Source organism: Kitasatospora sp. NPDC056138 (assembly GCF_042264695.1).
Lineage (GTDB): Bacteria > Actinomycetota > Actinomycetes > Streptomycetales > Streptomycetaceae > Kitasatospora.
The window spans coordinates 47568-91112 of sequence record NZ_JBHJVK010000033.1 but is presented as its reverse complement, the minus strand read 5'-3'; the positions used below and the strand labels follow the sequence as shown (position 1 = coordinate 91112).

General features: G+C 71.2%; 42 protein-coding genes and 1 pseudogene. 20 read left to right on the top strand and 23 right to left on the bottom strand.

All coding sequences use genetic code 11. The features are described 5' to 3' along the window. Positions 1–130: 130 nt before the first annotated feature. Positions 131–1414: a vanadium-dependent haloperoxidase gene (locus ACFC1R_RS20885; protein ID WP_375940638.1), complete on the bottom strand. Its 1284-nt coding sequence runs from the start codon at positions 1412–1414 to the stop codon at positions 131–133. 713 nt (positions 1415–2127) lie between these two features. Next, entirely contained in the window at positions 2128–2469 is a 342-nt protein-coding gene (locus ACFC1R_RS20880) for a DUF3050 domain-containing protein (protein ID WP_375940648.1), read from the bottom strand. A gap of 526 nt (positions 2470–2995) precedes the next feature. On the opposite strand from ACFC1R_RS20880, the gene ACFC1R_RS20875 reads away from it, so the two are divergent. Further along, positions 2996–3352: an ATP-binding protein gene (locus tag ACFC1R_RS20875; protein WP_375940636.1), complete on the top strand. Its 357-nt coding sequence runs from the start codon at positions 2996–2998 to the stop codon at positions 3350–3352. Between the two features lie 291 nt (positions 3353–3643). Here the strand turns inward: ACFC1R_RS20875 and ACFC1R_RS20870 are convergent, their stop codons facing one another. Next, on the bottom strand, positions 3644–4438 hold the full coding sequence (locus tag ACFC1R_RS20870; RefSeq protein WP_375940634.1) for a zf-HC2 domain-containing protein: 795 nt from the start codon (positions 4436–4438) through the stop codon (positions 3644–3646). 25 nt (positions 4439–4463) lie between these two features. Continuing rightward, positions 4464–5066, bottom strand: coding sequence for a sigma-70 family RNA polymerase sigma factor (locus ACFC1R_RS20865; protein ID WP_375940632.1), 603 nt, complete (start codon positions 5064–5066; stop codon positions 4464–4466). 152 nt (positions 5067–5218) lie between these two features. Here ACFC1R_RS20865 and ACFC1R_RS20860 point away from each other — a divergent pair, with 152 nt between their 5' ends. The 3 genes from ACFC1R_RS20860 (at position 5219) to ACFC1R_RS20850 (ending at position 6625) form a co-directional block, all read left to right on the top strand. Then, positions 5219–5599, top strand: a complete 381-nt coding sequence (locus tag ACFC1R_RS20860) for a hypothetical protein (protein WP_375940630.1) — start codon at positions 5219–5221, stop codon at positions 5597–5599. Between the two features lie 194 nt (positions 5600–5793). Then, positions 5794–6093: a cupredoxin family copper-binding protein gene (locus ACFC1R_RS20855; RefSeq protein WP_375940628.1), complete on the top strand. Its 300-nt coding sequence runs from the start codon at positions 5794–5796 to the stop codon at positions 6091–6093. Between the two features lie 106 nt (positions 6094–6199). Continuing rightward, entirely contained in the window at positions 6200–6625 is a 426-nt protein-coding gene (locus ACFC1R_RS20850) for a hypothetical protein (RefSeq protein WP_375940626.1), read from the top strand. A gap of 310 nt (positions 6626–6935) precedes the next feature. Here the strand turns inward: ACFC1R_RS20850 and ACFC1R_RS20845 are convergent, their stop codons facing one another. The 5 genes and pseudogenes from ACFC1R_RS20845 to ACFC1R_RS20825 form a co-directional block, all read right to left on the bottom strand. Beyond that, complete coding sequence (locus ACFC1R_RS20845; RefSeq protein ID WP_375940624.1) at positions 6936–7583, bottom strand: TetR/AcrR family transcriptional regulator; 648 nt, start codon at positions 7581–7583, stop codon at positions 6936–6938. Positions 7584–7887: 304 nt separating this feature from the next. Continuing rightward, positions 7888–8727, bottom strand: a complete 840-nt coding sequence (locus ACFC1R_RS20840; RefSeq protein WP_375940622.1) for an SDR family oxidoreductase — start codon at positions 8725–8727, stop codon at positions 7888–7890. After that, complete coding sequence (locus ACFC1R_RS20835) at positions 8724–9149, bottom strand: nuclear transport factor 2 family protein (RefSeq protein ID WP_375940620.1); 426 nt, start codon at positions 9147–9149, stop codon at positions 8724–8726. Before ACFC1R_RS20835 ends, ACFC1R_RS20840 begins: the two co-directional genes overlap by 4 nt. Positions 9150–9765: 616 nt before the next feature. Further along, complete coding sequence (locus ACFC1R_RS20830; RefSeq protein ID WP_375940618.1) at positions 9766–10374, bottom strand: hypothetical protein; 609 nt, start codon at positions 10372–10374, stop codon at positions 9766–9768. A gap of 183 nt (positions 10375–10557) precedes the next feature. After that, a pseudogene (locus tag ACFC1R_RS20825) lies at positions 10558–10731 on the bottom strand (IS701 family transposase); the annotation flags it as partial. Between the two features lie 57 nt (positions 10732–10788). On the opposite strand from ACFC1R_RS20825, the gene ACFC1R_RS20820 reads away from it, so the two are divergent. After that, positions 10789–11745, top strand: coding sequence for an NAD-dependent epimerase/dehydratase family protein (locus tag ACFC1R_RS20820; RefSeq protein ID WP_375940646.1), 957 nt, complete (start codon positions 10789–10791; stop codon positions 11743–11745). A 264-nt stretch (positions 11746–12009) separates the two neighbouring features. On the opposite strand, the gene ACFC1R_RS20815 is transcribed toward ACFC1R_RS20820, so the two are convergent. Further along, entirely contained in the window at positions 12010–12438 is a 429-nt protein-coding gene (locus tag ACFC1R_RS20815; protein ID WP_375940616.1) for a VOC family protein, read from the bottom strand. A gap of 526 nt (positions 12439–12964) precedes the next feature. On the opposite strand from ACFC1R_RS20815, the gene ACFC1R_RS20810 reads away from it, so the two are divergent. Then, positions 12965–13129, top strand: a complete 165-nt coding sequence (locus tag ACFC1R_RS20810) for a hypothetical protein (RefSeq protein WP_375940614.1) — start codon at positions 12965–12967, stop codon at positions 13127–13129. Positions 13130–13231: 102 nt separating this feature from the next. On the opposite strand, the gene ACFC1R_RS20805 is transcribed toward ACFC1R_RS20810, so the two are convergent. The 3 genes from ACFC1R_RS20805 to ACFC1R_RS20795 all read right to left on the bottom strand — a co-directional run bounded on the left by ACFC1R_RS20805 (position 13232) and on the right by ACFC1R_RS20795 (position 16130). Beyond that, the gene (locus tag ACFC1R_RS20805) at positions 13232–14167 is read right to left on the bottom strand and encodes an MBL fold metallo-hydrolase (protein ID WP_375940612.1); all 936 of its coding nucleotides are present in this window, start codon (positions 14165–14167) and stop codon (positions 13232–13234) included. Positions 14168–14239: 72 nt separating this feature from the next. Then, entirely contained in the window at positions 14240–15469 is a 1230-nt protein-coding gene (locus ACFC1R_RS20800; RefSeq protein WP_375940610.1) for an MFS transporter, read from the bottom strand. Between the two features lie 76 nt (positions 15470–15545). Next, the gene (locus ACFC1R_RS20795) at positions 15546–16130 is read right to left on the bottom strand and encodes a TetR/AcrR family transcriptional regulator C-terminal ligand-binding domain-containing protein (RefSeq protein WP_375940608.1); all 585 of its coding nucleotides are present in this window, start codon (positions 16128–16130) and stop codon (positions 15546–15548) included. 437 nt (positions 16131–16567) lie between these two features. On the opposite strand from ACFC1R_RS20795, the gene ACFC1R_RS20790 reads away from it, so the two are divergent. The 7 genes from ACFC1R_RS20790 (at position 16568) to ACFC1R_RS20760 (ending at position 23549) form a co-directional block, all read left to right on the top strand. Further along, complete coding sequence (locus ACFC1R_RS20790; RefSeq protein WP_375940606.1) at positions 16568–17173, top strand: TetR family transcriptional regulator; 606 nt, start codon at positions 16568–16570, stop codon at positions 17171–17173. 109 nt (positions 17174–17282) lie between these two features. Continuing rightward, positions 17283–17918: a cysteine hydrolase gene (locus tag ACFC1R_RS20785; RefSeq protein ID WP_375940604.1), complete on the top strand. Its 636-nt coding sequence runs from the start codon at positions 17283–17285 to the stop codon at positions 17916–17918. A gap of 114 nt (positions 17919–18032) precedes the next feature. Then, the gene (locus tag ACFC1R_RS20780) at positions 18033–18983 is read left to right on the top strand and encodes a GDSL-type esterase/lipase family protein (protein ID WP_375940602.1); all 951 of its coding nucleotides are present in this window, start codon (positions 18033–18035) and stop codon (positions 18981–18983) included. A gap of 926 nt (positions 18984–19909) precedes the next feature. Beyond that, positions 19910–20998: a hypothetical protein gene (locus ACFC1R_RS20775; RefSeq protein WP_375940601.1), complete on the top strand. Its 1089-nt coding sequence runs from the start codon at positions 19910–19912 to the stop codon at positions 20996–20998. A gap of 366 nt (positions 20999–21364) precedes the next feature. Then, complete coding sequence (locus tag ACFC1R_RS20770) at positions 21365–21925, top strand: TetR/AcrR family transcriptional regulator (RefSeq protein WP_375940600.1); 561 nt, start codon at positions 21365–21367, stop codon at positions 21923–21925. 165 nt (positions 21926–22090) lie between these two features. Continuing rightward, positions 22091–23317 carry a cytochrome P450 gene (locus ACFC1R_RS20765; RefSeq protein ID WP_375940598.1) on the top strand — a complete coding sequence of 409 codons (1227 nt, stop codon included), beginning with the start codon at positions 22091–22093 and terminating at the stop codon, positions 23315–23317. Positions 23318–23342: 25 nt separating this feature from the next. Beyond that, on the top strand, positions 23343–23549 hold the full coding sequence (locus ACFC1R_RS20760) for a ferredoxin (protein ID WP_375940596.1): 207 nt from the start codon (positions 23343–23345) through the stop codon (positions 23547–23549). Positions 23550–23969: 420 nt separating this feature from the next. Here the strand turns inward: ACFC1R_RS20760 and ACFC1R_RS20755 are convergent, their stop codons facing one another. Continuing rightward, positions 23970–24512 carry a MarR family winged helix-turn-helix transcriptional regulator gene (locus ACFC1R_RS20755; protein WP_375940594.1) on the bottom strand — a complete coding sequence of 181 codons (543 nt, stop codon included), beginning with the start codon at positions 24510–24512 and terminating at the stop codon, positions 23970–23972. A 155-nt stretch (positions 24513–24667) separates the two neighbouring features. Between ACFC1R_RS20755 and ACFC1R_RS20750 the strand changes: the two genes are divergently transcribed. Further along, positions 24668–25084, top strand: a complete 417-nt coding sequence (locus ACFC1R_RS20750) for a hypothetical protein (protein WP_375940592.1) — start codon at positions 24668–24670, stop codon at positions 25082–25084. A gap of 115 nt (positions 25085–25199) precedes the next feature. Then, positions 25200–26414 carry an FAD-dependent monooxygenase gene (locus ACFC1R_RS20745; RefSeq protein WP_375940590.1) on the top strand — a complete coding sequence of 405 codons (1215 nt, stop codon included), beginning with the start codon at positions 25200–25202 and terminating at the stop codon, positions 26412–26414. A gap of 350 nt (positions 26415–26764) precedes the next feature. Here ACFC1R_RS20745 and ACFC1R_RS20740 read toward each other — a convergent pair whose 3' ends face one another. Beyond that, positions 26765–27676: an alpha/beta hydrolase gene (locus ACFC1R_RS20740; protein ID WP_375940588.1), complete on the bottom strand. Its 912-nt coding sequence runs from the start codon at positions 27674–27676 to the stop codon at positions 26765–26767. Between the two features lie 110 nt (positions 27677–27786). Here ACFC1R_RS20740 and ACFC1R_RS20735 point away from each other — a divergent pair, with 110 nt between their 5' ends. Next, entirely contained in the window at positions 27787–28239 is a 453-nt protein-coding gene (locus ACFC1R_RS20735; protein ID WP_375940586.1) for a MarR family winged helix-turn-helix transcriptional regulator, read from the top strand. Between the two features lie 319 nt (positions 28240–28558). Here ACFC1R_RS20735 and ACFC1R_RS20730 read toward each other — a convergent pair whose 3' ends face one another. From ACFC1R_RS20730 to ACFC1R_RS20715, 4 genes are all read right to left on the bottom strand, one after another. Further along, positions 28559–29701, bottom strand: a complete 1143-nt coding sequence (locus ACFC1R_RS20730) for a DUF6183 family protein (RefSeq protein ID WP_375940584.1) — start codon at positions 29699–29701, stop codon at positions 28559–28561. A gap of 242 nt (positions 29702–29943) precedes the next feature. Further along, a complete protein-coding gene (locus ACFC1R_RS20725; protein ID WP_375940582.1) occupies positions 29944–30549 on the bottom strand; it encodes a GPP34 family phosphoprotein in 606 nt (201 codons plus the stop codon). An 800-nt stretch (positions 30550–31349) separates the two neighbouring features. Next, positions 31350–32063 (bottom strand): SDR family NAD(P)-dependent oxidoreductase, encoded by a 714-nt coding sequence (locus ACFC1R_RS20720; RefSeq protein ID WP_375940580.1) that lies wholly within the window; start codon positions 32061–32063, stop codon positions 31350–31352. A 380-nt stretch (positions 32064–32443) separates the two neighbouring features. Continuing rightward, positions 32444–33790, bottom strand: coding sequence for an FAD-binding oxidoreductase (locus ACFC1R_RS20715; protein ID WP_375940578.1), 1347 nt, complete (start codon positions 33788–33790; stop codon positions 32444–32446). A gap of 798 nt (positions 33791–34588) precedes the next feature. Here ACFC1R_RS20715 and ACFC1R_RS20710 point away from each other — a divergent pair. Beyond that, positions 34589–34942 (top strand): beta/gamma crystallin domain-containing protein, encoded by a 354-nt coding sequence (locus ACFC1R_RS20710; RefSeq protein ID WP_375940576.1) that lies wholly within the window; start codon positions 34589–34591, stop codon positions 34940–34942. 833 nt (positions 34943–35775) lie between these two features. Here the strand turns inward: ACFC1R_RS20710 and ACFC1R_RS20705 are convergent. Beyond that, the gene (locus ACFC1R_RS20705) at positions 35776–35997 is read right to left on the bottom strand and encodes a hypothetical protein (protein WP_375940574.1); all 222 of its coding nucleotides are present in this window, start codon (positions 35995–35997) and stop codon (positions 35776–35778) included. A 1373-nt stretch (positions 35998–37370) separates the two neighbouring features. Between ACFC1R_RS20705 and ACFC1R_RS20700 the strand changes: the two genes are divergently transcribed. Beyond that, positions 37371–38555, top strand: a complete 1185-nt coding sequence (locus tag ACFC1R_RS20700) for an NAD(P)/FAD-dependent oxidoreductase (RefSeq protein ID WP_375940572.1) — start codon at positions 37371–37373, stop codon at positions 38553–38555. Positions 38556–38565: 10 nt separating this feature from the next. Further along, positions 38566–39501, top strand: a complete 936-nt coding sequence (locus tag ACFC1R_RS20695) for a sigma-70 family RNA polymerase sigma factor (RefSeq protein WP_375940570.1) — start codon at positions 38566–38568, stop codon at positions 39499–39501. Positions 39502–39898: 397 nt separating this feature from the next. Here ACFC1R_RS20695 and ACFC1R_RS20690 read toward each other — a convergent pair whose 3' ends face one another. The 3 genes from ACFC1R_RS20690 to ACFC1R_RS20680 all read right to left on the bottom strand — a co-directional run bounded on the left by ACFC1R_RS20690 (position 39899) and on the right by ACFC1R_RS20680 (position 42486). Next, positions 39899–40135, bottom strand: a complete 237-nt coding sequence (locus tag ACFC1R_RS20690; protein ID WP_375940568.1) for a hypothetical protein — start codon at positions 40133–40135, stop codon at positions 39899–39901. 198 nt (positions 40136–40333) lie between these two features. Next, positions 40334–40774 carry a VOC family protein gene (locus ACFC1R_RS20685; RefSeq protein WP_375940566.1) on the bottom strand — a complete coding sequence of 147 codons (441 nt, stop codon included), beginning with the start codon at positions 40772–40774 and terminating at the stop codon, positions 40334–40336. A gap of 464 nt (positions 40775–41238) precedes the next feature. Next, on the bottom strand, positions 41239–42486 hold the full coding sequence (locus ACFC1R_RS20680; protein WP_375940564.1) for an agmatine/peptidylarginine deiminase: 1248 nt from the start codon (positions 42484–42486) through the stop codon (positions 41239–41241). Positions 42487–42624: 138 nt separating this feature from the next. On the opposite strand from ACFC1R_RS20680, the gene ACFC1R_RS20675 reads away from it, so the two are divergent. After that, positions 42625–43269: a TetR/AcrR family transcriptional regulator gene (locus ACFC1R_RS20675; protein ID WP_375940562.1), complete on the top strand. Its 645-nt coding sequence runs from the start codon at positions 42625–42627 to the stop codon at positions 43267–43269. Positions 43270–43545 lie beyond the last annotated feature (276 nt).

Genomic DNA, 43545 nt, shown 5'->3' with positions numbered 1-43545 from the left:
TGGCGGGGTGCGGGGGGCTGTTTTTTTTTTTCTCGCCCCCGGCCGGGGGCCGGCCGCCGGCCCCCCCCCGCGGGCCGCCCCCCCGCCGGCTCCCTGCCACCGCGCCCTGACCCCGCGCGGGTGCGGGCGGTCAGATGTGGTGTGCCACGAAATCGGCTACCTGCGTACCGAGTTGCTGGCCGGCCTGGTTGTCGATGGCGGTGTGCTGGCCGCCCCAGACCCGGCTGAGCCAGGCCTCGGTGGCGGCGGCCTGGAAGCCGGCGAAGGTTCGGGTGACACCGTTCGACGTCACCGCGAGCTGGTGCTGCGTGCCGTAGAGCCCGGTGAGCGTCGTCGCCGCGGCCTGGCTGAGAGCACCGTGAGCGCCGGGGTAGGACGGGTCCGGGGCGGTCGGCAGCAGCGGGGTCCAGTTGGGATCGCCGACGATGCCCGGGTTGTAGTGCGTACCTCCGAGCCGGATGGCGGTCACGGGCCGCCACACGTGGTAGACGTACTTGGCGTCGTACATCGCGATCGCGGTGTCGGCGAGCGACAGGTCGAGCCGGGCGAAGACCTTCACCGCCTGTGCCAGGCTCGCGTTCCGGGAGGTGACAAGGCCCTGCGCGACCTGGTTCCACACGTTCCAGACGGGCGCCGCCGCCCAGAACTTCGCGGCTGCGGTCTGATCGGGGGTGCGGGTGGTACTGGTCTTGCTGCCCAGGCCCTTGACCTCGTTCAGGGCGGACGCGTACGCGGCGGTGCTCACGGCCGGCGGCGCCGCCGGCCGGAACTGGCTACCGCTGGTCAGCACGAACGGCTTGACCGAGCCCCAGTTGCTGAACGCCGGTGCGGGGAAGGCGGGCGGTGTGGGCCGGTAGTCACCGGGCATGGTGCCGGGGCTGAACGGTGGCGGCTCGGCCGATGATCCGTCATCGGACCGCAGGCTGATCAGTTGGCGCGCGACCGCGGCTCCCACGCCGATGCCCGCCTGCTTGCCGGGGCCGTCGGCGATCGCGGACAACTGGCTGCTCAGCTGCTGGTCCACGCCTGCCCGCTTGGTGGGGTACAGCGCGACCAGCACATCGTGGGCCGCCTGGTCCGCCGCGACGTCCGCACGCGCGCCCTGAGGTGCCGACACCGAGAACACGTACGGGGGGTCCGCCCGGGTGATCGACACCACCGCGTCGTACTCGGCGGCCTGGAGCAGCGCGAAGCTGCGCGTGGGGTGGACGGTGGACGGTTGGGCCTTGGGATCGCTCAGGATGCCGATGAGCTCGCGGTTCCACTCCACGACCGACCTGCCGGACCCCGCAGCGGCGGTGCTCGTGGTCGGCGACCGGGGGGCGGTGGCGGTGGAACCGAAGGCCGGGCTGGTGAGTCCGGCCGCCAGCACGGTCCCGGTCAGGACGGCGAGTGTCTTCTGCTTCCCACTCATTTCGGTGGCTCCTTCTCGCTGGTGGCGGGCCATGGCGACAGATGGCCGTAACGCTCGGACCACTCGGGTGCAGCACTTGGGCCGCTGCGGACCAGGGAGTTCAGGTGCATGGGTGTGTGCTCTCTACTGATCAGCCCGCGCGGCGGGCCGGGTGGGGGTCGGTCATCCGGCCGGTGTTCCGTGCCGGGACCCGGAGTCGAGGACGTGCACGGCTTCCGGGTCAGCGCGGCCACCGTGCTGCCGTACGCGGACGGGCCGGATGTGGGGGTGTCGGCTCACTCCTTGCCGGTTGGGGGGAAGGAGGGGGATTCCGGGGATCGGTGCTCGTCAGGTTCCACGGATGCCGGGGGTCGTGCGGTTCGGTGTGCGAGCACCTTTCGCGAGATCTCATGGATTTGTGGCATCTGCGATGAGCGACCGGGAACGCGGAGACCCGGGTGCTCCGACAGCAACTCGCCGTGCCGCAGCGACAGCTCGACAGAGCCCACCCGCGCTCCGCACGGGACAGCGGCCAGGACGGATGGCTCCCCGGTCGCGGCCGGCTACGGCCTGCGGCGAGGGCTGGTGTTGCTGCGTGTGACGGTTGTGATCAGGTACAGCAGTCGCAGCCGAGGCGGCGGCCACAGGTGTCGGTGTGACCGGGGTACTCGGGGGCGGGCGCCTGGGGGAGCAGCAGGCGTCGCGGCCTTCCTTCACGGAGACGGCGGCGATGGTCAGGGCGGTGATCGGATCGGCCCAGGACCAGCCGAGGAGGGCGTTGGCGAGCAGACCGGCCAGCAGCACACCGGATAGGTGGGTGCACAGCAGCGTCCACTCGGAGTCGGCGATGGCGGAGGCGGAGGCGGAGGCGGAGGCGGAGGCGGAGGCGGAGGCGGAGGCGGAGGCGGAGGCGGAGGCGGAGGCGGAGGCGGAGGCGGAGGCGGAGCCGAGTTGGCGTCCTCGATCCGGATCACCTGCTCGAACATCTCCGAAATCAGGTCCTCACGGCCGACCGCGAAGGCCGCAGCCTGGCAGTGCACCGGCGCGCTCGCGACGATCTCCCAGGTGACCGCCACGAACTCGGCCGTCGCGGACGGGCTCGCCACTGCGGTCCCAGTGGGTACTCGACCGGGTCCGCAAGCGCAGCACCGAGCTCGACCTGCCCGAGCTCGACCTGCCCAAGCTCGGCCTTCACAACCTGAGGCACACCGCCGCCACCATCATGATCGCCCCGCGCCGTCGCCCGAGCCGCCCGGACGCCTCGTGGGCACTCGTCAACCCTTGAGGTCGCCGCAGGTCATGGCTCCGCCGAGCGCCGTGTGCCCACCAACTGGCGGACTCCGGAGGCATGAACGGGCCGAACCGCATGGCGCCTGCCGCGCGTGAAAGTAGACAAGCGCTGGTATTCACGAGATCTCCTCCCCCGCCCCTCCCATCCGCAAGGAGTGAGCTGAGATGACCCGGCTACTCCCCGCAGACTCCCGCCGCGTCCGCGACGCTCGTGTCCACGCCGCACGCCGAGGCCCGCAGCATCCCCGGTTCACACCCATCACGGGTGCGCTGCCTCCGCGAGGCTGCTGCCGGCACCAGGCGCTGCTCACCTTGCCGGCCCAGGAAGCACATGTCTCCGCCGCCCGTCACTTCACGGCGGACCTGCTGGAAAGCTGGAGCATCCCCCGGGACGAGCGGGACTCCGCCGTCCTCATCGTCGACGAACTCGCCGCCAATGCCGCCCGGTACGGCCACGAGTGCATGACGCTGCAGCTGGCTCTCGACCACCACGTGCTGCACATCGTGGTCGTCGACTCCGGAGCTGACGTGGACCGCCCCAGCCGTCACATCGCCCCGGACGAGCACGGCCGTGGCAGCGGCATCGTCGAGTTCCTCGCACAATCGACGGAGGTCCACCAAGCTCCGGATGGTCGCGAGGTCCACGCCTGCCTTCAGTGGTCGGCGTGACCGAGCCCGGTGAGGCTCCGGTCGCCGTGTGAGCGCGCCGCTCACACGGCGACCGCGATGAGCACGTCATGACCTTCGATCTCCGGCGCGGTCGGCGATGCGGGCGGGGATGACCGTCGCCACCCGAACCCGCTTCCCCCGTCCCGCGGTGAACGTCCCCCGGTGAACGTCCCGCGGTGAACGTCCCCCGGTGAACGTCGCACCGCGCGGCGGGCCCTGCCCCTCTCGTCCGGCCGGCCCGTGCCAGCCCTGGCGGGCTGCCGGCCATGAGGAGCCGACCGGGCCGAGGCCTCACGCCGGGATGGTGAGCAGCTTCTGGCCGTTGTCGGCGTAGATGTCGAAGTGACTGATCATTCCCGGGGACATGGGTACGGTCCCGGAAATCTTGGCGCCACCCGGGTACTCGCCGGCCTGCCAGGTGGCGGCGGTCGCCGTGGCGCCCGTGACCCCGACCGCTTGCAGCCTGCACGTGATCCCGGGGGGCGCTCCCCTCGCCCGGACCTGCAGGGCGCTGCCCCAAGCGGCGGGCGAGACCTCGACCGAGGCGGACACGCCGGTGGTGGCGTCGGTTCCGGAGAGCGTGCGGACCGGCGCCGTCGACGTCGATGCGGGCTGCGCCACCTGGCTGCTCGTGGACGCGACGGCGGCCAGCCACGTACCGCCCGACGCTGCCGCAGCGATGAGCGCCGTGGCGGCTGCGACCCCGACCAGTTGCCTCCGCACGGCGGTACGACGTCGTGACGCTGCCTGCTGGAGCAGCCGGTCGAGCCGGCTTCGCTCGGTTCGCCGCGGTACCCCGGGAACGGCAGCGGCCGCAGGCTCCGGCTGCGCTCGCGCGCTTGCGGCGGCCCGCCGTACCAACCGGTCGGCCAGCTCCCCGCTGGGCGCGGGCGCCGCCTCGCCTGCGGCCTCGGCCTCGCTGACCGTCGCGAGTAGTGCGGGCAGCCCGGCCAGTTCGGCACACTCCGCCCGGCACTCGGCGCATTCCGCGAGGTGGGCGCGCACCTGCTCCGTCTCCGTCGGGGACAGCGTTCCCAGCACGTATCCGCCCAGGGAGAACCGGACGGCGTCACGGTCGCCGTTCATGGTCCGCACCTCCTCCACCCCGCTGTCACGGCTCGATACCCCGTTCCTGCAGCACCAGCCGCAGCGCCCTCAAGGCGTAGTACGTGCGCGACTTCACGGTGCCTACCGGAATGCCGAGCACCTCTGCGGCCTCGACCATCGTCCGCCCTCTGTAGTACGTCTCCAGCAGCACGGCCCGGTGGTCCGGGGAGAGGGTCCGGATGGCCTCGGCCACCGCCCAGCTCTGCAGCGCCTGCTCGATCTCGTCCTCTCCGGGCCTCTGCTCCACGACCCGGTCCAGCGCCTCCCCATCGGCCTCGGCCGGCCTGGCCCGGCGGGCCCGGCGGGCGTCGATGACCAGGTTCCGGGCGACCGTGCACAGCCACGCCCGGGCCGGTCCGCGCTCGGGGTCGAACGCCGCCGGGTGCTGCCAGGCCCGCAGCAGTGTCTCCTGCACGACGTCCTCGGCCCATTGCCAGTCTCCTGAGGTCAGTCGCAGGGCGAAGTGAAGCAGCGGCCCGGCATGCTCCGCGTACAGCGTACGGAGCAGCTCCTCGTCCGCGCGGGAAATGGTCCCCGTATCAGAGACACGGTTCCCGGAGCGATCCGGCTCACTCGATGGACCGCGCTTCCGAAGACTCCACGGCATAAGTCGATCATCGCATGTCTCACAAACCTCTGAAATCTCGCAAAAGGTGCTCACACGCCGAACCGCGTGGCCCCCGGCACCCGTGGAACCTGACGAGCACCGATCCCCGGGATCCCCCTCCCCCTCCCCCATCCTGCAAGGAGTGAGCCGAGATGACCGAGATGGTTCCGGCGCCCCTCAGGGTCTCCCCCACCGCGCGGCCGGTCACGCGACCCGACCACGTGCTGCGGCGCTACGACGCGCTCCACGAGCACAACGGATTCACCGCCCGCGTCCTGCCCGGCGCGCTCGTCATCGCGCACAGCGGCTGCACCGTCGCACCCGGCGCCGCCCGCGGACAGCTACCGGGGCACGTCCCGTTCACCGGACTCCGGTGCGCCATCGACCTGCAGCTCAGCCGACACCCCCGCATCCGGCCCATCCGCGCACGGCGGCCGCGTCGACGCGGAAGCCGTGCACGTCCTCGACGCCGGGTCCCGGCACGGAACACCGGCCGGATCACCGACCCCCGCCCGGCCCGCCCCACGGGCTGATCAGTAGAGAGCACACACCCATGCACCTGAACTCCCTTCCGTCCCCCCGACGGTCCCCGGTGGCAGCCGGCCTGGCCGTTGCCACTGCCTGCACGCTGGCACTGCTCAGCGCCTGCGGCACATCACCGCATTCCTCCTCCGCTGGTCCCGGCGGTGCCTCGAGCTCCGCCCCGAGCGCCCCGGCGATGCCCGGCATGAGCACACCGGCGAGCCCTCCGGCCGCGACGGCACCGGTGGCCGGGAACGCGGTGACGATCCAGAACTTCGCGTTCGCACCGGCCAGCCTGACGGTCAAGTCGGGTACGACGGTGACCTGGACCAACAAGGACACCGACGCCCACACCGTGACCAGCTCCGGATCCGGCGGGCCCCTGAACTCGGCGCCGCTGACGACCGGCGCCACCTACCGGTACACGTTCACCCAAGCCGGCACCTATGCCTACTTCTGCGCCATCCATCCCTTCATGACCGCGACCGTGGTGGTGACCCCATGAACCGGTACCCGTACGCGCGCGGCAAGGCGCCGGACGCCGACCTCGACAAGCCAACCGACGGACACGGCACGGCACGGCACGGCATCATCTCGGAGGAGTACCTCGCATGAATGCCAGGAACGGACTCGGCTCCGTGATGCGTCCGGCCTTCGCGACTCGCCTGGCCGTCGCCGCCACACTCGCCGGGAGCGGCTACATCCACGCCCGGCTCTACCTGACCGGGTACCGCTTCATCCACGTCGTCGGCGCCCTGTTCCTACTCCAGGCGGTCGCTGCCTTCGCGGTCGCCGCCCTGGTGCTGTTCACAGCACCGGCACTGCTCAGGGCCGCAGCTGCCGGCGTCGCGCTCGGTGCTCTCGCCGGATTCGCCGCCTCCCGCACGATCGGCGTGTTCGGCTTCACCGAACACGGCCTGCAGCCCGCGCCCCAAGCCCTGCTCAGCCTCCTGCTGGAGGCCGGCACTCTGCTGCTCCTCGCAGCCTGGCAGGCAGCCGCGTGGGCCCGTCGTCCCGTAGCCCCCGACGTCCTGTAGATCCCGACGAAAGGGCCCCTCGCCATCGGGCCTGAGGGCATGTCAGGAGTGCCGATGGGAGAGCCGTTCACCGCCAGGTCGTCCCGCTCACCACCGGCCGTCGTCGTCCAGAAAACCCGCCGTCCTGTCGCCCGAAATTCGCTCCACCCCGCAGCAGTCCTCGTCCGGACCCGAAGATGACCCAGGAGACGGGCAACTCGACGGGCCCATGTCCTCCACCTCTTGGTGGGCGGCCGGTTCACCGGCAGGTCCGGTCTGGATCGGCTTCGGAGTCCTGGCCCAGGCTCCGGACGCAAGGGAGCGGGGGTGATCACGTGCTCGACGCCGTGTCGGTCTGCTCGTCGTGTTCGTGCCGCATCCGCGTGACCGTGCCGGGCCGACCGGAGCTGCAGCCGAGGACGTTCTCGACGTGGGCCGCGAGCGAGGAGCGCAGGCCGTCGGGCGTCATCTTCCGATCGTCGATCAGGTGCGCAACGAGGTCCGCGCGGATGGCGGCCAGCAGGGCGTGGGCGGTGAAATCCGCGTCGTGGACTCCGGGTACCTGATCCAGTGCCGCACGAAGCATCTCGTGCCACCAGCCGTAGTGCCCGGCCTGGTACGGGCTGCCGAGCCCGGCATCCTCCGCGGCCGACATCAGGTGCCGGTTCTCGATCTTGAAGCGCAGTGAGGCGTCCAGCAGGTCCAGCACCCGCTGCCGCGGGGAGGATCCGGCCGCGTCCTGCGCTTCCCGCACGGCTTCCTGCAGGGGTTCGAGGCGGGAAGCGATCACGGCGCCGATCAGGCCGACGCGGTCGCCGAAGCGGCGGAAGAGGGTGCCCTTGCCCACGCCCGCGGCTGCGGCGATGTCGTCCATCGACACGCTGTGGGGGCTGCTGCTGGCGGCGAAGAGGGCGTCGGCTGCTGCCAGGACGGCTTCTCGGTTGCGCAGGGCGTCTGCACGTTCTGTGCGCTGGGCCACGGGTCCTCCTTGGTCTTCGGCCTGTCCCGGCCCCGGGAATGATATTCGGCTGGTGCGCGTGGACGGCGGCTCGCGCCCGGCTGCGGTTGCCGCCCGTGGGCGCGGCAGACGACCGGTCTGCGTGACGCACAACGGGTCAGATCGTGTCGTCGAGCCGGTCGAAGATGCGCGCTGCCGCCAGGCGAAGGGGGCCCGGGCGGCAGTGGGCGTCGCCGCCTGCTCCCTCGGTGAAGCCCAGAAGTGTCCGGGTACGGCGAGGTACGGGTAGAGCGTGCGTGGTTCGGATTTCTCACAGGGGGCGGAACTACGACACCTCCCTCTCGACGAAGGTGCGGAACGTCCCCGGCGAGCGGCCGGTGAGGCGCTCGACGGTGTCCGAGGTACGGTCCTCGGCCCCCGCGGCGATGGCGCGGTCCATGCCGGCCAGCATGGTGGCGAACTCCAACGGGATCTCGGCCGCCCAGCGGTCGCGCAGTTCCTCGAACGTCAGCTGCCGGTGCACCACGGGCCTCCCGGTGACCTCGGTGATGATCGCGGCGACGTCGGCGTAGCTCAGCGCCTGCGGCCCGGTGAGGACCAGATCGGTGTCGGGGGCCTGTTCGTCGGTCAGGGCGCGGACGGCGACGGCGGCGATGTCCTCCGCGTCGATGAATCCGACGCGGCCCTCTCCCGAGGCCGACATGATGGCGCCCTCGTCACGGATGCTGCGCGCGTGGGAGGTGGAGCCGGCGAAGTTCTGCATGAACCAGGAGGACCGCAGCACCGCCCACTGGTCGAACAGGCCGGGCAGGGCCTGGTGGACCTGGCCCACTGCCGGACCGCCGGCGGGGATCGCCGACGAGCTGAGCAGCACGGCGCGGTGCACGCCCGCCGCACGCGCCTCGCGGAGGAAGGGCAGCATGACGGCGGCCGGGTCCGATGAGCCAACGGGCGGGATGAGGTAGGCACGGTCGACGCCGTCGACGGCTTCGCTCCAGGTCGCGGGCTCGTTCCAGTCGAAGCGGACGGCTTGTGCGCCCTCCACCGGGGTGGCGCTCCGGCCGGCGGCCTTGACGGGGTGGCCCTCGGCGATGAGCCGGGCGGTGACGCGGCGGCCGGTGGTGCCGGTGGCCCCGATGACCAGGGTGGTGCCGACGGCGCTCATCGGTTCGCTCCTGCGAAGTCGGCGCCGGGCTGCGACACGGCGAGGGGGTTCCAGTAGTCGCGGTAGGAGGTGATGTGCCCGTCCTCGACGGTGACGACGGCGATGTAGGTCATGTCGAAGGGGCGGTCGGTCTCCACCAGGCGGCCGACCCCGCGCATCTCCACCACGATCGTCTCGGGGACGGTGGTCTGGTGGATCTCCACGTCGGGGAAGTCGTGCAGGTCGACGTGGTCGGGGTAGTGGCTCATGTAGTCGGAGACCGCGGCCCTGCCCTCCAGCCGCTTGGGCCAACCCTCGGGCGCGAAGGGGAACTCCAGGACGCCCTTCTCGTCCCACAGGTCCACCCAGGCGGCGATGTCCTTCTCCAGCAGCAGGTGCAGTCCGTGGCGGTACAACTCTGCGGGTGCCATCGGCACGGTCATGGTCTTGGCTTCCGTTCTGCTTGAAGACACAGCGGTCCCGGCCTGTCGGGTGCCGCCGCTCGTCGTGCGAGGTACGGCATCCCGTGGTGACGGTTCGTCAGGACGGAGCGCCAGCATAAACGGACCAGCGGTCCGAATAAATCAGAGCATACGGACCGACGGTCCGCTTCACAAGCCTGAACGCGGCAGGTGCCGCAACCAGCCCTTCGGACCCCGGCATTCGCCACGCCTTCAGTCCCCACCCATGACGGCCGTTCGGAGGCAAGGCCGCCGGTCGCCGCGGTCACCGATCGCAAAAGCGCCGGGACCGGTGGCCGGCGGAGCTGTACGGACACGACGGCGCAGCCGGACATGGGGGTCGCCGGGGAGGCCGGGAACGGGCACGAAGCCGCCCATGGCGCCCGGTGGATGCCCGTGACCAGGTCGAACTGGCCCATGAGGAACCGAGGTTCCCGGAGACCCCCGATCGGCCTCCCTACGAGATGCTCCCGGTTCCTGGAGGGTTGACGGCCCGGGGTGGTGACAACCGGGGCAGTCTGGCTGCGGGTGGGCACCAATGCGAAGACCGTGGACGTCGAAGGTTCATCTGGGGCGCCGAGAGCTCGGTGCGACTGGACTACCGGGCCCAGCGTCCCATGACCGGCGCGGTGCCGATCAGGCACTCGATGTCGGTCGGGAAGCCGACGAGGGCGTAGGCGGTCAGGCGCAGGTGGCCTTCCAGGCAGACCAGGTTGTCCTGCCTCTCGCCGACGAGGATGAGTGGAGGAAATCGCTCGCCTCTGATGAGCGCGTGAACTGCGTCGACGAACGGCTCGTTGGGCACGTCGAACGCCCGTAGGCCTGCCTTGATGCGTGCGGCCGCGTCGGTCGGCCGGCGGCTGCCACCCGACAGTTCGACCCAGTAGCAATAGTCGATGTAGCGCACACCGGCCGCCTCGTCGGCGGACAGGAGTGCTCTGGTCCACGTGACGCGAGCGGGGAAGTTCTCGAACAGGTCGCGGTTCTCGCCGTACCCGCGCGTCGCAGTGAGCAGAGCACGACGTGCGGTGTTCGCTCCAGCGTCGGAGAGGTCCGGATGCGTCAGCAACTGCTCGGCCTGCCCGGCTGCCACCAGGTGGGACCGGAGGTTCTGGCCGAACCTCCGGCTGGACAGCTCGCCGCTCAAGAAGCAGGCGACCATCTCGTCCTCACTGCTCGTACCCAGTACCTGCATGACCGTCAGCATAGGATCGACCTCGTCGGACGCCGCAGCCTGCTACCGGAGCGCGACTCCGCCGACTGCACCGATCGCCGCGGCCCACGGCAGCGGATTCTCCTCACGCCGCGCATCCGGGGCGCAGACGCCGTCCTCCCGCAGCCCTCCCCCGGAGACTGCACGCCCGACAGCCGAGCCGCTTCCGGACGGCAAGTCAGGATCCGCCCGCCCCAACAGGTGCTGCAACCCGTCCAAAGTGGCGTCCCCGACATGCTCGGCGATCGTCCAGCAGTTCTTGCGCGGCAGGTCCGCCAGCAGCCCGAGCATCAACTGCCGTACCCGACGCCGAGGTTCGACCCGCGCGAACCGGCCCGCGATCCGATTCATACCGTGCTGCGGAATCCCGGTGGAGGTGGCGTGCGGACGCCGTTACTGTCGGGCGCTATGCGACTTCTTGTACTTGGCGGCACCTCGTTCGTGGGCCGGGCGATCGTTGACGACGCGCTGCGTCAGGGGGTCGAGGTGACCTTGTTCGGCCGGGGCAGAACTGGCGCCGACCTGTTCCCGGGCGTGCCCCGGCTGATCGGTGACCGGGACACCGGGGACTACGCGGCGCTGCAGGACGGCAGCTGGGACGCTGTCGTGGACGTCAGCGGGTATGTGCCGCGCCATGTCGGTCAGGCGATGGAGGCGCTCGGTGACCGGGTCGGCCGGTACCTGTTCATCTCCAGTCAGGCTGTGTACATCCAAACGGGCGTGGGGCCGGGCTCGGACGAGGACACACCCCGCCGCCCGCCGGTGCGCGACACCGAGGAGCTCGACGAGGACACCTACGGGCCGTGCAAGGTGGCCTGCGAGGACGACGTGGTGGCCCGGTACGGCTCACGGGCGACGATCGTGCGGCTGGGCAAGGTCGCCGGGCCGCACGACGTGCAGGACGGGCTCGTGTACTGGGTTCGCCGGGCCGCGCGCGGCGGCCGGGTGGCCCTGCCAGGCAGCCCCGAACAGCCGGTTCAGGTGGTCGATTCCCGCGACGTGGCCCGCCTCGTGGTGCAGCTGCTGCTGGATGACAGGCCGGGCGCGTTCCACGCCGTCGGTCCGGCTGAGCCGACCACGATGGCTGAGCTGATCACCACCTGCGCGCGGGTGGCAGGCAGCCAGGTCGAGATCGTTCCTGTGCCGGCCGAAGCAGTGCCGCCGTTCTTTCCGCTGACCCGCCCCGAGTCGATGTGGCCGACCCAGCAACGAAGCTCCGCGCGCGCCCGCGCCGCCGGCATGCCCGCAACCCCGTTGGCGGTGACCGTCGCTGACGTACTGGCTTGGGACCGTGAGCGTGGCGAACCGCCGCTCCGGCACGGACTGTCCCCCGCAGAGGAGGCGAAGCTACTCGCCAGAGCCTGACGGTCGCAGGAAATCAGCCGACGGTCAGTGCGAAACCGGTTGTATCGGGACTGTCGGAGGACACGGTAAGCGTGTCCACGGTGACATTCGTCGTACGAGTGTCGCGGCGGCCGACGGAGCAGCGGGATGCCGGCCGACTGCGGCACGAGTACGACGCGGTGCAGGTAGATGGTGGCCCTCACGGGATGACTCCCGCCTCACACGAGACCACCTTCAGGAGAGGCCCAGGGAAGACGGCTCCCACCCCGCCGGTTCGGAGGGTGCTCAGTCGAGACAGAACTCGTTGCCCTCGACGTCCTGCATCACGATGCACGAATCGTTGCCGTCATACAGTAGTCGCACGCGTACCGCGCCGAGCGCGACCAGTCGTGCGCACTCGGCTTCGAGCGTGGCGAGGCGCTCCTCACCCACGAGGCCGGTGCCGACCCTCACGTCGAGATGCACCCGGTTCTTGACGACCTTGCCTTCGGGAACGCGCTGGAAGAACAGTCGCGGGCCCACACCTGACGGATCACTGCAGGCGAACCATGAACCCTGATCCTCTGGAGACCGGGTGCGGTCGAAATCGTCCCAAGTGGCGAACCCCTTCGGTGGCGGCGATGCGACGTACCCCAACACCTCGCACCAGAAGCGAGCGACGCGCTCGGGTTCTGCACAGTCGAAGGCGACTTGGAACTGCTTGATCGATGACACAGGCGCACCATAGCAGTCGGCCCGGGTACGGAGCCCGTCGCGACCTACCTCATGGCTCACGATGTCGGTGCCGCAACTGGCGCCCGGGAGCAGGTCGTTGTGGTCGCTGTGGTCACGCGCACGAGTCGCGGCCGTGTCTCCTGGGTCGGAGACCTGCCCCAAGGGTGCGTGGGCGCGCCGGTGTTCACCGGTGCGCGCCTTGCCGGGGACAGCTTCAAGCTGGTCTGCATCGGGACGGTCCTCCACACGGACGGCCGACTTCGTTGAGGCAGGAGTGCGCCACGAAGTACCACACGAACCTCAGCGCTCCCCCTGGACCGGCAAAACCGTGCAGCCGGTGGAACGTTGGGCGAAGACGGGTCCGCCCGGACCGCGCCGGCCACGCGGGGCGGTGACGTGCAGGCAATCAGCTCGTTCCGGCAGTGGAGCCCGGTGCGGTGGCGTGTCTCAGCGGCCCATCCGGCTGAGGCTGACCGGGCCGGGCGGTGGCGAGTGGGTGCCCGATCCGGGTCGGGGAGGGATCACCGTGACACCGGCGACCACCGGCTCCCCCACGGCTGCCGCCTTGGAGTCGACGGCGCACGACTTCAAGGCCTGGGCCGCGACCCGGGTGCCTTGGCGCGACCGTCCGACCGTGACCGGCGACCACGGGGTGGCGGACCGCTTCCTGGACGCGCTGAACCTTGTCTGAGAGCGGACCCCGCGTCGAACGGGAGGCCGCGGCGACGCCGACCCCCGGTGGGGGGCCCGCGGGCTGCCGGGACGACCTGGTCGGCGACGGCCGAGGGCGGCCTCAGGCCGAGGCGGGCGCAGCCTGGCTGCCGGGCTCGGCGAGCAGGCGGTAGCGTCCGCCCTCCCGGCGGACGGTGCCGGCCGTGGGGTGCGGGAAGTGGGTGCCCAGGAGCAGGGCGTCGGTGTCGGCCAGGCCGTCGAGGAGGAGGCTTCGGGTGCGGAGCGCCTGGGCGGGGTCGATGTCGACGCAGCTGTTCAGGTGGGGGTGGGACAGCTGCACCGGGTGGTGGATGCTGTCGCCGGTGATCAGCGCCCGGCGGCCGCTGCCGTGCAGTTCCACGGCGACCTGCCCCGGGGTGTGGCCCGGTGCCGGGACCAGGACGATTCCCGGGGCCACTTCGTGCCCGTGCTCGGGCACCTCGACGAGGTCGTACTGTCCGCTGTCACGAACGGGGTGGACGGAGTCCCGGAACATCTGGCTGCGGGCCTCGTCCAGCTCGGTGGCGGCCCAGTGGTCCCATTCGGCGCGGCTGGTGAGGTAGCGGGCGTTGGGAAAGGTGGGGGTCCAGTCCTCGTCGACGAGGTGCGTGTTCCAGCCGACGTGGTCGGTGTGCAGGTGCGTGGTGATCACCAGGTCCACGGACTCGGGCGGGAAGCCTGCCGCCGCCAGGCGCTCCAGGAAGTCGGTGTGGAGACCGTGCCAGGCCGGGTTGGCACGGGTCTTGGCGTTGCCGATGCCGGTGTCGACGACGATCCGCAGCCCGGCCGCCTCCACCGCGAAGCTGTGGCTCGCCAGGCGCGGGACGTCGGCGTCGGCGAAGTCGGGGCGCAGCCATGACGCCTCGTCCAGCACCTCCTTGGTGGCGTGGGGCAGCAGCCACGGCCCGGTCTGCGGCGGCAGTTCGATCTCGTCGATGCGGCGCACGACGACGTCTCCGAGGCTCCATGCCGGGCCGGAGCCGGAGGGGACGGTCTGGCGGGGTGCGGCGGTGTTCATCGGTGGGTCCTTTCCGGAGATCGGGGAGGGTGCGGAGGGTCCGGAGGGCGGGTACGGACCAGGAGGACGGCGTCAGGCGGCGGCGGGCCGCCGCCCGCTGCGGGCGAGCCTGGTCAGGCCGATCAGGGTGAGCAGGACGACCGTCACGGTGTACAGCGCCACGGCGGCCTGGAGGCCGTACAGATTGGTCAGCAGGCCGGCGAGGACCGCGGGGACGCTCATGGCGAGGTAGCTGAGGACGTAGTACGCGGCGAGCGTTCCGGCACGTTCGCCGGGTGCGGCCGGGGGCAGCAGCAGGCGCAGGGCGCCTTGGCTGACGGCCCCGAAGCCCGCGCCCGCCAGGGCGGTACCGGCGAACAGGGCGAGCAGGCTGTCCAGGTGCGGCCCGCTCAGCGTCAGCAGGGCCCCCGGGATCAGCACCGCGGTGCCCGCGAGGCTCACGGTGCGGGCGGGCAGCGAGCGTGCGGCCTGGACGGCGAGAGCGGCTGTGGCCGTCAGCGTGAAGAAGACCAGGCCGCCGGTGGCACGGGGGGCGTGCGGGGCGACGAGCCGGGCGAGCGAGGGTCCGAGGGAGGAATAGAAGCCGCCCAGCGCCCAGGCGGCGATGATGCCCGGCGCGGCGAGCATCATGGCCGGGCGGGAGGCGGGCGCGATGGTGATACCGGGACGCAGTGAGCGCCATGCGCCGGGGTGGGGGTGTGCGGTCTCGGTGCTGAGGAGGACCGTGGCAGCCTGCGCGGCGAACAGCACGAGCAGCAGGAGGTAGACGGTGCGGGTGGGAGCGGGGGCGTACTGGACGAGGGCGGTGGAGACCAGGACTCCGGCCGCCATGCCGACCACGGGGGTGGTGCTGTTGGCGAGCGCCGCCCGTCCGGGGCGGTCGGGGTCTTCGAAGTCGAGCAGGGCGGCTCCGGCGGCACTGGTGGCCACGCCGGTGGCCAGGCCCTGCAGGATCCGGGCGGCGATCAGTGCCAGCACTCCCTGGGCGGTGGCGAGGACGGCCATCGCGGCGGATTCTGCGAGCAGTGCGCCGATGAGCACCGGGCGTCGGCCCAGGTGGTCCGAGAGCGTTCCCGCAGCGAGCAGTGCCACGAGCAGGGCGAGCGCGTAGGCGCTGAACACGACGGTGACCGTCATGGCCGAGAAGTGCCAGGCTGCCTGGTAGAGGGCGTAGAGGGGGGTCGGCGCGCTGGAAGCGGCCAGCAGGCCGACCAGGACGGAACCGTGGAGGGCGAAGGCGCTGCGGCGGCCCAGCGCGGGCAGGAGGCGGGGACGGGACGGTATGGCTGTGACGCTGGACATGGAGCACCCCTGAGCCTTAAGGCAATCACTTTGCTTTAAGGAGAGTAGCAGTCCATGCCCTCCGAAACGCAACTATTTAGCTTTTGACCGGAAGGGGAGGGTGGCTCCGGCCGAGCACCGCATCCACGAGGCGGTCGGTGTAAGCAGCCGACAGATCCGAAGGTCGGAACAGGATGCGGTACATCAGGGGTGAGACGACGACGTCCAACAGCGTCTCCACGTCGGGCACGGCCTCACCGCGCCCGGCGGCGCGCACGCCGATGGCCTTCAGCTGCTCGGCGGCGTAGTCGGAGCAGTGGGCCGCGTTGCCCTGCTCGGGGTCGCCCAGCAGGACGTCCCGGATGTAGGCGCGGCCTGCGGGCGAGGACATCTCCTCGGCGAACTGCTCCGCCCATGCCTCCAGGTCCGCCCGCAGGCTGCCGTGGTCGGCCGGCGCACCGTCAGGTCGCAACCGCTCGACGGCCACGTCGGACAGCAGTTCCCGCAAGTCCCCCCAGCGCCGGTAGACGGTGGACGGCGTGACTCCCGCGCGGGCGGCGACCAGGGGCACGGTGAGCGCGTCCCGACCCAGCTCCTCCTCCAGGTCTCGTACGGCCTGGTGCACGGACTGCTGGACGCGGGCACTGCGCCCGCCGGGGCGTGCGGCTGCTCGAGGGCTCATGTGCCCAGCTTAATGCGAAGGAGTTGCGTCTGGGACGTCGCCGTCGGGCATTCGGAGCCGGGCCGCCACCGAGCACAGCCGGGGCCGCCTTTCTCCACGGAACGGACGGCGGGGGCGTTCGAAGGAAGGGCGCAGGCCGGGCTCAGGTGGTGCGGACGGTGCCGGGAGCGGGTAGCGCGCGGGTGGTCAGGTAGCGGTTGGTGGCGTCCCGAACGCACTGGAAGAGCAGTTACCTCGGCGGATGCGACTGTGAGCCCATGAGGCGCTGTTCGGCGGGTCGGGGCGGCGGCGAGGCCGTGGTGGGGCTGCGGTGGGGCAGCGGCGAGGCCGTGGTGGGGCTGTGGTGGGGCTGTGGTGGGGCTGTGGTGGGGACAGTGGACGATCGGCAGGTGGCCCGATCGCCAACCGACGGGTTGGTTGCTTCGTATGCTGGGCGCATGGCATGGGACACCGCGAAGACCAAGAGGCTGCTGCTCGACGCGGCCGTGGACGAGTTCGCCGCATTCGGGCCCGAGGGGGCGCGGATCGACCGCATCGCGGCCGCAGCCGGGGTCAACAAGGAGCGGATCTACCCCTACTTCGGCGGCAAGCGACAGTTGTTCGCCGCAGTGGTCCAGCGCGAGCTGGAACAGCTCGCCGCCGCCGTGCCGCTGACGGAGCCCGACGGGCGGACGGTGGACGTTCCCGAGTACGCGGGCCGGGTGTTCGACTACCACCTCGCCCATCCGCACCTGCTGCGCCTGCTCCAGTGGGAAGCCCTGTACGCCGAGGCCGACGGGCCGGTCGCGGGCGAGGAGCAGCGGGCCGCCCACTACGCCGAGAAGGTCGCCGCGCTCTCCCCCGGCCGCCGGGGGGGCACGGGCTCCGCGCAGGCCCAGGCGCAGCTCCCGCCCAAGGAGCTGCTGTACGCCCTTGTCGCGCTCGTCGGCTGGCAGTTCGCCGCGCCGCAGCTGGCCCGCATGATCCTCGGTGGGACGGCCGGTGAGGATCCGGTCGCCAGGCGTGCCGCCGTCGTGGACATGATGCGCAGGCTCGCGCTCTGACCCGCCCGACCATAACTCCAACTGACAGGTTGGAGTTATGGTCCGTCCGCGATAGGGTCCAACTCACCAGTTGGAAATTCTCCGGACCAGGAGCCTGACCATGACGGTCATGTCTGCACGCCCGAACGCCGCCCTCGTCCTGATCGAGTTCCAGCGCGAGTGGCTCGACCCCGAACACGGCCGCCTCAACCACCTCGTCGAGGATCGCGACCTGCTCGACACCGCCGTCGGCGGCGCGGCCGCCGCGCTGGCCGCCGCCCGCGCGCACGGCGTTCCCGTCGTACACGTGCCGCTCGTCCTCACCCCCGGCGCGCCGGAGCTGGAGGGCTGGACCCCCGCCCGGCTCGGCCTGCGCGCGGCGATCCCCAAGGCCGGCACCTGGATCCAGGGCAGCGCCGGCGTCGAGTTCGCCGATGCTTTCCGGCCCGCCGCCGACGAACCGGTCGTGCGCGGCCGCGCCGGCGCCAGCGCCTTCGCCGGCTTCTCCGACCTCGACCTGATCCTGCGCCGACTCGGCGTCACCGACCTGTACCTGGCAGGCTTCGCCACCCACGTGTGCGTCGAATCCACCCTGCGCGAAGCCCACGACCGCGGCTACGCCGCCCACGTCATCCACGACGCCTGCGCAGCCTTCACCCGCACCCAGCAGCAACACGTCCGCGAGCACGTCATCCACCACTTCGGCGCCGAGACCGACGCCGCCGGCTTCGTCGCCTCGCTCCGCGCCACACCACCCACCCGGTGACGGCGACAGCACGCCACCGCCACCCCTGTCCCGGCACGCCCTCGACCGCTCCGGACCCGCTTCGCCGGCCCGGGGCGCCCGTCGGGGTGGTCCGATCCGTCCCTGAAGAAAGGCATGCAAGCCACAGTGACCGAGTCCCGCCCCCACACCCTGTTCTCCTTCGGCACGCTGATGGACGAGCGGGTCCAGACCGCTCTCTTCGGCCAAGCCGTACCCAGTTCTCCGGCAGCGCTGGCCGGCTACACGACCAGGCCCCTGCCGATCACCGACCCGTCCGTCATCGCCGCCAGCGGCCTTGACGTACACCTGACCCTGGAGTGCAGGATCGGCGCCGTGGTCGAGGGCGCCGTCCTGCACCTCACCGACCAGGACCTCGCCGCAGCCGACGCCTACGAAGTCGACGACTACGTCCGCCGACGGGTGCGCCTCTCCTCCGGCGAGAGCGCCTGGGCGTACCTGGACGCGAAGCCGCTGCGCTCGGCAGCGCGCATCGTGATCGTGGGCGACAGCATCGCCTACGGACGCTGTGACCCGCACGGCGGGTGGGCGGCCCGCCTCGCGGCCACCCACATCGCCGCGAACGAGGCCGGGCACCGGGTCTTCAACCTGGCCATCCCCGGCAGCACCCTGGTCGACGTCGCCGAGCAGACACCCGCGCTGCTGGCGCCCCGCCTCCCCGACACCATCCTCGTCGCCGCCGGCATCAACGACTCCGCCCTGCCGAACGCAGCGACGCAGAGCGCTCCCGACGGACTGGCGCACATCGCGGACAGTCTCGCCTCGCTGGCCGCCACGGCCCACGACCACAACGCGCGACTCGTCGTCGTGGGACCGATGTGGCTCGACGAAGCGCGCACCCGCGACTACGAGGGCCTGCGATTCACCCAGGCGCGAGCGCTGGCACTGCGCGAGTCCGTCCGGACCTGGTGCGACGAGAACCACGTCGACTACCTCGACATGTGGGAACCGCTGCGAGGGCACGCCGAACTGCTCGTCGACGGCCTGCACCCCGACCCCGAAGGACACCGGATGCTCCATCAGCACCTCGCCTCCCTCAGTCGCTGAGTCCGGCACCAAAGACCGTTCGGGACCAGGGCGCGTCCCCATGGCTCAGAGACCGGCCACCGGCGAGCGGTTCACCATCTCGCTCCCCCGGTCCCGCCCATCCCACCTGCCTGGCCTGTCAGCCGTTGCTGCAGGTCGGGCAGGGTGCGCAGCGCTCGATCCGGACGTCGACGGCGACCGGCCCGTACGGGCCGGTCGCCGTTGTGCTTCGGTGAAGCTGTTGGCCGCCGCCCTCGGGTACTCGAAGCCGCCGTCGTCGAACCGGCTGACGGTCTGCGCCGAGGCCGTGGCACCGACACCCGCGAGCAGGACAGAGATGGCCGCGACGACACCGGCACGCCTGGAAAGCATTGGATTCCCTCCCGAACAGTCGGCACCGCACCGGAGTGATGCGTCCAGAAACCGAGACAAGTAGATTCGAGCCCGGGAAGACTTCAACGAAGACATGCAATCCCATCACCTGATTTTTCTCGGCGCTTCACTGTTCTCGAATTCGCGTGGTCGGCATGGTTCGGCCGAAGCGTTCGCACAGCGCGGCCGGAGCCCTCGGAATGGCTCATTGCCGACTTCTCGGGTTGCCGGTTGCTCGGATTGAAACCCGCCCCGTCGGCCGCCGGGAGCCGGAACGGTCAGTGCGGCCCGGTGACGGCGGCCACGGTGGGTGGTTGACCATCCCGACTCGGCGAGTCCTCCGTCGTACCGGGCCAGGAACAGGCCCCCGTCGTCCCTCAGGGTGATCGGCACAGCTCGTCCAGGTGGTGGGCGAGGATCGCCGGTGCGCCGGCCGCCCAGCACGCTTGAGCCCAGGACGACCGTCGCCGGCTGGCTCTACGGACACGAACTGCTGCCGCTCCGACCGCAGCCAGCGTCACCACGGCCATGCACGTCACGCCGCGGTGACGCCGGGGTTACGCCGGATTTTCACAATGGAGACAATCCTGGCGGTGCGACTGGAAAAGAGAATTGCCATGATCCATTCCGAGAACGGGGAGATCAGGCCGCGCGGCATCGTGGTGCGCTCCGGCTCGCCATTCGCCCGGGCGATTGCGAGCAGGCGGCCGGCCGCGCTCGCCGGCAAGGCCCCTGAGGCCGAGCCTGCGGCTGCGGCTGCGGTGACGACCGACGGATTCCGTGAGATACCGAAGTGGGACCTGAAGGACCACAAGGGACGAAAGATCGCCGACCTGGTCTTCGTCAATCGCTTCGTCGGCGGTGCCGCGGCCTGGGCCAAGGCCGACATGGACCACATCGATCAGGCGCTCGCGGCCGCGATGACGGACAGCACGCTGCAATCGGTCGTGGCCCAGTACTACCCGGGCAAGATCACGTCCACGGCACTGCCGCCCGCCGTGGTGGACCTGCACACTCCGCAGGGGTCGCGGTTCTTCAAGGACCAGGCGGAGGACCTCGCCAGGGAGTTGTTCCTGAGCGGAGTGCTAGGCGACCACGATCCCGGGCAGTGCGTCATAGACATGATGCTGCCCCGCGGGGTCATCCTCGTCGACGGGTTCTCACCTGGCTTCCAGCCCCCACCCGGCGAGGAGGAGGAGCACGCCCGCCGCGAACGTGCACTGATCAAGATCGATGACGATGAGGGAGACTCGACCCAGGGACTGGGCGGATACCACGGATCGGTGCAGGTGAACCGGAACGGTCGACCCGTCACGACCTACTACGCGGTCGGAGTCTTCTCCGAAGGAGACAACGGCATAGCGGTGTTCGACGGTGCGGACAACTCGTGGGCGAACGTCGTCGCCACCTTCTACCACGAGCTCAACGAGGCGCGGACGGATCCCGACGTCGAGGACGCCGTCCGGTTCAACGACGCGTCGAAGATCGGCTGGTACTCGGAGACCGGCCGGGGCGAGATCGGCGATCTCCCCATCAACGAGGCCGAGTCCGGGTTTGCTGACATCACGAACGTCTTCAGGTTCGTGAAACTCGCGGACGGGAGCGGCGAGGTGCCCGTCCAGCTCATGTGGTCGAACGCGGTGCACGCCCCCGCGGCACGGTAGCGCCGCACCGCCGTCGGTCTGCCCGCTGAGCGTGCCGCGGGTGGACGCTGATCGTGCCGCGCGTGGACGACGGCGGCGATCCGGCCAATCCTGTGGAGCCGACTGGGAACGGGCCTGGAACGGAGGTGCGATGCCGGGGACCCCGGCCCACCGTGCCGGGTTCCGTGCTGCGGGCGGTCGACTCCGTCCCGAATCCGGCGGTGACGGAGGCGGTGTCGACACGACGCAGCGGCAGCGACGGGATGCCCCGGCGGTCTACGGTGTCCTCCGTCAGGCGCTGGCACGGGCGGAGGGTCTTGGAGGCCGGGCATGGGTGACGGTACGGGCGATCCGGCACAGCGTGCAGGTGGGGTGCGGAGGGTCCCGTTGAGCAATCCGGGGCGGCGGCGGGAGGTGTTGGAGGCCGTGCTGGCGCTGCTGGCCCAGGTGGGGTACGAGCGGCTGACGATGGACCTGGTGGCGCAGCGGGCCCGGGTCGGCAAGGCCACGCTGTACCAGCGGTGGCCCTCGAAGGCGGAGCTGGTGGTGGCTGCGCTGCAGGATCAGCACCCGGCGATCGGCTTGCCGGACACCGGTTCCGTGGCCGAGGACCTGCGCGGGCTGCTGCTCGCGTGGCAGGCGGGCTGGGTGGAGCGGGACCGGGGGTTGGTGCTCGCGGTGCTGGAGGCGAGCAGGAGTGATCCGGAACTGGCCCGGCTGCGGCAGGAGCGGCTGAGCCGGCCGTTGTTCCAGGCGGCGCAGTCCGTGCTGGAGCGGGCACGCGCGCGGGGGCAGGTCCCCGCGCAGGTCGACGAGGAGCTGCTGGTCCAGTTGCCGTTCGCGCTGGTGCTGATGCGGGTGCTGGTGCTGGACGAGGAGCCGGGGCGGGAGCTGATCGACCGGATCGTGGACGGCGTACTCGTTCCGCTCCTGCGCACGGGGGTGTGAGACCCGGCGGGTGGGCCAGCCAGCCGCCCCCTTCACATAGAACGAATTCGTTCTATCCTGGCCGGGAAGGCTCGTTCGCCCGCCGTGAGGTCGCTCCGTCGGCCGGTGCGACTGCCCGTGGCGGCGGCGCGTCGAGCCGAGGCACGCCGAATGGAGGACACTTCCATGAGCGCATCCGTCCCCGAAGCCGCCCCCTTGCCCACGCACCGCAGCTGCCCGTTCGACCCGCCGCCGGAGTACGGCCGCCTGCGCGAACAGGATCCGGTCAGCGCACTCGCCTTCCCCGACGGGAACACCGGCTGGCTGCTGACCCGCCACGAGGACGTCCGCGCGCTGCTGGCGGACGACCGCTTCAGCTCCGACCGCACCCGTGCCTCCCTGCCCGTGCGGGGCTTCCTGTTCCGGCGCGACGATCCCCGGTCGCGGGCCGGCCAGCTGATCTCCATGGATCCGCCCGAGCACACCCGCTACCGGCAGATGCTCACCCGCTACTTCACGGTGCGGCGGATGCGCGCCCTGGCCCCGAGGGTCGAGCAGATCGTCACCGAGCACCTCGACGCCATGGAACGGACCGGACCGCCGGTCGACCTGGTCCCCGCCTTCGCCAGGCCGGTCCCCTCACTGGTCATCTGCGAGCTCCTCGGCGTCCCCTACGCCGATCACCCCGCCTTCCAGCACTGGACCTCGACCCTGCTCAGCCTGGACAGCGACGAGGGAACCGCGCTCGCCGCACTCGACGCGCTCACCGAGTACCTCCTCCGCCTGGTGGCCGACAAGCGTCGGCACCCCGACGACGCCCTGATCAGCACCCTGATCGCGACGGCCGACGGCCAGGAGCCCGGAGAGGCGCTGACCGACCGTGAGGTGGCGGGGATCGGGCGGCTCCTGCTCGCCGCGGGCCACGAGACCACGGCGAACATGCTGGCGCTCGGCACCTACACCCTGCTGGCGCACCCGGCACAGACGGAACAGTTGCGCGAGCACCCCGAGCGTGCGGACCGCGCGGTCGAGGAGTTGCTGCGCTACCTGACCATCGTCCAGTTCGGCACCGTCCGGGTCGCCCGCGAGGACCTCGTCATCGCCGGCCGGCACATTCGCGCCGGCCAGACCGTGGTCGCCTCCCTCCCGGCCGCCAACCGCGACCCCGACCACTTTCCCCACCCCGACGAGCTCGACCTCACCCGCGCCCCGTCCCAGCACGTCGCCTTCGGGCACGGCATCCACCAGTGCCTGGGCCAGCAACTCGCCCGGGTCGAGATGCAGATCGCCTTCCCCGCCCTCCTGCGGCGCTTCCCCACCCTGCGACTTGCCGGACCCCCGGAGCAGGTCCCGATGCGTGACGACATGTTCATCTACGGCGTTCACTCCCTCCCCCTGACCTGGGACACCTGAACCAGGCGGAACAGGTGATCACACGATGAAGATCCGGATCGACCACACCCGCTGCCGCGGCGCCGGGCAGTGCGCCCTGACCGCACCCGACCTCTTCGACCAGTCGGACGACGACGGCACCGTCATCGTCCTCGACGACCGGCCTCCGCCCCGGCTGCACGCCGCCGCCCGGCTCGCCGCGGCCCTGTGCCCCAACGCCGTCATCCGCATCACCGACGACGAGGCGGACTGAGCGGACGGCCGCCGGGCGCACACCGGCGCCCGTTCAACTCCTCTGCAACCACTGGGCGTTGGCCATTGCACGGGAGGCGTTGGGCAGTCCGTCGAGTGGGGCGGGCCCGGCGCGCCAGCCGGGCGGCGGCGGGCAGGCGGGCAGGCCCGGCAGGTCGACCGGGCGGGGCAGCGGAGCGGAGCTGCGGGACGAACTCCGCACCGGCCGTACGGTCGGGAGCCCCGCCCTCGACAGCCCGCGGATGCCCACGGGACCGCCGCGTCGAGACTGGCCCCGCCCCATCACCGCTCCGAGTCCGGCGGCATCCCGAGCACGCGGTATCGCGGGCCCACCGGGGGTCCAGGGTCCCGGACAGTCGAAGGAGCGGTCGGCCGCGAGCGCGCGCAGCGCCCGACCGCCCGCTACCAGCAGCCGCGTCCGTCAGCCGTGAACCTCGCCGGGTCGAGCCGCGGCGGGTGATGGCGCTCCCTGAGGGCGGTTCCCGACCGGTGTCGTGGGCATCGCGCGCAGGCGTTCGACGTGACTCCGCTGCAACTCGCCGGTGCGATCGAGGAACTCCGTGATCAGTTCGATCTGCTCGACGCTGTAGCGGGTCAGGAGGTCGCGGGTGCCTTCGTCGAGGAGCGGGGCGAGCAGCTCGAAGGCGCGCCGGGCGGCCTCGGGGGTGGCGCGCACGAGGGTCTTGCGCCGGTCGGTGGGGTGGGGTGAGCGGGTGAGGTAACCGAGCTTCTCCAGTCGGTCGAGCATGGCGGTGATGCTGCCCGTGGTCAGGCCGAGCCGGGCGGCCAGCAGGCTCGGGGCGGCCTCCTCCAGCTCGTTCAGAAGGATCTCCAGACAGCGCAGGTCGGTCTCGTTGACGCCCATGAGCCGCGCCACCTCGCGGTCGAAGTCGTCGACCGACGCCTGGTACGCGCTGATGGCCCTGCCGAGTTTCGCGGCGACCGGAGCCGGTTCGCTTGACATTCGAGTCACTTGCCCTTCAAGATAAATTTATCGCTCGACAGTCAAGATACCTTGCGATCGAGCAACTCTGGAAGCCGAGCCGGCCCGCACCGGGGGACCGGCCGCCCGTACAGCCCCACCCTCCATCCGACGACAACCGGAAGCAGGCAATTGTCATGTCCACCACCTACATCCCGCTGACCCGCGACGAGCAGACCACCCTCAAGAAGGCCGCCTTCGGCGCCGTGACCCTGCTCTCCCTGGCCTACCCGGGCGCCTGGTCCACGACCAAGGAGAACGTCGTCGGCGCCAAGGTCCTCACCGGTACCACCGGCATCGTCGGCCGGGTCCTCTCCGGCAAGGACAAGTTCGACATCAAGGGCCGTACCACCGCAGAGATCGCCGACGAGGTCCTGACCGCCCTCACCTCCACCGTCGCCACTCTGGACGCCAAGGCCCCGGCCGAGACCGCCGAGTTCCGCCGTGCCGTGACGACCGCCGTCCGGCAGGCCGCCGCCTCCACCCGTCGCGGCACCAGCCCCGCCCACACCGACATGATCGCCAAGATCACCGCCGCCCTGGGCGCCCCGTAACGAGCCACCCAGCCCTCACCCGCCCGAAACCCGTGGGGAGGAGCCAGCACCTCCCCACCTTCCCACCTCCCCGGGACGACCATCTCCCCCATCCATCAAAGGAGTTGAATCCCCGATGAACAACCCTCGCACCGCCCTGGTGATCGGAGGCGGCATCGCCGGCCCCGTCACCGCCATGGCCCTGCAGCGCGCCGGCCTCGACGCCACCGTCCACGAGGCCCAGGACGAGAGCGCGGGCCTCGCCCACGGTGTCTACCTCACGGTCGCCGTCAACGGCATCGCCGCCCTGCGCGCCATCGACGCCCACCGCACCGTCACCGACCACGGATTCCCCACCGGGAAGATCGAGTTCGCCTCCGGCACCGGCAGACACCTCGCCACGGTCCCCAACGGCATGGCACTGCCCGACGGCACCGTCACCCGCACCCTGCTGCGCTCCGACCTGTACGGGGCGATCACGGCAGAGGCCACCCGACGCGGCATCCGCACCGAGCACGGAAAGCGCCTGGTGGACGCCGCCCCCACCCCGTCCGGCGGCGTACTCGCCCGGTTCGCCGACGGCACCACCGCCGAAGCCGACCTGCTGATCGGCGCGGACGGCATCCACTCCCGGGTCCGCAGGCTCATCGACCCGAACGCGCCCGGCCCCCGCTACACCGGGCTCGGCAACACCGGCGGCTTCGCCCGCGTCGAGGGCATCACGGGCACCCCGGGCGCGTACCACATGGTCTTCGGCAAGAGGTGCTTCTTCGGCTACACCATCGCCCCCGACGGGCAGGTGTGGTGGTTCGGCAACCCGCCCCGGCCGACCGAGATCCCGCGTGAGCAACTGGCCGCAACCACCGCCGGACAGTGGCGCACGATGATGCTCGACCTCTACCGGGACGACAACTCGCCCGCCACCGCGATCGTGGCCGCCAGCGAGCCGTTCAAGGTCTTCAACCAGTACGACCTGCCCACCGTGCCCGTGTGGCACCGGGGCCCCATGATCATCGTCGGGGACGCCGCCCACGCGGTCGCCCCCTCCTCCGGCCAGGGCGCGTCCATGGCCGCCGAGGACGCGGTGACCCTCGCGAAGTGCCTGCGCGACCTGCCCACCACCGAAGCGGCGTTCACCGCATACGAGCGCCTGCGCCGCGAGCGGGTCCAGCGCGTGGTCGCCCACGGCAGCCGCGGTTCCGGCTCCAAACAGGTCGGCCCCATCGGCCGCGCGATCCGCGACGCCGTCCTACCGGTCGTCATGAAGCGCATGGCCCGCCCCGACGCCCTGAACTCCCTGTCCTGGCTCTTCGACCACCGCACCGACTGGGACAGCCCCGTCCGCGCCTGAGCCGGGCCGGATCACCGGCCCGGCCCGGCCCGCCACAGTGGGACGCGGGCTCCCTCCATGCATCTCCAGCGAACAGAGAACCCTTCCCGCCAACCGGGCGGCGGCACGGAGGCGCCCCGCGAAGCCGAGCACACCGGCCGGAGCAACCCTCTTCGACCGCCGTCAAGTACGGTGGCCGGCAGGTGAGTTCGGCGGCCGGTCCCCGGTCTGACACAGCGACGCCCACGCCTTCCGCTGGGACACGCAACAAATCGGCGGTCGATGCGGTGTCTCCGGCACAGATCCGCTGCGGCCCGCGCCCGGTGAGCCGTGACCGCCTCGCGGCCGTCGGACGGCCAGGGGTGCGACCGTCAGGGCGCGACCTGAGCGGATGCCAGCCGGTCGAGGACGAAGCGACCCGCGCGGTCCAGTGCCGCGTCCGCTTCGTCGAGCGAGCCGGTGAACGACTGGAACACGTGCGGCACGTCGCCGGTGACGTCGAGGATCACGTCCACGCCTGCTGCCGCCGCCCGGGTCGCGAGGCGGGTCGAGTCGTCGAGCAGCACCTCGTTCGACCCGGCCTGCAGGAGCAACGGCGGCAGCCCGCTGAGGTCGGCGAACACCGCCGGGCTCAGCAGCGGTTGCCGCGGGTCCTGCCCGGCCCGGTAGAGCGCGCCCAGACGCTGGAGCGACTCGCGGGTGAACAGCGGGTCGATCCCTTCCTTGGTCGTCATGCTCTCACCGCTGCGGGTGGCGTCCAGCCCCGGCGAGAAGGCGACCACCCCGGCCGGCTGCGGCAGGCCGGCATCGCGTGCGGCAAGCAGGGCCGTGATGCACAGCCCGCCACCGGCCGAGTCGCCGGCCAGTACGATCCGCTCGGCGGGGACGCCGCCCTCCAGCAGTTCACGGTAGGCGGCGACAGCGTCCTCGATCGCGGCCGGGAACGGGTGCTCCGGGGCGAGCCGGTAGTCCAGCGAGATCGCCCGGGCGCCGGTGCGCCGGACGAGTGCCGCGGTCAGGTGCCGGGCCGTCTCAGGCGAGCCGAACACCCAGGCACCGCCGTGGAAGTAGAGGATCGTTCCGCCGGCCACCCCGCCCTCCGGCGTGATCTCCAGCGCCGGGCGGCCACCGAGGACGGTCGGCGCGAGAGCGACGCCGAGCGGCGGCGGGCTACCGGCCATCATGGCGGCGAAAGCCGTGCGCAGTTCGTCCGGGGCGCCAGTGGCGTCGAACGAGGCCGCCCGGAGCTGGGCGTCGACGGCGGCTCGTTGTTCCTTGCTCATACTGCTCCTTGGGATGCGGGCGCACGCAGGACGGGACTGTGACCTGCTGTGCGGTATCCTAGATCATATTCATTCCATGGAAGATACTTCTCGGGAATCTGGAGATACCGGTGGCCGATCTTGTGCAGGTGTTCACAGACCTCGTCCGGTACGAGACGAGGCTCTACAACGTCCTCGGTGAACGGTTGCGGACCGAACACGGCCTCGCCACCAGCCAGTTCGAGTTCCTGCGGATCATCCGCGACCGTGCGGACTGCCGGGTGAACGACCTCGCCCACGAGGTCGCCATCACCGTGGGGGCCACCAGCAAGGCGGTCGACCGTCTGGAGAACGCCGGATGGGTGTGCCGTCGCCCCAACCCGGCCGATCGCCGCTCGTCGCTGATCGCCCTCACCCCAGCGGGCCGGGACGTGCTGGACGCAGCCAGCTCGACCGTCGAGAGCGAACTGCGCACCTGGCTCGGTGACTCGTTGACACCCCGCTCGCTCGACCAACTGGCGTCCACCGTCGCCCGACTGCGGCAGACCCTGGAGGAGGCAGGTGTCGGAATGCCCACGGGGTGAACGTCCGCGCCGCACCTGTGCTCAAGGTCTGCGCCGACAGATCTCCGAGGATCACGCCCGCGCGCCCGGCCTGCCGTCCGGATGCCCCGGGACCGGGCCGTCGCCGAGGACGTGGTCCCGCTGACCTTACTGGAGGCCTGACTCCTGCACGCGCGGGTAGAACCCGAGGCGCCGTTCGTCCACCCGGCGCCCCCTCTCCGACCGGTGCTGGTCGATCGCATCGCACGGGGAGGGTCGACGCACAGTCAGCCCCTTGTGGGGTGCGGGCCGCGACGGCAGGTCCCGGGCCCGCACACGGTGGGCCGAAAGCCGGAGCAGGCTATCCGCCGTCGTAGTCGGTGGCTGCCAGCACCGCCACCCGCCGACGTCCCGGTGCGAGCGTCAGCAGCGCGAAGTCCAGGGAATCCTGGTTGAACCAGTCCGTGGACGCCAGGAAGCCGTACCAGGTGCACGCCTGCGCCCGCTGCTCCACCTCTGTAACCGACGAGCCGTCAGCCGCACCCGACAGCCCCGCCAGCGACCGCCACGCGGCCAGGCGTCCGTAGGCGCCGTACCACCAGTCGTCCTCACGGCCACCGCCGGTCGAGGCCGCGGCGAAGAGCATGCGCCAGGCCTCCGCCGGCGAACCCGTGGCGACGAGGAGGTGATCGGGATCGGCCAGGCCCGCCAGACAGGCCAAGGGCAACGACGCCAGCAGGGTGTGCACGGCACCGGGAACGACGGGTTCGTCGGCGAGGTGGATCCCGGCCTCGACCCGCCCGTTGTGCCGCAGGGTCCAACGTTCGACGGCCGCAGTGAGGGCGGGTTCCGTTGCGCTCCTGCGCACGGACGGGACCACGCCACAGCTGCCGGACGGCAATCTCGCGCCGCTCGTCAGCCCGTACCCCACGCTGAACCCCACCCCGCCGGAGAAGTAGCGCGGAAGATCCGGGCTCCCCTCCAACGGGGAGAGCGACCAGGGTAGCCAAGCCAGTGGATGGTTGCCCCAGAACGGCGATTCCGCCGCCCACGTCACGACCTCGGGCAGCGCGGCGACCGGCGCACCCCTGAGCACCAGCTCGTGGATCAGGCAGGCCCGGAGCTCGTCCGGGGCTCCGGCGTCCGAGCGGGCCGGTATGAACAGCGCCGCCAGCTCCTCCGGGGGCTGATGGGCGGCCAGAACGGCCGCCGCCCGGCGCAGCGGCCTGCCCGGACGCGACCGTGCGGCCAGTCCCAGCCGCAGCGCGTGCCCGACGTTCTCCCGTCCGGGCGTGGTGCTCAAGGCCCACAGGACCCGGTTGAAGAGGTATCGGTGCTCGCCGTCCTCGGCATCCGAGCGGTACCGTGCGCGCAGCGCGGCACCGAAGGCCGCCAGGAACGCCGTGTCACCCCGCTCCAGGTGCTCGTCGAGGAGCATGCACACGTCTCCCACGAACTCCCGGCCTGCCAGCCCGTCGACGAGGCGCCCCACCCGATCCGTCATGGGTGCGAGCCTATGCCGTCCCACCGACAGCCGGTGCACCGACGGTGCGCCGCGGGTGCGGACGGATCGGGAGCGTGCACGACGGCGCCGCCGGCAAGGCTCGCCCGCAACCACCCCTCCACCCCCTGAGCCAGTGGTACCGGATGAGCGGTGGGACAGGTGGGTGGATTCGCTTGCCGGGGTGATCCGTCCGGGCGCCCGTGATCACGGTGCGGCGACCACCGCCACCGCGCACGACGCCGTCATCCGCCTCGCCAGATGTTGTCGAAGGCCGCGCCTTCGATGGCTCGCCGTTGCCGTACGGCCTCCAGTTCCATCAACGCGTCACTGACGGCGGCCAGCACCGTCACCACCACGTCGTCGTCCACGCCCGGGGACTCTCCAGTCTGCCTGTCGCGGATCCCGACGGCCTCCGCCAGGGCGACCAGGACGGGCTCGTCCGATGTCCAGCGCTCCGCCGCCCGGCGTCGATCGGGCGAATCGGTCAACACCGTCCGCCTGGTCCGGAAGGGCATCCCGTGGCGGCCTTGCCGAGTGAACTGCCCTTCCGCCTCAAGAACGGCCAGATAGGCCGCGGACAGTCCGCGACCTCTGCGCCACAGCCAGTCGCCCACCGATTCGTACGGCGGTTCTCGGACGAGCGACGCCGCAGCCTCGCCCAACAGGCCATCAGGTGGGGCCGGCCGGTGACTCGGCACGATGTTGTCGCCGTCCAGTCCGATGACCTGGGCACCGAGGAGGTCGATCACCTCGGCTCCCGCGAGCGCAAGCGACAGGTCGCCCTGCTCCACGGGGCGACCTGGCGCCATCTCCATGGCGGCGATCAACAGGTCCCGCGGTGTGGTCATGACTGGCTCCACGTCAGAGGCACCCGTGGCGTTGCCTTGCTGAGCGGTTGGTCCGGTGCCCGGTGTGATTCCGAGCGGCAGGACCGGCTGCCGGTGCTGCTCGTGGTTCGCGGTGTCCGGTTCTGAAGTGCGCGAATCGGTCGGCGAGAGACGGTGACAGGCATTCAGCTCCGATCACGGGCAGGGGCCGCGGCGCCGACCGCTCCGGTGTGATCGGTCGCACACCACCGCCCGGCCGAACATCCGGACGACATGCGCAGCCACCGCAACGGCTGCACCCACGCCGGTCGGCACAGCGGCCGTTGTCCACAGAGTCGGCGCACCGCTTCGACCAGGTCCTCTGATCCATCAGGGGCCAAGTCTGCGGGCAGCAGCGGTGACCAGGAGGCAGCCACGCCGGTCGGCAAGCCGTTCCGGGCGCACAGGTGCCCAGGCCGTCCCCGCCAGAACACAGGGTCGTGACCTGCCGGAGGTTCACGCACGCGGGCAGCGTGCTGAGGAACACGCCCGAGCCGGGCTGGAACGGCCGCAGCGGATGCAGCGGCAGCGGATCGTCACGGAGGACGCCGTCGGGCGGTCCGCCGGTGGCGGGAACCATCAACCGCTCGTTGTGGAAGGCCAGGTGCATCCACACGTCGGCAGCCGACGGCACGGCATCTGCGGTGCCGGACGGCTGCCGCACCTTCCCGTCCGGGGATGGTGCGGGACCAGGGCGATCCCGGGGGCGACGCCGGAGGCGGGCAGGCCCGGTCCGGCCAGGGCCGCTCGCTTCACCGGCGCTCCGGGCGAGGTTTGTCCGGTCAGCGCCCAGCGCTCTGGCCGCCATCGACGTGCAGGATCTCCCCGGTGACGAACGGGGCGTTCTCGAGGTAGACGATCGCTTCGACGACGTCGTCGATCTCACCCATCCGGCCGAGCGGGTGCAGCGCGGCGAGGGCTTCGTGCGTCGCGGCCGGGTGCATCGGGGTGCGGATGACGCCGAGCGCGACGGTGTTGACCCGGATGCCACGAGCCGCGTACTCGATCGCCAGCGCCCTGGTGACCGCGTTCAGCCCGCCCTTGGTCAGCGAGGCGAGCGCTGAGGGACCGTGCGAGTCGGCGTGGTCGACCAGGCTGGTGGAGATGTTCACCACGTGGCCGCCGCCGTCCCGGGAGAGCATCGCGGCGACGGCGCTGCGGGAGACTTCGAAGAAGCCGCGCAGGTTCACCCCGGCCACGGCGTCGTAGTCCTCGTCGGTGTAGTCGGTGAACGGCTTGGCGATGAAGACTCCGGCGTTGTTGACCAGTGTGTCGATCCGGCCGAACCGCGCCAGGGCCGCGTCGACGACACGGGCGCCGAAGCCGGGCTCGGCCACGTCGCCGGGCACGGTGAGCACCTCGGGATCGCCGGACCGGCCGATGGAGCGGGAGGTCGCGACAACCGCATAGCCGAGCTTGCGGTAGGCGGTGACCAGGGCGGCGCCGATGCCTCGGGAAGCGCCGGTGATGATGGCGACCTTCTGTACGGTGCTCATGGTTCGATCATTCGCTTTCTTCTGCTGGCCGGTGTGTGAAAACCATGGGCGGCCTGCCAGTTGCCCGGTGTTCCGCCCGTGCCTCGATCGTGCACCCGGTACACGCTCACCCGCCAAGGCCGGCTTCCTTCCGCGGGTGCACCTGGCCGATGACCGACGACTCGCCGCAACCGACCCGGACGTGGGTCGGCACCGACGCGAGCACGTGCTGATCTACAGCGTCCGGAGCCACCTGAAGACCGGGGCATCACACGCGACCCGTGGGTGACCGTCGCCGCCCGACCGTGGCCGGCACACCGCCCGGTCCGAAGGCCACGCCTGGGTGCGCGGGTCGAACCTTCCCCCGTCGGGGCTCAACGGGCCCGTGGGGTCCCGCGCGGTCAGGGCAGGATGTTGTGGTTGACGTGGAACAGGTTGTCCGGGTCGTACTCCCGCTTCGCTTCGACCAGGCGGGCGTAGTTGTCGCGGTAGTTGTCCGTCACCCGGCCCTGGTCGTCGTCGGCCATGAAGTTGACGTAGCCGCCGACGGAGGAGTGCGGGGCGAGCGCCGCGTAGTAGTCCCGGACCCAGGCGGTGTTCGCCTCGTTGTCGGCGGGGTCCGGCCACATGCCGGCGACGACCGTCGCGAAGGTCGCGTCACGGTAGGAGAAGGCGGTGGTGTCCGGGGCCACCCGGTGGCAGGCGCCGTTGATCGAGTAGATGTGGCAGGTCGAATTGAGCACCGGCACCTTGGGACCGTGCACGGTGTGCGCGGCGATCGCCGCGTCGGTGAGTTCGGTCGCGAAGGCGGCCTTCCAGTAGTGCTGGAGACCCGGCGGCAGGAGGGCGTCGAACATGCCCTGGAGCGCCGGGTACGGCATCCGGCCGGCGAACTCGCAGGCCACCGGGGCCGCCTCGCGGAACGGCCGAACGGCCTGCTCACCCTCCTCCGGTGAGCCGGACCAGCAGACCACGACGAGGACGAAGGTGTCGCCGTGCCGTTCCTCCGGGACGAAGGGCAGGGGCGGTGCCATCTGGAAGGCGGGGAAGGCTCCGAGCTGCTCGGGTGCTGTCGCGATGTGTTCGCGGTAGTGCCGCAGCACCGTTTCGATGTGCTCCAGCTCGTGGAACAACAGACCGACGTACACGTCCTCGACCGGGGCGAGCCGGAACTCGAGGGAGGTGGCCACGCCGAAGTTCCCGCCACCGCCGCGAAGAGCCCAGAAGAGGTCGGGGTGTTCGTGCTCACTGGCGACCAGCAGCCGCCCGTCCGCCGTCACCACGTCGGCCGAGAGCAGGTTGTCGCAGGTCAGGCCGAGACGTCGGGCCAGGTGACCGAAGCCGCCCCCCAGCGTCAGCCCGGCCACTCCGGTGGTGGAGACGATCCCGCCGGTCACCGCCAGCCCGAAGGCATGGGTCGCCGCGTCCAGATCGGACAGGGTCGCCCCGCCCTCGACCCGCGCCGTGCGGGCCGCCGGATCGACCCGGACGCCCCTCATGCCGGACAGGTCGGCCACGATGCCGTCGTCGCAGGTCCCATACCCGGGGACACTGTGCGAGCCGCCGCGTACCGCCAGGTCCAGCCCGGTCTCCCGGGCGCAGCCGACCGTTGCCAGCACGTCGCCCGCGTTCGCGCAGCGCACGACGGCGGCCGGATATCTGTCGATCATGCCGTTGTAGACGCGTCGCGCCTCGTCGTAGCCGCCGTCACCAGGGGTGATGACCGCCCCGTGTACTCGGTTCGTCAAGTCCTCGAACGTCCGTCTGCCCATCACAAACTCCCGCTGTACGGCGGCCCCTCCCCCGGCCGGAACGCGGCGCCGGCTCCTCGGCGTCCTTGATCAGCCCGTTCCCCACGCTACGCGCGGTCGGCGGCTCGGGCAGCTCGCGCGTCTCCGGGGGCTCCGGGCGTCCAAGGGGCGGTGCCGTCCCGCCGACGGGTGGCCGCAGCGCGCGGCCGGTCGTGAGTCGACCGGTACCGGGACGACATCGGGCGCTCCCGGAACGACGGCGGACTGTTCGACGGTGACGGCCTGGCCCCGGGCCTCACCGGCCGACGGGGCGGGAGCCAGGTCTCGCCCGTGGTGGACGGCGCGCCGTCCCCGACGGGAGTCCCGGGGCGGACCGGTCCCGGCATCGGCCCGCAGGTCGGCGCGTGGCTCCTGGCCGGGACCGGCGACCACCGTACCCGGTCCGCCGCCGCAGACGGCTGGAACCCTCTCTCTGCTCCGGGCCCGACCCGCCGATCGTGCTCAGCGCCGTACGACGACGGTGGTCAGGGCCGACGACACCCACCTCGCACCTGTTCGCTCCCCCAGCGGATCAGATCAAGACATTCGTGAGCGAATTCAAGACGAGAACCGGAAGTGATATTGCTGCGCACGGCAGCCTCACATGATGATCGTTGGTGCAAGAACGAGATAAAACGAGACGAGATGATGTGATTTCCGCACTGCGGGAGTCATTGCGATACTCGCTCGGCACGACGCCGCCCACAGTGGTTGTGAAGTGACCTCCCGGTTCGACATTCGGATTAAGGAGAACCTGTGATCTCGAAAACGAAGAAGGTCGTGCGCTCCGCGGCCGTGGCGATCGCCGCAGCCGCCGCGTTCACCATGACCGTGCCGACCGGCAACGCCTACGCCATCGACCACGTCCAGTGCGTCGGCGGCGAGAACTTCTTGAAGATCTGGTCGCACCTCGACGGCCGCCAGAGCGTCGACTGCTACGCGAACGGTGGTACGACCGACTTCGGCGGGTGGTGGGTCGACAAGATCTCCACCGGGAACAACGACCTGATCTACTACGACGAGAACGGCGATTCGGTGAAAATCGAACGCTGGCACGAGATCACCTTCCCGAACCGCCCGCCGAAGGTCAGGGCCATCCAAATCCTGTGACGAGCCGACGGCCGGCATCCAGGAGCAGCCGTTCTCACTGACTGACCATTCCTGGATGCCGTCGTTTCCCGGGCGAACATCGGATTTCGCGTGGCGTGAATCCGGCCGCTTTCGGATAATCCTCTGAACTGTACACATGGTGATACGTTGATGGCCTGCTCCGGGTATTGGAGCAGGCCATCAACGTATGGCCTCAAGTGGACGAACGAGATCACGTGCTTCGCCGCGCTGTTGGAACCCTACGACCTGACCGGAGTCACCTTGCCCGACTGCCGCGTCGGGTGGACGCCGGGTTCCAAGGCTCCGATAGTGGTGAGGTTGCTCGTCGCGCCATGGGTTGCCGTTGGTCAGCCGGGTCTGAGCAGGGGTGCAGGCGCTCGAACGCGGCGGTGATCGGTTGGTCCAGGGCCGGCGCCGGGCCAGCCGGAGGTTGCGGCGGCGGCCGACATCGGAGAGACAGTCTCAGCCGAGTACGGTCACCAGAGCCACATCCAGCAGGAGCTCGCCCGGAACGTGCACCGCCCTGCGTACCACGGCGCGAGCGCCGCCGACCGTGCGGTGTCCAGGCCGGTCCACCGCGGACCGCTCTCAGTCAGGCGTCACTACACGGACACCCACCCGCCGCGAACGGCAAATACCACCACCCTCTCGATGGAACAGGCCCGTGCGCAGAGTGTCACCGGCTTCGGGCCCCCTCCAGGCCCCTACCGACTCGCTCAGCATGATCATGTGAGCGCGCCGGGTTCGTGCGGCCTACTGAGGTACGTGATCAGGACGGCTCGCCGCAGCGCACCGATCTGAGTTCGGATCAGGAATCCAGCATTCTGGGATCGCTACGCCCGGACCCGGAAGGACTCCCGGTGGGTTGTGTCCCCTGACGTGGTGCAGCCGATCGCGTTGACAAAGTCGCAGCTCACGACGGGAATTGTGGAGTCCTTGGGCCACTCCTGAACTGACGGTGCGTTCGCGGTGCCTGCCACGTGGGCGCCGAGCCGGACCAGGGCGTGCTGCGGGACGCTCGCGGACCACCGGCCGATCGCCGTGTACGAGCGCATCGGTGACCACCGCCGGGGCGGCAACCAGCGGCACCGCTCCGAACGGTGACGCACACCGCGCCGCCGACGCGGACCGGGCAGCAACCCGCAGCCGTTCCACCAGCGGGAGCCCCGCCACACCCCCCAGAGTGGGCGACTCGACGGGACAGCCGGTGGCAGACAGACGGCACGTCGAAACCCCGGTGGTTCAGCGCGACTTGGAAAGGTCACCCCCGCTCAACCGGGGTTTCGTTGCGTTCGTGACGGGCGATTCAGATCCCTCGCACTGCTGTGGCCCGCAGACGCAGGTGAGCAACGGGACTCTGAGGCGCCCCTGCCGCGCAGCGGGGGAAGCTCAGTGTCCTCGTGCGGCGGCTCGCGGCACATGGCTGCGGCGGCCCGACGACGGGACGCGCGGATCAGGATCGCAACGAGGTTCGCGAGGTCGGCAGCGCCGGCCGAATCATCCGCATAGCGGGTGGTTTGCAAGGGGGCGACCTGGTCCGGCCGTATTCCCTGTGCGGACCGCTGGGGTGTCAGGGCATCGCGGTGACGTGATCGCGGAACATCCCCGGTGCTGTGGCGAGGTCACGGTCACCCCGGCGGCATCCGGTGCAGGCCAGGGCTGCCTATGACGCGCTGCACCCCGAACAGGGCCTGGCCGAAGGGCGGTTGGAGGGCCGAGTGGCCAGACTGCCGGTCTCGGAGGTGATTTCGGGCAACTGACTGCCCACGGTGAGCGACGGGCGTGCCGCACCCCATGCGGCTTGTGGCGGCCGTCCAGGGGAGACTGTGACCGTCGACGAGCAGCAGCCGGCGGCGGGCGCGTCACCGTGCGATCTCGTGCGACCTCGTGCGGGTCGCGGTGGCGGGGGACGGCGCGGAGCCGCGGTGGCCGGGCGGCCGGGATCGGGCGGTTGGTCATCACTCCCCCGCCCAGCCGATCGTGGCGCTCCGATCCCCCGGGGCCCCCGACCCCCTGCGTGCTCTCGGCGACTCCGGCCCCTGCCTCCATAACCTCAACTCCCTCGCACCGTAACGATCAGCACTCACGTGAGCGCTTTGAGTAACCATGACAGGGGACACTGACAATTCGCCGCCCATTTCTCGACGACCTCCCTCGCTGTGCCGGATCGCCACGGTTGCCACTTGAGCGCGGTAGCCGTCACCTGGTCGCGACGCCTGCCACCACCCCTCTTTCCGGCACCCACCCCCAGTGCGACGCCGACCGATAGTTGGCCATCGCTCCGCTTCGACCGCCCAGGACACCCCGAGCACCTGTCGGAGGCTCAGCCGCCCGTCCTCGTTCAGTGACCCGCGTCACACCCGGCTCCTGTCAGCAATCGGGGCGCCGTCTCGTTCAAGGGGCACGCGAACGAGACAGGAGCAACGCCATGAAGCACCGCATCGTCGTACTCGGCGCTGGATACGCCGGGGCCTTCGCCGCCGGAAACCTGGCCCGCCGGCTCTCCCCCGCCGACACCGAGATCACCGTCGTCAACGCCGTGCCCGACTTCGTTGAGCGGATGCGGCTCCACCAGCTCGCGATCGGCCAGGACCTCGCGTTCCGCAAGCTGGCCGACGTATTCGCGGGCACCGGGGTGCGGCTGCGCCTGGCGCGCGTCACCGGCGTCGACCCCGGGCGCGGGACCGTCGCCGTGACCGGCGAGGACGGCGAACTCGCGTACGACACGCTTCTCTACGCGCTCGGCAGCTCCGTAGCCCACCATGGCGTCCCCGGCGTGGCCGAGTACGCCTTCGATGTGACCGGCCGGTCCTCGGCGCTGCGTCTGCGCGAGCGCCTGGCCAGCCTGGGCGAGGGCGGCACCGTGCTGGTCGTCGGTGAGGGGCTGACCGGCATCGAGACCGCCACCGAGTTCGCCGAGTCCCGGCCCGACCTCTCGGTCGCGCTCGCCGCCCGCGGCGAGCTGGGCACCTGGCTCTCCCCGAAGGCCCGCCGTCACCTGCGCCAGGCCTTCGACCGGCTCGACATCGCCGTCCACGAGCACACCAGCATCGAAGCCGTCGAGCCGACACGGGCGATCGCCGCCGACGGTACGTCCATCCCGGCCGACGTGACCGTGTGGTCGGCCGGGTTCGCCGTGCACCCCATCGCGGCCGCCAGCGGCCTGGAGGTCGCCGAGACCGGCCAGATCGTCGTCGACCGCACCATGCGCTCGGTCTCCCACCCGGACGTCTACGCCGCCGGTGACTGCGCCTACGCGATCGGCGAGAACGGCCGGCCGCTGCCGATGTCCTGCGCCTCGGCCGGCTACACCAACATGCAGGCGACCGCCGCGATCATCGCGCGCCTGACGGGCAGCCAGGTCCCGACCACCGGGCTCAAGTACCACGGCAACCACATCAGCCTCGGGCGGCGAGACGCGATCTTCCAGATGGTGGACGGGGACGCCCAGCCGAAGTCCTGGTACCTGGGCGGCCGAACCGCCGCGCGGCTCAAGTCGGGCGTGCTCGAGGGGGCCTGGTGGGGCATCACCCACCCGACCTTCGGCATGCCGAAGCGCAAGCGCCGCCTGGTCACCGCGCCTGACCGGGCCGGTGTGAGGGTCACCGCATAGGCTGCTCCGCATGGACAGCGCAGCCATCGATCGGTTCGAGGCCAGCCGGGGCCGGCTGGCCTCGCTCGCGTACCGTCTGCTCGGCTCGGCCGCCGACGCCGAGGACGCCGTGCAGGACACCTTCCTGCGCTGGCAGGCCGCGGACCGGGAACGCATCGACGTGCCGGAAGCGTGGCTGACCAAGGTCGCCACCAATCTCTGCCTCGACCGGCTCCGCTCGGCGCAGACGCGCCACGAGCGAGCGGCCGGTGCCTGGCTGCCCGAGCCACTCCTCGAGGGCGACCCGATGCTCGGCCCTGCCGATACCTTCGAGCAGCGCGAATCGGTGTCCTTGGCCGTCCTGACCATCATGGAGCGCCTCTCGCCGGCCGAGCGGGCCGCTTACGTCCTGCGCGAGGCCTTCTCGTACCCCCACGCCGAGATCGCCGGGATCCTCGACATCACCGAATCCGCGAGCCAGCAGCATGTCCACCGGGCCCGACGCCGGGTCGCCGCCGAGCGCCGCGGCGGCGAAGTGGACCCCGCGTCCGCGCGTCGGATCGTCGAGGAGTTCCTCGCCGCCGCGGCGTCGGGGCGCACCGAACGGCTGGTGGCGATGCTCACTGCCGACGCGACCGCGGTCTCGGACGGTGCCGGACTGGCCAGGCGGCTACTGCGGTACAAGACGCGCGAGCACGTCGCCTCCCACGTGCGGGCCGGCTTCAAGCCCACTCCGGCGAAACGGCGGCTGGCCGGCGGCTCCCCCGCATTCCACATCGCGCTGGTCAACGGCTCCCCGGCCGTCCTCGCCGTGGTCGGCGACCGGGTCGTGGGCGCAGTGGCGTTCGAAGTCAGCGACGGCAAGGTCGCGTCCCTGCGCGGCATCGCCGCCGCGCACCAGCTCGCGCGCCTCAACGAGGCCTGGCGGCAGCACGAACCCGACGCGCCGGCCATCAACGCGTGGTGACCAGAGCCACCGGAATCCAGTGACCTGAGTCGGAGCGAGGACGGCACCCCTTCGGCCCCCGCGCTGCACAGCAGCACGGGGGCCGAAGCACGTCGGTCTCCCGAATCAGACTCGGCCATGCAGTTCGGATCCCCGATGGCCGACCATCGATCGACACAGTGGCCGACTACGAATCGTCACGGAGGGCCGACCAGGGCGGATCCGAGCACCCCTGGCCACCCATCGCTCGAAGTCACACCGGAGAGGAGTACCCGCCTGGAGCAGACGGTTCGCTACCCCTGGAGGTGACAACCGCCGTGACCAAGCGAGGCGGGTGACAACAATCTCGACCGACTGGTGACAGCCAGCGCGACCAAGTCGAGGCGAAGTCGCAGGTCGTAGAGCGCGCCGGTGACAACTACCGCGACCAGTCACACTTGTCGGCGCAGGTAGCCCGTTGCAGGAAGTACCTGACGGCGTCCTCGGCGGAGGGGTACGGAGTGATGGCGCGCAGCACGTCGAGCGCTCTGTCGGGGTACTCGGCGGTGCACTGGTAGCGGTCCGAGCGGTCCGAGCGGTCCGAGCGGTCCGTCCAGCGTTCAGCACCCGTCCCCTGAGGCGCACGGGGGAGCACGCCGCCGGAACCGCTCGACACCCAAGTCGCCGACTGAAGCGCTCAGTCGCAGTGGCCGGGGTGGTCGGGGTCGAGGTGGTGAGGGACGTCGTCGCCACCGGGGCCTCGTGTCAGGCGACGACAGCCGTCGGGCTCAGTGCGGCGATCCGGTCGGTGGCGCGATCCGGTCGCGGCGGCACCGGGCGTCCCCACCGGCCGCCGCCCTGCGGCGGGCTCGCGTCAACCGATCCGTTCGGCCAGGGCGACGATGATGCCCGCGGGGCCGCGTAGGTAGCAGAGCCGGAAGATGCTCTCGAACTGCGCCACCTCGCCGAGGAGTTCGGCGCCGTGGTTGCGCAGGCGGGCGACGGTGTCGTCGATGTCGTCGACGGCGAACATGACGCGATGCAGGCCCAGCGTGTTGGGCGGCGGGTTCTCCGGCTCGGCGCCGACCGGCGCGGGGGTGTGGTACTTCGTCAGCTCCAGCTTGCTGTGGCCGTCCGGGGTCCGCATCATCGCGATCTCGCTCCGGACGCCGTCGAGTCCGACGGTGCGGTCCGCCCAAAGGCCTTCGACCTGCCCCTTGCCTTCCAACTCCATGCCGAGCTCGGTGAAGAACGCGACGGCGGCATCCAGGTCTTCGACGACGATGGCGACGTTGTCCATCCGCTGAACGGTCATGTCTCCGAGCATAGGACAGCGGCGAGCCGCCGGTCCGGGTGACGGAACCGGGCGGCTCACCACCGGCGGGATCCGGGGCCGGTGCCCTGACGGGAAGGTTCGCCGGGGTAGCGGTTCCGGCTGTTGGACCTCGGGACAGGGCCTGCCGTTCAGGCGGCCGGGAGCGAACTCGATCTTCTGGATGCGGAACGCCGCCGCATCCACCCAGCCAGGTCCTCCCGGCCCCGCCCGATGTCCGACCGCAGCCGCGCGGCCAGGACGTCCAGGGACGGTGACAGGCCCGCGACCACCCGGAAGGAGCTCGCAGCCCGGGTTGATGGAGAGCAGATCCGCCAGGGAGCGGGCAGAGAGGTCGACCTCGCCCGCGAACAGCACCGACCCCGCACGGTCCTGTCGGCATTGGGCGCCGGCCGGGGCGGGGCCGGTGACCCGCCCCGGCCGGGGTGCCGCCGGAGCCTGCCGGGTCAGGGGACGGGCTGCGGCTGGGTGACGCAGTGGATGCCGCCACCGCCGAGGCCGATGTGGTCGATGTTCAGCTGCTCGACGACACGGCCCGGGAAGAGGGACTGGAGCTTGGCCTTCGCCGCGGCGTCGGCGCGGGCGTCGCCGAACTGGGCGGCGATGACGGCGCCGTTGCAGAGGTAGTAGTTGGCGTAGGAGCCGACGAACGCCGGATCACTCTGCCGGATCGTGTAGTAGTCGGGGCCGCCGAGTTTGACCGCCTGGATCCGGACGCCGCGGGCGTCGGTGGCCGAGGACAGCACGCTGTACTGGCTGAGCTCGTCCTTCGTCCAGACGTCCGACGGGTCGTCGGTGGCGTTCGGCTGCTGGACGAGGCCCTGGCCCGGCGCGAGGAAGCGCGAGGTCGCGTCGACGTGGTCGCCGGTGATGTCCTGGCCGGCGACCCCGGTGAACCAGATGACCTTGCTCGCGCCGTACGCGGCCTTCATGGCGTTCTCGGCCTGTGTCTGCGACATTCCCGGGTTGCGGTTGGAGACCAGGACGCTGCTCCGGGTGGCCATCAGCGTGCCCGCGCCGTCGGTCTCGATGGCGCCGCCCTCCGCCACCAGGCCGGCCGCCGTGAAGGGCACTCCGACGAGGGCGGCGACGCGGGCGGCGACCTTGCCGTCGTTGGTGTAGGTCTGATTGCCTCCCCAGCCGTTGAAGTTGAGGCCGATGGCGTCGAGGCCGCCGAGCCCGTCGGTGCGGAAGACCGGACCGGAGTCGCGCATCCAGCAGTCGTTGACCGGGACGGTGGTGATCACGGTGACGTTGCCGCCCGGGCAGGCCCGCCGGGCGGCCGCGGCCGCGGCGGGGTTGGCGCACAGGTGGACGGGTTCGTACTTGGCGATGGTGTTGGCGACCAGCGCGATGTCGGCCTGGATCTGGGCGACCGAGGGCGTGGTGCCGCCTCGCCGGCCGCCGCGGCGACCGGTCCAGATGGCGGGGTCGTCCGGCCAGGCCATCCAGGTCCGGGTGTGCGGCACCGTGTCGACCGGCACCGCGAAGGCACCGGCGGCGGTGCGTCCTGCCGTGCCGGCGGCGGTGCGTCCCGCCGCGTCGGCGGCCGGGCGTCCTGCTGCGGTGGCGACGCCCTGACCGGCCCAGGCGGTGCCCGCCGCGGCCAGTCCGGCCGCCGCGAGGAAGTTCCGTCGTCCGAGTACCGCCCGCGCTCTGCCGGACGAGCCGCCCGGCTCGATGGGACCGTTCATCTCTCGGCCTCCCTTCTGCTCCCGCGTGGCCCGTCCACGCGGTGTCGTTGACGGTAAAACTGACCAAGCGCTCGGTCAATAGATTGCGCAGTGCCGGTTGCCGACGGACGCTCGCCCGACAGGCCTTACAGTGGCCCGATGGCTGAACTCGCCGCGCGACCGGGCGCCCGGCGCCCGCGCGCCTCGACGAAGGGCGAGCAGACCCGGGCGCGGCTGCTCGCCGCCGCCCGTGAACTGCTCGCCGGGGACGGCTCGGTGCCCTTCACCACCCGCAACGTGGCCGCCCTCGGCGGGGTGACCCACGGGATGTGCCACTACCACTTCCAGAACCGCACCGACCTGATCGTCGCGGTGGTGGAGGGCATCCGGCCGGAGTGGATCACACCCCTGGAGGAGGCGGTCGCCGGCCCGGGGACGTTCACCGAGCGGGCCGAGCGCGTCATCGGCCTGCTCGCACAGCCGGAGGCCGGGGACCTCGCACGGGTGCACTCCGCCCTGCACTGGTTCGCCGCGAACGACGAACGCGTGCGGGAGAGCCTGGAGGCCGAGTACCGGCGGTGGCGGGAGTGCTTCGTCGCGCTGTTCCAGGTGCTCGCGGACGAGCGCGGCGGCGCGTTCGACCCCCGGCCGCTGGGCGAGGCGGCGGCCGCCGGTACCGACGGACTCGCCGCGTTCCAGTCCCTCGGCGCGCGGATCGACCCCGCCCCGGTGGTGCGGGCGCTCGTCCTGGGTCTCGCCTCCGGCGCCGCACAGCGCCCGGCCGGAGGATCAGACCGGCCCTGAGGAGGGAGCCGCGCCGGCGGCAGGCGGTTGCCGCGGAGCACCCGCGGGGGAACCGGGTCGGTGGTGGCCTGACGGCGGGCCCGGACGGTGCTGCTGTCCGCGCGGGGCCTGGTCCGCGCGCGACCGAGCCGGGCCCGATCCGGTGGGACCACCGGTGGAGGACACCGGCACGGAAGTGGGCCCCGGCGGGTGGACCGGGCCCCAACCGCCTCCAGGGGTGATGGGGTTAGTTGTGCGCCCCGGCCGCGCCCGGGGGGCTTTGGGGGGGGTTGGTCG

Excerpts from the sequence above, each read along its gene's own strand:
- ACFC1R_RS20700 (WP_375940572.1), top strand. The coding sequence starts at position 37,371 with ATGAAGCACCGCATCGTCGTACTCGGCGCTGGATACGCCGGGGCCTTC.
- ACFC1R_RS20745 (WP_375940590.1), top strand. The coding sequence starts at position 25,200 with ATGAACAACCCTCGCACCGCCCTGGTGATCGGAGGCGGCATCGCCGGC.
- ACFC1R_RS20820 (WP_375940646.1), top strand. The coding sequence starts at position 10,789 with ATGCGACTTCTTGTACTTGGCGGCACCTCGTTCGTGGGCCGGGCGATC.
- ACFC1R_RS20855 (WP_375940628.1), top strand. The coding sequence starts at position 5,794 with ATGAGCACACCGGCGAGCCCTCCGGCCGCGACGGCACCGGTGGCCGGG.
- ACFC1R_RS20750 (WP_375940592.1), top strand. The coding sequence starts at position 24,668 with ATGTCCACCACCTACATCCCGCTGACCCGCGACGAGCAGACCACCCTC.
- ACFC1R_RS20705 (WP_375940574.1), bottom strand. The coding sequence starts at position 35,997 with ATGCGCTCGTACACGGCGATCGGCCGGTGGTCCGCGAGCGTCCCGCAG.
- ACFC1R_RS20785 (WP_375940604.1), top strand. The coding sequence starts at position 17,283 with ATGTCTGCACGCCCGAACGCCGCCCTCGTCCTGATCGAGTTCCAGCGC.
- ACFC1R_RS20765 (WP_375940598.1), top strand. The coding sequence starts at position 22,091 with ATGAGCGCATCCGTCCCCGAAGCCGCCCCCTTGCCCACGCACCGCAGC.
- ACFC1R_RS20885 (WP_375940638.1), bottom strand. The coding sequence starts at position 1,414 with ATGAGTGGGAAGCAGAAGACACTCGCCGTCCTGACCGGGACCGTGCTG.
- ACFC1R_RS20755 (WP_375940594.1), bottom strand. The coding sequence starts at position 24,512 with ATGTCAAGCGAACCGGCTCCGGTCGCCGCGAAACTCGGCAGGGCCATC.
- ACFC1R_RS20850 (WP_375940626.1), top strand. The coding sequence starts at position 6,200 with ATGAATGCCAGGAACGGACTCGGCTCCGTGATGCGTCCGGCCTTCGCG.
- ACFC1R_RS20840 (WP_375940622.1), bottom strand. The coding sequence starts at position 8,727 with ATGAGCGCCGTCGGCACCACCCTGGTCATCGGGGCCACCGGCACCACC.
- ACFC1R_RS20805 (WP_375940612.1), bottom strand. The coding sequence starts at position 14,167 with ATGAACACCGCCGCACCCCGCCAGACCGTCCCCTCCGGCTCCGGCCCG.
- ACFC1R_RS20790 (WP_375940606.1), top strand. The coding sequence starts at position 16,568 with ATGGCATGGGACACCGCGAAGACCAAGAGGCTGCTGCTCGACGCGGCC.
- ACFC1R_RS20685 (WP_375940566.1), bottom strand. The coding sequence starts at position 40,774 with ATGACCGTTCAGCGGATGGACAACGTCGCCATCGTCGTCGAAGACCTG.
- ACFC1R_RS20775 (WP_375940601.1), top strand. The coding sequence starts at position 19,910 with ATGGAGACAATCCTGGCGGTGCGACTGGAAAAGAGAATTGCCATGATC.
- ACFC1R_RS20835 (WP_375940620.1), bottom strand. The coding sequence starts at position 9,149 with ATGACCGTGCCGATGGCACCCGCAGAGTTGTACCGCCACGGACTGCAC.
- ACFC1R_RS20695 (WP_375940570.1), top strand. The coding sequence starts at position 38,566 with ATGGACAGCGCAGCCATCGATCGGTTCGAGGCCAGCCGGGGCCGGCTG.
- ACFC1R_RS20795 (WP_375940608.1), bottom strand. The coding sequence starts at position 16,130 with ATGAGCCCTCGAGCAGCCGCACGCCCCGGCGGGCGCAGTGCCCGCGTC.
- ACFC1R_RS20870 (WP_375940634.1), bottom strand. The coding sequence starts at position 4,438 with ATGAACGGCGACCGTGACGCCGTCCGGTTCTCCCTGGGCGGATACGTG.
- ACFC1R_RS20730 (WP_375940584.1), bottom strand. The coding sequence starts at position 29,701 with ATGACGGATCGGGTGGGGCGCCTCGTCGACGGGCTGGCAGGCCGGGAG.
- ACFC1R_RS20830 (WP_375940618.1), bottom strand. The coding sequence starts at position 10,374 with ATGCTGACGGTCATGCAGGTACTGGGTACGAGCAGTGAGGACGAGATG.
- ACFC1R_RS20740 (WP_375940588.1), bottom strand. The coding sequence starts at position 27,676 with ATGAGCAAGGAACAACGAGCCGCCGTCGACGCCCAGCTCCGGGCGGCC.
- ACFC1R_RS20800 (WP_375940610.1), bottom strand. The coding sequence starts at position 15,469 with ATGTCCAGCGTCACAGCCATACCGTCCCGTCCCCGCCTCCTGCCCGCG.
- ACFC1R_RS20725 (WP_375940582.1), bottom strand. The coding sequence starts at position 30,549 with ATGACCACACCGCGGGACCTGTTGATCGCCGCCATGGAGATGGCGCCA.
- ACFC1R_RS20760 (WP_375940596.1), top strand. The coding sequence starts at position 23,343 with ATGAAGATCCGGATCGACCACACCCGCTGCCGCGGCGCCGGGCAGTGC.
- ACFC1R_RS20720 (WP_375940580.1), bottom strand. The coding sequence starts at position 32,063 with ATGAGCACCGTACAGAAGGTCGCCATCATCACCGGCGCTTCCCGAGGC.
- ACFC1R_RS20675 (WP_375940562.1), top strand. The coding sequence starts at position 42,625 with ATGGCTGAACTCGCCGCGCGACCGGGCGCCCGGCGCCCGCGCGCCTCG.
- ACFC1R_RS20865 (WP_375940632.1), bottom strand. The coding sequence starts at position 5,066 with ATGCCGTGGAGTCTTCGGAAGCGCGGTCCATCGAGTGAGCCGGATCGC.
- ACFC1R_RS20860 (WP_375940630.1), top strand. The coding sequence starts at position 5,219 with ATGACCGAGATGGTTCCGGCGCCCCTCAGGGTCTCCCCCACCGCGCGG.
- ACFC1R_RS20680 (WP_375940564.1), bottom strand. The coding sequence starts at position 42,486 with ATGAACGGTCCCATCGAGCCGGGCGGCTCGTCCGGCAGAGCGCGGGCG.
- ACFC1R_RS20780 (WP_375940602.1), top strand. The coding sequence starts at position 18,033 with ATGCAAGCCACAGTGACCGAGTCCCGCCCCCACACCCTGTTCTCCTTC.